Below are 57671 nucleotides of genomic sequence, written 5' to 3' on the forward strand. Positions count from 1 at the left end.
CTGAACCTGACCCTAAAATTGATTTAAGTGGTGTAGATGTAGCTAGAAAAATATTAATTCTTGCACGTGAAAGTGGTTATGAATTAGAACTTTCTGACATCGAAAACAATGCTTTTTTACCTAAAAAGAGTTTAGAAACCACCAGTAATGAAGATTTTTATGCTTCTTTAACCGAATTTGAAAGCCATTTTCAACAAATATATAAAGAAGCTTCCAACAAAAACTGTCGTTTAAAATATGTTGCTGAATTTAATGATGGAAAAGCGAGTGTTGGCTTGCAACACATTCCTTTTGACCATCCTTTTTATAATTTAGAAGGTAGCGATAATATCGTATTATTTTTTACGGATAGATATCCTGTTAATCCACTACAAATAAAAGGAGCCGGTGCAGGTGCTGAAGTAACTGCTTCTGGGATTTTTGCTGATGTGATACGAATTGGAAATCAATAACCTATGGAAAAACGTTATCAAAATATCATACAGATTTACAATACCGTAGCTCAAGAGTATCAAGATAAGTTTGCTAATGATACAGTATATAATCACAGTTATGACTTGCTTCTAAAACATATGAAACCAACTCATAAAAATGTGTTGGATGTAGCTTGTGGCTTTGGAAAGATTACTCACTATCTTTTAAATCAAACCCCTACACTTTCTGTGTTAGGAATTGATGCAACAGAAAATATGGTGAATTTGGCAAAACAAAACAATCCGAAAGCTTCCTTTAAAGTGATGGATTGTAGAGAAATTAACAGTTTACAGCAAGGTTTTGATGTTATTATCTTCGGGTTTTGTTTTCCGTATCTTACCAAAGAGGACGTTTTAAAACTTATTGAAGAAGCTTCAATTTTGTTGAATTCTAATGGACTTTTATACATCAGTACCATGATTGGTGATTACGAAAAAGATTCTCGTATAACTACTAGTTCAGATGGAAAAAACTCCATGTTTATACATTATTATGAACCATCATATTTGATTGAAGCTCTAGAAGAACAAAAACTCAAAATTTTAGAAAATTACACCAAACTATATCAAGAAGGTGGTGATACCGACTTGTTTTTAATCGCAAAAAAATGAATTATATAAAAATATTTTCACCTGCAACTGTCGCTAATGTTTCTTGCGGATTCGACGCTTTAGGTTTAGCTCTCGAAACGGTTGGAGATACTATGACTTTTACAAAAACCGATACAAAAGGTGTCAAAATAATCAAAATAACGGGAGCTGATTTACCTCTTGACGCACAAATAAATGCTGCGGGTGTAGTTGCTTTAGCTATGCTAGAAAAACACCCTGCTGATTTTGGTATCGATATTACCATTCACAAAGGATATACTCCTGGAAGCGGTTTAGGAAGTAGTGCAGCTAGTGCTGCAGGGGCTGCCTTTGGTGTAAATCAGTTACTAGGAAATGTCTTCTCCCCTCTTGAATTGACACAATTTGCTATGCTAGGTGAAGAGGCTACTTGCGGAACCCCTATTGCTGACAATGTTTCTGCTGCTATTTATGGTGGATTCACGTTGGTTCGCAGTTATGAGCCTTTAAGTATTGTAAAAATCCCTGTTCCTGCTGATTTAAGAGTGGTAGCTATTCATCCACAAGTTGAAGTAAAAACAAAAGATGCTCGAGATGTGCTACCAACAGAGATTCCGCTAAAAGATGCGGTTACCCAATGGGCGAATGTAGGCGGATTAATTAGTGGATTACACACCAATGATTATCAATTAATCGCAGATTCCCTAATTGATATTATCGTTGAGCCAGCTAGAAAAACACTAATTCCTCATTTTGATTTAGTGAAAAAAGAGGCTTTAAAAGCAGGTGCTTTAGGAGCAGGAATTTCAGGTTCAGGTCCAACTATTTTTGCTTTATGTAAAGGAGATGCAACTGCTGAGAATGTTTACAAAGCAATTCAAAACACATACCAAGACAAACAAATTGATTTTAACATGATTCTTTCAAAAATTAATACAAAAGGAATCAAAATTTTAGAACAACACTAAATACGAAATTATGAACTATTATAGTCTCAATCATACATCACCTAAAGTTAGCTTTGAAGAAGCTGTAGTAAACGGATTAGCTCCTGATAGAGGACTCTATTTCCCAGAAAACATCACTCCATTACCTAAAGAGTTTATTAATAATATTGATGAATATTCTAATGAAGAAATTGCCTACGAAGCCATTCAGCAATTTGTAGGAAATGAAATTCCAAAGGAAGTCTTACAAGAAATTATCAAAGAAACAATCAATTTTGAGTTTCCTGTAGTACCGATTGAAGAAAACATTGGTACATTAGAACTATTTCATGGCCCTACCATGGCTTTTAAAGATGTAGGCGCTCGTTTTATGGCGCGTTGTTTAGGTTATTTTAATCGTGATAAAGACCAACAAGTTACTGTTTTAGTTGCTACTTCTGGTGATACTGGTGGTGCTGTAGCTAATGGATTTTTAGGAGTTAAAGGTGTAGATGTGGTTATACTCTACCCTAGCGGAAAAGTAAGTGATATTCAAGAAAAGCAACTCACAACTCTAGGACAAAATATTAAAGCTTTAGAAGTAGATGGTGTTTTTGACGATTGTCAAGACATGGTAAAAACTGCTTTTTTAGATGCGGAAATTAATCGTACGTTAACCTCAGCAAATTCCATAAATGTTGCACGTTGGTTACCACAAATGTTTTATTTTTTCTTTGCCTATAAGCAAGTTTATAAACAACATAAAGAAGTTGTCTTTTCGGTGCCTAGTGGAAACTTTGGAAACATTTGTGCAGGTATGATGGCACAAAAATTAGGATTGCCTATTAAACATTTTGTGGCTGCTACCAATGTAAACGATACCGTTCCTAATTACTTACAAAGTGGAGATTATCAACCAAAACCTTCTAAAGCAACTATATCGAATGCCATGGATGTTGGAAATCCTAGTAACTTTATTAGAATCCAAGAATTATTCAACAATAATTTAGAAGCTTTAAAAACCGCTTTTTCGTCTTTTTCTTTTTCTGATGATGAAACTCGTGAAGCTATGAAGAACATCTATGAGAACTCTAATTATATTGCTGATCCACATGGAGCTGTTGGTTATTTAGGGTTGAAAGAATACGGGTTACAAAATGAATTCGGGATTTTCTTAGAAACAGCCCATCCTGTTAAGTTTTTAGATGTTGTTGAAGATATTTTAGAGGTAACCGTTGAAATTCCACCACAAATAGTATCTGTTATAGATAAACAAAAAGAAGCAACTAAAATTAGCTCATATAAAGAGTTAAAAGACTTTTTAAATGCTTAAAAGCATCACTTAATAACAAAAACCGCCTTAATTAAGGCGGTTTTTATTATTAAAAACTAAATATATTGTCTCTTAAATTTTCATCATTTCTTGTTCCGTAAGGATCTATAGCAATATAACTAGGTTTTTTATTTATTATAAACCTAACTTCAGTGAGCTCTTTATTTATTCGACTGGATTTATAATACAGCATAGTATTATCATCTTTTACAAGTGATGGATGGATTGTAAAAGCTCCTATTTTAATTGGTTCATTAATCCCTGTTTCTTTAGTTTCTCCATTTTCTAATGTTTCAATTCGTTTTGCTTTTATAGTTGCAGTAACCTCATAGGTACCATTAGGTAGCTGTTTGTACGTACTTTTTTCTACAGCCAAATCATAGGTTATTACCTTTTTAAACCAATCATCTATCAAATGATGATTTTCTTTAGGGGTTTCCTTATATAATTCATCTAATAATTCAATGGCATGTGCTTTGGGAGAGTTTTCAAATCGGTATCGATCTGTGATAGTTTTTAATACTCTATTTACTTGCTGCTCCCCTATTAAGTCTCTCAATGCCATGAACACTGTGTATGCTTTTCCATATGATATATAGCCTTCATCCTGTACTTTATAAATTGGAGGTTCTTGAGTTCCGCCGAAAGCTCTTCCGAAGAAATAACGTCTTCTTGCTGCTTCTGCCAGTTCATATAGAGCACGTTTTCCATACATTTTTTCCATTACTACAGCTTCAGTATACTTTGCCAAACCTTCTACAAATAAAGAACCTCCTGCAACAGGTTTCGCTGTTAATGTATGTCCCCACCATTGATGTGCTACTTCATGAATTGTTCTTTTTGAAACTAAATTAAATGTATTTTCTTCACGAACATCTGATAAATACAAACGGTCTTCAACCATGCTAATAACTCCTGGATGCGCATACCCTCCGAATGACCAATGTGAAGGTATTTCTGCTATACGAACATGATTAAAGTTATAAGAACCGAAGTTTTCTTGACAATACGCTAAGGTTTCTTTGGTACTCTCTTCTATTTCATCAATATTAAAATTATGATTTGAACGATAATATTGCTCAATAGAAATACCTTCATGCTTTGCTTTTTTAACTTGATATTTCCCCGAAAAATAGGCTACCATGGGCAATATTTTCCCTTGAGATTTATAATGGTAATAATTTCTATTATTTTTTGACCAAGTCTTAATCAAATTTCCAGAGCTTATAGCTATTTGGTCTTTACTTGTGGACACAATAGTTTCAAATTGTACTTTTTCAATTTTAATATCTTCAAGAGCTATATGAGCATCTGAATTATCTTCTACTATTCTCTCAGGTAATCCTCTTTTTTTACGCTCAATTCTGTCTGCTATTTCATATCCAGAAGCATACCCAATAATAGGTTCAAAATTTTTGTATGTTATATACGTTCCGTCATAAACAATACTTTTATCTTCCTCATACCCTTTTAGTTCTTTTTCAATAGCAAAAGTATATGCTACTGAATCATTGGGTTGGAGTTTTTCTTTAAATTCAAATACATACGCTCCGTGTACTGTATCTTTCGTAGTCAAAAGAGCATTTTTTATATGAATATGCTTTACAGGAATTCGTTCTGTTATTAGTAGTTTGGATATTACTTCATTACTCGTGTTTTTTAAAATGTAATTTGCTTTTACAGTATATTTTCTTTCCTTTGGAAAAATAGCTACTTCCGTTTTTTGTGAGGTTGGATAAGGCTTTTCTAATACTTGATATTGCTTATACATACGTTCATAATTTTCACTAAAATTTAAATAATCATTTTCAGTTTGATAATCACCAACAAAGTTTGTATTGTAAAAGACCAAGCTTGCCATACCAATAGCTACGGAAAGGAAAGTTAAAAAAAATACCTTTTCGCCTAAGTTGCATCCTTGTTTCAGTTGCTCTACTTTATACGAAAATCCTTTTACCATTCCCCTATTCCATATCTTAAACGCTAATAAAATTAATAGCGCTCCTATACTTAGCCAATACAAACCTAAATGATTAAATAACTTAGCATCATTGGCATAGGTATTCATACCATTAAAAGTTACTCTAGGCATAAACCCTATACTTGTTAAAGGGTGTTCTAATCCTAAAAGGTTAGCTTTCATACTTACAATAACAAACAAACCAAAAGCTCCCATTCCTATATATTTACTCTTCGTAATACTGTTTATAAATATGGCAAGCATAGCATATATAACCGATTGTAAACCATAATAATAAAACACAGATGTGTACATACTAAAGTTTACATCAGCAAAACCTAAGCTTACTTGAAAAGCTATACACATAAGCACTCCTGATGCTATTAGTAAGATTGGTAGTAATGATAGACTGATAAACTTAGCAGTAAAAAGCACCCAGTTTTTTACAGGAGTAGCGCCCATAATTAGATTAAAATTAACACTGTGCTCTCTCCATACAATCTCTGAACCGTAAAAGATTAGTAGTATCAATCCAAAAAGAGTTAGCGGACTTGTTATGAGTTCGATTAATTGATTTGTAACCGGATAAATACTCACTCCGTATTCACCTCCTTCAACAACAGTTGCATACAATTCTGAAAAAACAATAATTAACCACATACCTAGTATTACTAAAAAAGGTAAGCTCTTAAATATGCTCTTTAGTTCTAACCGTATTAGCGATAACAGTGATTTTACTTGCGTAGCTACTCCATGTGTTCCATTTATAGGCTTGTATGATATAAGCTGTTTTTTTTCTTTCCTAGTTGTCTTTTTTTTCTTAACTTTTTTTGTAGTCATTCTAAAAGAAAAAACTTTATACGTTAGTAACAACACTCCTATAGAAAGCGCTATCCAAAGTATTCTATTCAATAAAAACAATCCCGAAAAAGAAAGCAATTGTGTGTTTTTTTGATATGCAGTCCAGTATTGAGTTTGTTCAAAAAAAGCAGCTATACCAAAAGAATCTGCTATTGCTGCTACCGACATCATTTCTGGCGATGCTGGAACAGATTGTGCTAATAATGGTGAGTTTAAGAAAATAGAACTTACAAAATACAACATGTAAATAAATACTGCACTTGCATAAGTGGCTATACTGTTTTTAGTAAGTGTACTGACTGAAAATATTAAAGAGGTACAGATAAAAATATTAGGTAACACTAAATACAACCAAGGCTGTAAGTAGTTTAATACATTAAAATTCCCTAGTCTTTCAGCGTCTAAATTAGAAAAATGATTCCCGAAAATATAGCCAATAACAAAAGGTGTAAAAGCAACTACACTAAAAATAAAAGTGCCTAAAAAACGGCTCCAAAAATAATTACTCTTTTTTATGGATGAGCTGTAAATTAAACTTTCCATGTTATGCTGCTTGTCTCTTATAATAGCTGTTACCGCAAAAAACATGGTTATAAAAACACTACCTAAAGTAAAAAGACCTGTATGAAAATAAACTTGATAAACAGCGTTAAAATTAACTCCTGTAGGAGCATGCCCTTGGCTTCCTGTAAAATATCCTAAGCCTAGAAACAAGACTGCAAATATGGGAAAAGCTCGTTGTTTTAACTGATAGTATATTTCAAATTGCAATAATTTCTTAAACATAGGTTAGGCTTTTTTATGGTGAAACAATGTAGCAAAGTAGTAGTCTTCTAAATTCGGAGTGATTCTTTCAAACCCGTTAGATAGTGAAGTCTCAGAAAAAACTCTTATTTGTGTTTCTCCTGACACTAGTTTGGTTGAAATAACCTCGTACATTGTTTTATAGTTCTCAAGGTCTTTTTTAGCTATAATTTTTGTCCAAATATTATGTTCAATACTTGCTACTAATTCTTTTGGATTACCTTGAGAAATGATTTGACCTTCCGATAAAATTGCCATTTGTGTACATAAATTTCTAACATCCTCTACTATGTGAGTAGATAAAATAACAATTACGTTCTCTCCTATTTCACTCAGAAGATTTAAAAAGCGATTGCTTTCTTCAGGATCTAACCCAGCTGTTGGTTCATCTACAATAATTAGTTTGGGGTTGGCTAATAAGGCTTGAGCTATCCCAAAACGTTGGCGCATTCCTCCAGAAAACGTATGTACTGCTTTTTTTCTGTGTTGGTAAAGGTTTACTTGTTGTAATAAAGAAGTTACTTGCTCTTTTCGTGTTGAGTTATTAGTAATACCTTTCAGAATAGCTAAATGATCTAACAATTTTTCTGCTGATATTTTAGGGTACACTCCAAACTCCTGAGGCAGATACCCTAGGTGTTTTCTTATCTCCTCTGGTTTATTAATAATATTGTAATCATTAAATACAATTTCTCCAGATGAGGGTTCTTGTAAAGAAGCGATAGTACGCATTAAAGAAGATTTACCAGCTCCGTTAGCGCCTAATAAGCCAAACATTCCGTTCGAAATTTTTAAGTTTATTCCATTTAGTGCTTTAACTCCGTTAGGGTATGTTTTAGTAAGGTTTGTTATAGTTAATGTATTCATATAAGATTCGTTTTGTTTGCAACAAATCTCTAGCATCATACCTTTATTATAAATTAAAAATGATGTACTCTATTCTTTTCAGCACACACCATATTCTTTTAATAGCTAACTTATGTTTGACTAAAAAAACTATTCATTCATCTAAAAAACAACAGTGTTTATCAATATAATTGTGAGAACAGTTTTACATGAGTAATTTTGAGGTATGATAGATTTTTTAAAGAAATACAAAGCTTTTCTTATTGGATTCTTAATTATTGTTCCATTATTCACCTTATTAGATTATCTGAATTTTCTAAATATACCGAATGATCAACCTGTTGAGGTTATTGTAATTACTGTTTTTTGGGCACTTGTTATTGCTTTACCCATACATAATTATCAATACTTAAAAAGGAAAAAGAAAGCTGTATTTGGTATTGCTGTTCTTTTTGTACTACTTTTTATTACTGTGCTTATTGATTCATTTATGAAGCTTCCAGATAATCCTATCACCTTCATTCTATTAATGATATTTTGGTGTGGGCTAGCTTATTTTTTAGTGCCCAACTTCATAAAAAAATACTGGAAATTCATAGCACTACTATACACACCTCTACTCTTATATTTTTTATACCTACGATTATTTTCTGGTGACTTAGAAGCTTATTTAAAAGTAAAGCAAGAAACTCCGTTCTATATTTTCTTCATACCCATTCCTATCTTCTTTTTTCTTTGGGTTTTTGAACAATGGAAATGGATACAAGAGCTAAAAAAAGAAAAGTCTAAAACAGAATTATCACTCTTAAAAACACAAATAAACCCGCATTTTTTCTTCAATACTCTAAATAACCTGTATGCTTTAACAGTTAAAAGCTCACCCCAAGCACCAGAAGTTATATTAAAACTATCTGATATGATGCGCTATACAATTTATGACGGGGAAAAAGAAACTGTAAAAATTTCAGAAGAGATAGCATACTTAAATAATTACATTGAGCTACATAAAATCCGTTACAGAAAGTCTGTTGAAATTACCTTTAACCATAACATAGATATGAATCTAAATATTCCGCCACTACTATACATTATCTTACTTGAAAATGCTTTTAAACACGGTATAGAAACACTAGCAGAAAATGCTTTTATTCATGTCAATTTATATGATAATGATGATTTTATTTACTTTGAAATAGAAAACAATTTTGATCCTAATGAAATAACTAACTCTAAAGGAATTGGACTGCAAAATTTAAAACGAAGATTATCTTTGTTGTACAAGCAACAACATGAACTAACTATTGATGTTACAAACAACATATACAAAACACTTTTAAAAATACCGAAGCATGCTTAAATATATAATTATTGATGATGAACCTTTGGCACATGAAATTATAACGGAGTTTTGCAGCATGCTACCTCATGTTCAATTAGAAAAAAGTTGCTATAATGCTATGGAAGCTATGCAGTTTTTAAATGAACATACCTTTGATTTTATGTTTTTAGATATCAACATGCCTAAATTAAAAGGCTTAGATTTTTTAAAGACGCTATCTAATCCTCCTAAAACCATTATTACTACTGCCTACAAAGAATATGCTCTAGAAGGGTTTGAGCTAAATGTTGTAGACTATCTTTTAAAACCTTTTAGTTTTGATCGTTTGGTAAAAGCTGTAAATAAAGTATCAGATACTGTATCTACAAAAACAGTCCAAAAAGAAAGCATACAACCAAGTCAAGTCAATACACGACTTTTTATCAAAGGAGATAAAAAACACCATCAAATTGATTTAAGTGATTTGTTGTTTATAGAAGCTTATGGAAATTATACTAAACTATTTTTAGTAGATGAAATGATTATAAGTCATGAAAAGATATCTCACTATGAAACAGTTTTAGATCACAATAACTTTCTAAGAGTACATAAATCATTCATTGTTGCTGTAGATAAAATAAAGTTTATAGAAGGTAACCGTATTATAATTCATGAGCATAAGGTTCCTATTGGTCAAACCTATAAAAGCAGTGTTAGCAAACTTTACAACTAACATCAATTTTATTTTTCGTTTATCTCTTTTATTTTCATAGATTTATGCATCAACCAAAACCATTTAAATGCATATATCTTCAAAAGTTACACGTCTTTTTGATTTCCCATATCACCAACTAGAAAACTATCCACAACAACATTGTTTAGTTTCAAAAGAAAATAATGAATGGAAAAATATCTCTACTCAAAAATATATTGAAGACGCCAATACCATAAGTAAAGCTTTACTAAACCTTGGTGTTAGACCTGGAGATAAAATAGCTGTAATTACTTCTGTAAATCAACCAAAGTGGCATATTTTAGATATAGGAGTTATGCAAATAGGAGCTGTAAATGTACCTTTATATCCTACTTTTTCAGAAAAAGATTATGCCTATATCTTAAATCATTCTGATAGTGTTTATTGTTTTGTTTCTGATGATGAACTTTATCAAAAAGTAATAAAAGTTCAAGAACAAACACAACTTAAAAAGGTGTTTACCTTTGAAGATCTAGAGACAGACTATGGATGGAACTCTTTCCTAAACCTTGGCAAAGATGAAACCCATCAAACAACAGTGAATGAATTAAAAAAAGCTGTAGAACCATACGATTTAGCTACTATTATCTATACCTCAGGTACTACTGGAACTCCAAAAGGAGTTATGCTTTCACACAATAACATTGTTAGTAACGTTTTTGCTGTAGGGAAAAGACTCGATTTACAAGGAAATAAAAAAAGAGTTATTAGCTACTTACCTATTTGTCACATTTTTGAGCGTGCAGCATCTTATTATTGTCAATATATGGGCTTTGAAATTCATTTTGCTGAAAGTATTGATAAAGTTGGGGATAATTTACGTGAAATTCAACCTCATTTTATGGCAGTTGTTCCTAGATTATTAGAAAAAGTTTTTGATAAGATAGTTGATAAAGGAAGTAATTTAAAAGGTATAAAAAAACGTCTATTCTTCTGGGCATTGCAACTAGGAGAACAGTATAAACCATACAAAGAAAATGGTTGGTGGTATGAGTTTAAGCTCTCTATAGCCCGTAAACTTATTTTCTCAAAATGGAAAGAAGCTTTAGGAGGACAATTAGAATTTATGTTAGCGGGAAGCGCTCCTACACAAGCTAGACTTGTTAGAGTATTTACAGCTGCAGGAATTCCTGTTTTTGAAGGCTACGGACTTACTGAAACTTCTCCTGCTATCTCTGTAACCGATATGCGAAATAATGGCTTTAAAATAGGAACAGTTGGGAAAGTTATTGAAAACGTAAGTGTAAAAATAGCTGATGATGGAGAGATCTTAGTTAAAGGCCCTAACGTAATGATGGGTTATTATAAAGATTTAGAAAAAACTGACGAATCTATTGAAAACGACTATTTTCATACGGGAGATATCGGAGAACTAGATAATGAAGGTTTTTTAAAGATTACGGATAGAAAAAAAGAAATCTTCAAAACTTCTGGAGGTAAATATATTGCTCCTGCTATACTAGAAGGTGAATTAAAAAAATCACGTTTTATAGAACAAGTAATGGTTATTGGTGAAGGAGAAAAAATGCCTGCAGCATTAATCCAAGTAGCTTCAGAATTTGTTCAAGAATGGGCTAAAAGACATAACCATACTATTACAGATATAACTACAGATAAAAAACTAATCAAACGAATTCAAAAAGAAATTGATTTTTGTAATGAGAAGTTTGGTAAATGGGAGCAAATAAAACGTTTTGAAATTACTCCTGATGAATGGACTACAAATGCAGGTCATTTAACTCCGACATTAAAAATGAGACGAAAAATTATCTTAGAAAAATACAATAATCTATACCAAAAAATATATAATCCTCAATAAATCAACCAGTAAACTACAACTTGTGCAATCGGGGTATTTTTCATACTTTGCAAAGCCCAAAAATTTGAACATATGTCGATTGAAATTACGCGTCTTTTTGACTTTCCTTATTATCAACAAGAAAAATATAATTTAAAAAAAGCATTTATCACTAAATACAATGGTGAATGGCAATCTATATCAACAAATGAGTATATAGAAAAAGCCAACGCTATAAGTAGAGGTTTATTACGATTAGGAATACAACCAAACGATAAAATTGCTGTAATTTCAACCAACAATAGAACTGAATGGAATATTTGTGATATTGGAATATTACAAACAGGAGCTCAAAACGTTCCTATTTATCCAACCATTTCAAAAGAAGACTACGAATATATCTTAAACCACTCTGAAGCTACTTATTGTTTTGTTTCAGATGATACCATCTTAGAAAAGCTAAATCAAATAAAAGGAAATACAAAGCTTAAAGAAGTTTTTACTTTTGATGATATTCAAGGAGAAAAAAGTTGGAAAGAAGTTTTAGCATTAGGCGAAGATAATAGTAATCAAAATGAAGTTGAAGAGCGTAAAGCTGCTGTTAAAACTGACGATTTAGCTACCTTAATTTACACTTCTGGAACAACAGGACGCCCTAAAGGAGTTATGTTAAGTCATAAAAACATAGTTTCAAATGTATTGAGTAGTGAAAAAAGAGTCCCGCTTGAAAATGGACAAGGAAGAGCTTTGAGCTTTTTACCTGTTTGTCATATTTTTGAACGTATGCTATTATACTTATATCAATATTGTGGAATCTCTATTTATTTTGCAGAAGCTATTGATAAATTAAGTGAAAATGCACAAGAGGTAAAGCCTAATGTAATGACCGCTGTTCCTAGATTATATGAAAAAATATATGATAAAATATATGCCAAAGGAGCTGACTTAACAGGAATTAAAAAGAAATTATTCTTTTGGGCTATAGACTTAGGTTTACAATATGAGCCATATGGAGCTAACGGATGGTGGTATGAGAAGAAATTAAGTATTGCTAGAAAACTTATATTCTCTAAATGGCAAGCTGCTTTAGGTGGAGAATTAAAAATAATGGTATCTGGTTCTGCTGCATTACAATCTCGTTTAACAAGAGTATTTACAGCTGCTGGAATGCCTGTAATGGAAGGTTACGGTCTTACTGAAACTTCTCCTGTTATTTCAGTAAATGATATGCGTAATGGTGGTTTTAAAATAGGGACTGTAGGTAAGTTAATCGATGGTGTTGAAGTAAAAATAGCTGATAACGGTGAGATCCTAGTAAAAGGTCCTAACGTAATGCAAGGGTATTACAAAGACCCTGAAAAAACCGCTGAAGCATTACAAAACGGATATTTCCATACAGGTGATAAAGGTGAATTAAGTGAAGATGGTTTCTTAAAAATAACTGGACGTACTAAAGAAATGTTTAAAACCTCAGGTGGTAAGTATATTATTCCACCATTATTAGAAGGTCAGTTAAAACAATCTCGTTTTATAGAACAAGTAATGGTTATTGGTGAAGGTGAAAAAATGGCTGCTGCATTTATTCAACCAAACTTTGAGTTTGTACGTGAATGGGCACAAAGACATAACGTTACCTTAGGAGATAATAAAGACTTGGTAAGTAATCCTAAAGTCATAGAACGTATTCAAGAAGAAGTTGATTATGCCAATACAAAATTTGGTAAATGGGAAACTATTAAAAAGTTTGAATTAACTCCAGAAGAATGGTCTATTGATAGTGGTCACCTTACCCCTACGATGAAAATGAAACGAAACATTATTAGAGAAATGTATAAAGACTTATACGATAAAATTTATAGAGAATAATCGTTTATTTAAAGTGTTGTGAAAGCAACACTTTTTTCTTTTAAGATGACAAAAATAATTTCTTTTTCTTCGGATATATCTAACATTGAATTACCAAAAAAATTCGATTATCCATACAATTATTCACCTCACACCTTAGCTCAAATAGCTACTAAAGAATTACAAGAGTATTTAGTAAACCAAACCGATTTTTATCACAACTTCGGAATCAAAAAACCTGAGGATGTAAAAGCGCTTGGAAAAATGTTTGGAGTATTAGTTATAGAGCAACAAGATGGAAATTTAGGATATTTAGCTGCTTTTTCAGGAAAACTAGCTGAAAGTACACAACATAAATATTTTGTTCCGCCAGTATTTGATGTGTTAGATGCAAATGAATTTTATATTAAAACAGAAGAACAGCTTAATGAATTAACTCATAAAATAGTAAGCTTAGAAAACGCTTCTGATTTTATTGAAATAAAAAAAGTATATCAAGAAACACAACAACTACACGACAACCTTTTAACAAAAGAGCAGTCTAAAATTAAACAACGTAGAAAATTTAGAAAAGAATTAGGAAAGCAAAACAACCAGTTAAATATTAACGAAGAGTTTTACTTACGTGAATATGAAGTGTATTTAAACGATAAAATAGCTCCTTTAAAAAAAGTATACGACACAAAACAGCAGCAAATTGAGGAGTTAAAGCAGAAACGAGCAAATATTTCAGCCTGGGCTCAACAAGAAATATTTAAAAAGTATGCTTTTCTTAATTATCGAGGAGAAACTAAAAACTTATTAGATATTTTTACTGACTCTACACAAAATATTCCTGCTGGTGCTGGTGATTGTTGCGCTCCTAAATTACTTCAATATGCATACAAACATCAACTAAAACCTATTTGTATGGCCGAGTTTTGGTGGGGTAAGCCTTTGCAAACCTCTATAAGAAAACATCAAAACTACTACCCTGCTTGCACTGGTAAATGTAAACCTATTTTAACACACATGTTACAAGGAGTAACTGTAGAAGAAAACCCATTAATGGCACAATTAAAAGAAGAAAAAGAAATTACAATTATTCATGAAGATGCAGATTTATTAATAATCAACAAACCCCATGAATTATTGTCAGTTGCTGGTAAAGAAATTAAAGATTCTGTTTTTAGTCGTATTCAAAAATTATATCCAAAAGCTACAGGTCCGTTAGTTGTACATCGTTTAGATATGTCAACCTCAGGAATACTATTAATAGCAAAAAATGAAGACACTTATAAAGCTTTACAGGCGCAATTCATTAATAAAACTATACAGAAACGCTACGTAGCTTTATTAGAAGGTGTTTTAAAAGATAAAAAAGGGATTATTGAGTTACCACTTAGAGTAGACCTAAATGATCGTCCTAAACAGCTTGTTTGTTATAAACATGGAAAAAAAGCGTTGACTCAATGGGAAACTATAGAAACTCTAGACAATAAAACCAAAGTCTACTTTTATCCTGTAACAGGACGTACACATCAATTACGAGTTCATGCAGCTCATCATTTAGGTTTAAACATAGCTATTGTTGGAGATGATTTATACGGTAAGAAAGCAGATAGGTTGTATTTACATGCTGAAAAAATCACATTTGTACATCCAACTTCAAAAGAACAAGTAAGCTTTACCGCTCCTGCACCTTTTTAATCGCAGGGCGATAGCCAAAAAAAACCTTAAACTTATTTTAAAATAGTTTTAAGTATTATTTGTGTAGCTAATATTACACAATTTTATACTACATATTTTGTCTTTTTAAGTGTGCTTAAAATAATAAACGAAGCTAAAAAGAAAATAGCTAAACACAACACACTCCACTGCATAGAACCTGTAATTGCATTTAATGCTCCATATACAGCTGTTCCTAAAACAATCGCTATTTTTTCGGTAACATCATAAAAACTAAAATACGTAGCATGGTCTTCTGTTTCTGGTAATAACTTTGAATACGTAGAACGTGTTAAGGTTTGAATAGCTCCTTGTACTAACCCTAATAAACCTCCTAACCCATAAAAATAGATATCAACATACTCTTGAGATTTATCTAAAGAAAAAGCACAAAAACAAACTAACATCCACACTGCAATCGTTACTTTTAAAGCAGTTATATTTCCCCATTTTTCTGAAAACCTTGAAAATAAAACAGCTCCTAAAATTGCAACAATTTGTACCAATAAAATGGTAATAATTAAACTCGTAGAAGACAACCCTAATTCTGATGAACCAAAAATAGCGGCCATTAAAATAATAGTTTGTACACTAATACTCAATAAGAAGAAAGAAATTAAAAAGCGTTTTAAGGTTGGATAATTTAATAGCTCTTTAATTACTATTTGTAATTCTCTGTATCCTTTCCATATATAGTCTTTTTCAGGTTTTTTGTTGTATACATTACCTGGTAAACGTTTAAAGGTAACTTGAGCAAATCCTAACCACCATAAACCTACCATAACAAATGAAATTCTAGACGCCATTCCTGCACTAATACCTATAGTTTCAGGAAACATAATCATAGCTAAATTTATTAGTAACAAAATAACAGAACCAATATACCCATATACAAAACCTTTAGCACTGGCTCTATCTTGCTGTTCTGGATGAGCTACCTCTGGTAAATAAGCATTATAAAACACCAAACTTGCCCAAAAACCTATACTTGCTAAAACAGTAAATAAGATTCCAATCCACACAGTGTCTATTCCATCAAAAAAGTACAAGCTCATTACCGATAATGATCCTAGTGTACAGAAAAACTTCATAAACTTTTTCTTACTTCCCGTATAATCTGCAATACCTGATAAAATTGGAGAAATAAAAGCTACTACTAAAAAAGAAAACGATAAAGCATAGCTATATAAACTATCTGGATGCTCCCAATCCATACCCAAAAAGCTTACTATTTTACCTTCCGTTACTCCACTGTAATACAACGGAAAAACAGCTGTACTAATTACTAATGAATATACTGAATTGGCCCAATCGTAAAATGCCCATCCATTAATTAACTTCTTATCGCCTATTTTATACATATTCTTATAATAAAAAACCGCTCATTTTTTAATGAACGGTTCGCAATATACTATAATTTATCAATCTTACTTAGTCGGAGCCACATTGTATTTTACCGCTAACTTTTTAGCTTCTGGTAAAAAGTTTCTTAATGTCTGAATACGCGTTTGGTTAGATGGGTGTGTACTCATAAACTCTGGTGGTGCTCCACCTCCAGACCTTTCACTCATTCGTACCCATACTTCAGCAGCTTCTTCTCCTTTATACCCTGCCATGATCATAAAAACTAAACCTAATTTATCTGCTTCGGTTTCATGTTCTCTACTAAATGGCAACATAACTCCTACTTGCGTTCCTAATCCGTAAGCCATATTCCACATTTCAGCATTTTTACTATTTTGAGTACTTAATGCTAAAGCTACTCCTCCTAATTGTTGTAATTGTCCTGTAGACATACGTTCTTGTCCGTGTTTCGCAAATGCGTGGGCTACTTCATGTCCCATTACTGCAGCTACTCCATCTTCATTAGCACAAATAGGCATAATACCTGTATAAAAAACTACTTTACCTCCAGGTAAACACCAAGCATTAACTGTTTTATCTTCTACTAAATTAAATTCCCATTTATAGGCATCAGCTTCAGCTGACTTACCATTAGCCCTTAAAAAACGATCAACCGCTTCAGAAATATTTTTCCCTACACGTTTTATTTGATTCGTTTGTTTAGTATTAGTCGACAATTTATTTTCTTTTAAAAAAGTTTGATACTGCGCAAAACTCGCTGGTAGTATTTCAGCATCATTTACAAAGTTTAATCTTTTTCTTCCTGTAATTGGTACAGTACTACATTCCGCTAAAAAAATAGCTAATAGTGTTAGACCTATAATTTTTTTCATTGTTTAATAGTTTAAAGTTCTATGTTCTTGGTTGTATATTTTGTGACACGAAATTAATTTATTTGTCACAAAACTGGCAATAAATTATGAGTTTAAAGCTACAAATTCTATCTTTATCTAAAAAACTAATTCATGAATTTTATACATTCAAAAAACGCTTTACCCAGTATTAAAATTCCAAAGCCAATTATTTTATCCGCTAAAGTTTTACAGTCTATTTCTAACAATTTAGCTACAAAATTTGGAGTAAAATTATTTACAACTCCTGTTAGCTTTCCGATACCCAAAAGAGAAAAAGTAATGTTCGAAAGTGCTCAGACTAAAACTATAAATATTCCTGCTATTTCAAGAGACATTCAAATATTATCTTACGGATACTCAGCTAAAAAAGTATTGTGGGTACATGGTTGGGCTGGAAGAAGCACACAATTATATATGATTGCTGATAAGTTACTAGAAAAAGGCTACATGGTTATTTCTTTTGACGGTCCTGCACATGGAAAATCTACAGGGAAAACAACGGAAATGCCAGATTTTCTAGAAACCATTGCTGAAATTGACAAGCAATATGGACCTTTTGAAGCAGCTATTGGTCATTCCTTTGGTGGTGTATGCTTGTATAATGCATTTTCAGAAGGTTTTACTGTAAACAAATTGGTTACCGTGGGAGCAGCAGATAAAATATCAGATGTTATTTTAAACTTTACAAAGAATTTGCAAGTAAAACCAGTTATAGCCCACAAAATGAAACGTTTTTTTGATAAAAAATGGCAACGCAATATCGATTTACACTCATCGAGTGTGAAAGCTAAAAATGTAGATATTCCTACTTTAGTCGTTCATGATTCTTTTGATGGCGATGTGGATGTAAGTTGTGCTATAGAAATTCGTCAAAACTTACAGAACGGAACACTTTTAATTACTGAAGGATTAGGGCACACCAAAATTCTTCGTGATGTAAGAGTAGCTTCTAAAATTGTCGATTTTATTATACAACCATCATGAAAAAAATAATATTTCTATTCGTACTAGCTTTATTCTTATCATATTCTGCAAACGCTCAGAAACATAAAAAATATAAAATCAATAAACCGAATAGTGAATGGAAAAAGTTACTAACACCACAGCAGTATTTTGTGCTAAGAGAATCAGGCACTGAGCGTCCTAATTCTAGCCCTTTAAACTTTAATCATAAAAAAGGAGTGTATGTGTGTGCTGCTTGTAAAACTCCGCTTTATAAATCTGAAAATAAATACGACTCAGGTAGTGGTTGGCCATCTTTTGATAGAGCTATTTTAGGAAATGTAGAGATAGACACCGACTATAAACTTGGATATGCACGAACAGAATTAAAATGTGCTAATTGTGGTGGACATTTAGGTCACTCTTTTGATGATGGACCAAAAGAAACCACCGGTAAACGTCATTGTATTAATGGGGTTGCTTTAGAATTTATTCCAAAGAAATAAGATTTTAGATACAAAACCGCTTTACTTTTACTCTTTAGAATTAAGAAATAGAAACCTGTTCTTAATTCTTGACACCTGAAGAAAAAAACGTAAACATTTTACGGATGATTTATAGTTTAAAAAAACGTTTTCCTCTTTAATTCTCTACTTATAATTAAAATCAATCATAAATAGTAAGGTTTTACCAAAAATTTCTATCAACAAATTGCTAAAAACTAACAACTAATAACTAAATTTGTGCCTCTAAAAAATGAAGCCGATACATGTTTAATAATTTAAGCGAAAAGTTAGATAAGGCGTTACATACGCTAAAAGGACACGGAAAAATTACCGAAGTTAACGTTGCAGAAACGCTAAAAGAAGTTCGTAGAGCTTTATTAGATGCCGATGTTAACTTTAAAATAGCAAAAGAGTTTACCAAAACTGTACAAAAGAAAGCCTTAGGTCAAGATGTATTAACTACATTAAACCCTGGACAATTAATGGTTAAACTTGTTAAAGACGAGTTAACCGAATTAATGGGTGGTGATACAGTAGGTATTAACTTAGGTGGTTCGCCAACAGTTATTTTAATGTCTGGTTTACAAGGTTCAGGTAAAACAACCTTTTCTGGTAAATTAGCTAACTACCTTAAAACTAAAAAATCAAAACAGGTTTTATTAGTTGGGTGTGATGTATATCGTCCTGCGGCAATTAATCAGCTACGTGTAGTTGGTGAACAAATTGGTGTAGAGGTATATGCAGAAGAAGGAAATCAAAATCCTGTTGAAATTTCTTTAAATGCTATTAAGCATGCAAAAGCTAACAGTAAAAATGTGGTGATTATTGATACCGCCGGTCGTTTAGCTGTTGATGAAGAAATGATGACGGAAATTTCTAACATCCACAAAGCGGTAAGCCCACAAGAAACTTTATTCGTGGTTGACTCTATGACAGGGCAAGATGCGGTAAATACAGCCAAAGCTTTTAACGATGTATTGAATTTTGATGGAGTTGTTTTAACCAAATTAGATGGTGATACTCGTGGTGGAGCTGCTTTATCGATTAAGTCGGTAGTAGATAAACCAATCAAATTTATCGGTACGGGTGAAAAAATGGATGCAATTGATGTATTCCACCCAAGTCGTATGGCTGATCGTATTTTAGGTATGGGAGACGTTGTTTCGTTAGTAGAACGTGCCCAAGAACAATACGATGAAGAAGAAGCTAGAAAACTACAAAAGAAGATTGCTAAAAATCAGTTTGGTTTTGATGATTTCTTAAATCAAATCAATCAAATCAAAAAGATGGGTAGCATGAAAGATTTAGTTGGAATGATTCCTGGTGCGGGTAAAGCCTTAAAAGATGTTGATATTGATGATGACGCATTTAAAGGAATTGAGGCTATTATACACTCTATGACTCCTGCTGAAAGAAGTACACCTTCTATGATTAATGCGAGTCGTAAAAAAAGGATTGCGAAAGGATCGGGTACTTCGGTTCAAGAAGTAAATCAGCTGATGAAACAATTCGACCAAATGAGCAAGATGATGAAGATGATGCAAGGTGGTGGCGGAAGAAAAATGATGCAAATGATGAAAGGCATGAGATAATATTTTAGAAGAGAAGTTTTGTCGGCTTCTCTTTTTTCTTTTTTAGACTAAAAACAACACACTAAATAACACACAACACACTAAAAATGATTTTACTAGACGGTAAAAAAACATCAGCAGACATTAAAGAAGAAATTGCTTTAGAAGTAGCAGAATTAAAAGCAAATGACAAGAAAACTCCTCACCTAGCAGCTGTTATTGTTGGTAGCGATGGTGCTAGTTTAACTTATGTAAATGCAAAAGTTAAAGCTTGTGAGCGTGTTGGATTTGAATCTACTTTACTTCGTCTTCCTGAAGAAACTACTGAAGAAGAATTATTAAACGAAATTGCTATTTTAAATATCGATAAAGATATTGATGGTTTTATCGTACAACTTCCTCTACCCGATCATATTGACGAGCAAAAAGTTTTAATGGCAATTGATCCTGATAAAGATGTAGATGGTTTTCACCCAATGAATGTTGGTAAAATGACCTTAAATCTTCCAACCTTTATCTCGGCTACTCCTTTCGGAATTTTAGAATTATTAGATCGTTATAATATTGAAACTTCTGGTAAAGATGTAGTAGTAATTGGACGTAGTCATATTGTAGGAAGTCCGATGAGTATTTTATTATCTCAAAAAAGAAAAGTAGGAAACGCTACCGTTACCTTAACACATAGTAGAACTAAAAACTTAAAAGAAATTACTCAAAAAGCAGATATTATTGTAGCTGCTATTGGTATTCCTGAGTTTTTAAAAGGTGATATGGTTAAAGAAGATGTGGTAATTATTGATGTTGGAATTACACGTGTTGCTGATGCTTCTAAGAAGAATGGATTCAGACTAGTTGGTGACGTAGCTTTTAATGAGGTAAAAGAAAAAGCATCTTACATTACGCCTGTACCAGGCGGAGTAGGACCTATGACAATTGCAATGCTATTAAAAAACACCTTATTAGCTTGTGAACGTAGACAAGAAGAAGATTAAAAACACACATTATATATAATACAAAAGACTGCCCTTTAAAAGCAGTCTTTTTTTGTAGTAATATCAGTTAAAAGCACTTGTTAACCATATTTAACTATCTTTTTGTTATATTGTTTGTTTAGTGTCAAGTTGTAAAAGTCTTGAGAAACAGAATAAAATAGATTTTAATGGCAGATAACAAAAAACTATATAAAATAGCATTTGGACTTGCAATATTTACAATAATCTATAACATTGTAGAAGGAATTATCTCAACATACTTAGGGTTTGAAGATGAAAGTCTTGCTCTTTTTGGTTTTGGATCAGATAGTTTTATAGAGGTTATTTCAGGACTTGGAATTGCCCATATGATAGTAAGAATTCAAAAAAATCCTAATAGTAAACGTGATGATTTTGAGCGAACAGCTTTAAGAATTACTGGAATTGCTTTTTATATATTGGTTTTTGGACTTGTAGCAACTAGTATTTATAATATCTGGACAGGACATAAACCACTTACAACTTTTTGGGGTGTTGTGATTTCTATAATTTCTATCCTAATAATGTGGATATTGGTAATTTGGAAAAGAAAGGTTGGTAATCAACTTAATTCCGTACCAATTTTAGCCGATGCAAATTGTACAATGGTCTGTGTTTATATGTCTATAATTTTACTTGTGAGTAGCGTAGTTTATGAATTGTTTAATATTCCTTACATAGACAGTATTGGAACACTTGGACTTTCTTACTTTGCCTTTAAAGAAGCAAGAGAATGCTTTGAAAAAGCTAAAAGCGACAAAAACTGCTGTTGCGATTAGATAAAAAATCAACGTGCAATAAATATAAAACTACTACTCTCCTCCTTTCTAACCCTCTACTTCTTAAACACCTGTTTAATTACCTTTTTTGTTATATTAGCCACCTTTGGCTACGATTGTACAATAAATATAAATATTGCTTTTTGTAGCGTACAGAGGGATTACTCATAAAAACACAAGGCTATTGGAAAGTAAAATAGAACTTATTGAAAGTATTGGAAAGATTATTGTATTTATGATGATACTTCTTTCTGTTTTTCTTTTTACTGTTAAAACAAAAAATAAAGTGCCAAATACAATTTTTGGTATTTACTTACTGGTTATTACATTTGATTTAATAGGCTTATTTACAAACAAAACTCTACAATATCCTGCTATTCAAAATTTAAAAGTAGCCTCTAGCCTACTGCAATTACCTTTGTTCTATCTCTATGTATTATCCGCTTGTTATTCAAATTTTAAGATTACAAAAAAGCATGCTATTCATTTCTTCTTATTTATCGTTTTTTTAGTCATTTTTTATATTACGGATGCATCTAATCAGAGCTTATTACTTTATGAAATAGTCAGTGAAATACAATTTATTAGTTACATCATTGCCATATTTATAGTTTTGAAAAAATACAAAACAATCTATCTTGAAAACTATTCAAACGCCAATTATGCCGTTTATAAATGGCTTTTTCAAATTACATTATTTTCTTGCATAGCTCACTCATTTGTATTGGTAAGATGGTTTTTATCCAACTCTATCTATCAAGAATACGTTTTAAATATTAATCTATTAATAAGTTTTTCGGTTTTATCTATTACTATCTTTTTTGTGTTAAAAGCGTTGTACTATCCACAACTTTTTACGGGTATAAACATAAACTTAGAGCCACTTAGTGCTACTTCAAAAAAGAAAACTAAGGCATTAAGTGCGAAAGAAAGCGAGGTTGAAAGCCAGTACTTAGAAACACTCATCACGTTTATGAATGATAAAAAACCGTATTTAGATTTTGAATTAACCTTGCAAAAACTGTCTGTTAAAACCAAGATTCCAGAAAAAGAATTATCGCTATTAATTAATCATCATTTAGGAAAACACTTTTTTGATTTTATAAATGAGTACCGTATAAATGATGCAAAAACACTACTACAAGCCCCTTCTAAAAAAGACCTTACAGTATTAGAAATCTTATACGAAGTAGGTTTTAATTCTAAGTCTTCATTTTATAGTGCTTTTAAGAAAGCAACAAACCAAACTCCAACACAATACAGAAAATCAAGAGGTTAAACTTAGTCTTACTTTTAATTGTACTCTTTTTAATCATAAAAATGAGTCCGACTTTCTCTACTCGGACGTTTTTAGACACTTGATAATTCATATTTGCCTCAAATTAAAATTGTACAAGCATGAAGTTTATTAACACGCTGATATTAATAATATCTATTCAATTCTGCTTTAGTCAACAAACACCAAAAGAACTAAAAGGTATTGAAAGTGAGATTAATCTATTAATGAAAAAATACAAGGCAGTCGGGGTATCTGTGGCTGTAGTTAAGAATGATAAAGTGATATACTCAAAAGGATTTGGTTATAGAGATTTAGAAAATAAACTACCGGTTACTACCAATACTATTTTTCCTATTGGGTCTGTTACTAAATCATTTACAGGATCTGTTTTAGGCATATTAGCATCTAAAAATCAGGTATCTCTAAAAAGCAAACCAGCATTTTATCTTCCAAATTTTGAGTTTTATAACGACACCATGAACAATTTAATAACCATTGAAGACCTATTAAGCCATAAAAGCGGAATAGGAAATCAAGGAACTACACAAATTTTCTTTCCAGAGAAAGACAGATTAAAAATGGTACAGCGCCTCAAAAATTTAAAACCTGAAGCTGAAGTAAAAAATAGTTTTGCCTATAGTAATATGGCATACACCCTTGCAGGAACAATTATTGAGCAAGTTACAGGAGATAGTTGGGAAACCAATATTAAAGAAAAGATATTTACTCCACTAGAAATGACTAATTCATATATCATATTAGATAAAATGAAAAAAACGTCTAATTACTCTTTACCTTATGGTATATATAAAGGAAAAATTGAGAGAGTAAGCTTCGAAGAATTTAACACCATTAGTGCTGCAGGTGCTATTAAGAGTACTGTAAATGACATGTCTAATTGGATGTTAACTTGGTTAAACAACGGCGTATATAAAAACTCTCAAATCATTCCTAAAGAGTACATAAAGAAAGCAACAACTCTTCAAAATAGTAACGAAGGAAGTTATGAAAAAGACGCTTTTTTATTCGGAGAAGGCTTTGGATGGCGTCTACGATCTAGCTACGGACATTTTAGAGTTGAACATGGAGGAAATACCTACGGATTTAGTTCAGATCTGGCACTATTTCCTTTTGAAAACATAGGAATTGTGGTTTTAACCAACCAAGATAACTCTCTCTTACCGTATATGATAGTGGACACTATTACAAGAAGATTATTTAATATTACCCCAGAAGCTAACTATCCTGTTAAAGTAAAAGAAATATATAAGCCTATGCCTTATAAGCAATTTAATAAAGATAAAATGCCAACCCATTCTTTAAATTCATTCTGTGGTACTTATGAAGCTAAAGGGTTTGGAAAGATAGAAATTGTAAAAGAAAAGAATAAACTATATGCTATTTTACCTACCTATAAATTTCTGTTGGAGCATTTAAACTATAATTCTTTTTTCTTAAAACCTACTAAAGAGTTTAAAGACGTATTTAACCCTCAATTTGACATTCAATTTATGAATAATATTAAAGGAAAAATTACATTATTAAAAATGTACTCTCAAAAAGAACCTATTGAATTTAATAAGACACATTAAACTTGCGTGAGTTCACCTTTAACTTAAAAACACCCTATTTGACTTATTTACTAAGAAAAGAAAAATAGTAATATACCAACTCTTCTATAATTAAAAAGACTACTTTTAAGTGGTCTTTTTTTTATGATTTGTACTCAAAAACTATTTTAAATTACAAATTTTATTCTATCTTGCTAATGCTATAAAAACAGAAATAAAATTGCTTAAACTTTATATATCCCATACTATTCTCCGGATAAAACAACTAAAGTTTGGCATATAACGAGTTGTGGTTAATTTGAGAAAATGACAATAGAAGAACTAAAATCGAACATTAAATGGTGGGAATCCAAAAGATGGATTTACAATGTTGCTGTTGGACTTTTCGGAATTTTTGGAATTTACGATGGACTTTCAAGAGGAGAATACTCTTGGACAATAGACGACACAATCGGAATTTTGATTTGGGGAATTGGAGCAAATATTTTTTATTCACTAGGAATTTTATTGGAATTATTTGACTGGTATTACCTAAAAAATAAAGTCGGAATTAAAAGGTTCCGAATGATATTCTTCATAATCGGACTTTTTTTCAGTTGCTTATGGACTTTATGGTGTAGTTGGTTATATTTTGCAAAGCCTTATTTATGGTAAAAAACATCATTTTTATTTTTCTAATTTTAACTATAATTAGTTGTAAAAAAGAAAAAATTGACGGAATAATTATTGGCGACACTTTGTTCGTTCATCTATCTGTTTCAGAAAATAGAAAAATGGTAAATCTGATTAACCAAGCTCTGAAAAAAGATAAAAATGCAATCATTGAAATAACAAACTTTCCGAATGGTGGAGCTGCAAGCTCATATGATTTAGGATACGTTTTAACTCAAATTATTTACCGAATTGGAGAAAACGAATTTGCAGATATTTTGAGAAAAACACCAAAATCGGAACGAAATGAAATTGAAGGATTAATCGCTGTTGGACTTGAATACGGAGACAATGACTATGATGGAAAAATGGACGAGAAAAGAATGGAAACAGAATTTCCTAAACTGACTGAAATACTTAATGAATAAAAAACTAACCACAACACCGTGTATAATTAATTGCTTAACCAACGCAACTAACCATACACAATCACGTTGTGGGTAATGTAACTCGAGCAATAAAAATAGATGATTACAAAGTTTAAAACGATAAATAATCTTGCCGTATTTCAAAATTTTGATTGGAATTCAACCATTCGAGATAAAGGAAACAATATTGTTCTCTTTAAACCAATCAATATTATTTATGGTCGAAATTATTCGGGAAAAACTACCCTTTCTCGTATTGTTAGAGCATTAGAAACCGGTAACTTATCCGACAAGTATGAGAATCCTCAATTTGAAGTTAGTATCACAGATGTTGCAGATAGCACACCTAACAATTTAACTGGACACGGGAAAAAAATCAGAGTTTTTAACGAAGACTTTGTAAAAGCTAATCTTCGTTTTATAGTAAATCCAGATGAAAGCATTGCACCATTTGCAATAATTGGCGGTAATGCTGCAATAGAAGCTGAAATTCAGGAACTAAAAAACGAATTAGGAGAAAAAGAAAACATTGATGAAGAAATCGATGCAACAGGATTTTACCTTGAATTAAAAAATGTTTCTGCAACAGCTAAAACTGCGTTGCAAGCATTTCAGACCGCAAATAAATCTTTAAACGACCAATTAAGTTCTAAAGCAACAAACAATCCTAACGGAATAAAGTACAAGTCTGCTAAGTATGGTGACCAAAACTACAATATTAACAAGTTAAAAAACGACATTGGAACTGTTTTAGAAGCTTCTTTTCAGCCGTTAACTGATGATGAAGTAGCTCAAAAACTTAATTTGCTTCAAGAGAGAGCAAATCCAGATATTCCAGAAATTTCTAAACCAAATTTAGAATTAGCCACACTTAATATAAAGGCAAAAGAACTTGTAACAAAGTCAATCAGCAGTTCCAATAAAATAGAGCAGCTCTTAAAAGATGCTATTCTCAATCGTTGGGTAAAAGAAGGACGTCAACTACACAAAGAAAAACTTGAGCAATGTTCATTTTGTGGTAACGATATATCACTGGAGCGTTGGAAAGAACTGGATAGCCATTTTGATGAAGAATCTGAAAAGTTAGAAAAGGAAATTGATTTATTAATTTCTGAAACCGAAAATTCAATTCAGAATATTGACTCAAAGCTTCAAATAAACAAAAATGTGTTTTATTCAAAATTTCATTCCGAATTGGACACTTTGATCACAAATAGGCAACAAACTATTGATAACATAAAAATTGAATTAAATATTGTCAAAGAAAAGCTTCAAGAGCGTAAAGACGATTTGCTGAATCCAAAAAATTATAATGATATCACAGATTACAGTCAACAACTGGAAGATTGTTGGACATCGTTTGAAACTTTCAGAACCCAAGCAAACGAATACAGTAATTCTTTAGGTACAGAACAGACAGAGGCGAAAAGATTATTGCGATTGAGGGAAGTCAATGACTTTACAACAAATATTCAATATGTCAATACAATAGCAAGAATTCAATCTTTGAAGGCAACTTCTGATATTGAAACACAAAATAAGCAAGTTGTAGAAGAGAAAATCAAACAGCAGATTGATCAAATTGAGGATAAAGAACGTTTAATGAAGGACGAAGAAAAAGGGGCACTAAAAGTAAATGAGTATCTCAATAATTTTTTCGGACACGACTTTCTATCTTTAAAAGCTTTAGAAGAAACCGATAGTTTTGGTGGTAAAAAAATAAAATTTGAAATTGTACGTAATGGAATCAAAGCGCATCATTTGAGTGAGGGTGAAAGCAGTCTTATTGCGTTTTGTTATTTTATGGCAAAGCTTGAAGATGTCGAAACGAAAGGTAGTAAACCAATTATTTGGATAGATGACCCAATTTCAAGTTTGGATAGTAATCATATATTTTTTGTTTACAGCCTAATTAACGCTGAGATCTTTTCAAAACAAGAATTTGAGCAAATATTCATTTCTACGCACAATCTTGATTTCCTAAAATACTTGAAACGACTACCAAGTGCTTTGAATAAAAATCAGTGTAACTATTTTTTAATTTCTAGGGAAAATGAAATCAGCAAGATTATTATAATGCCTAGATATTTGAAAGATTATGTAACAGAGTTTAATTTTCTTTTCCACCAAATTTACAAGTGTTCAGTTGTAGATCCTGAAGATGAAAATCAACACAATTTGTATTATAACTTCGGAAATAACACTCGAAAATTCTTAGAAGCTTTTTTATATTACAAATACCCAAATGCTAATAGCGATATTGAAAAGCTGACAAAGTTTTTTGGGAACAATAGACAGGCTTCGGCAATGACTGATAGAATCAATAATGAATTCTCGCATTTGGAAGGGTTGTTTGAAAGAAGTATGACCCCTATAGATATTCCTGAAATGAAAAAAACAGCAAAATTCATTTTAGATAAAATCAAAGAAAAAGATAATGAGCAATATGATGCTTTATTACTTAGTATTGGAATAGAAACGGAAAACGAAGTATAAACACTACCCACCACAAAGTGTATAGTGCATACCCTTCGGGATACGCACCATACACAAAACGTTAGCTGTAATTAAAATAAAAACCGTGAAAAATAGAATATTCCTGATAATTATAATGGTTTTGACTTTCAATTCTTGCGGAATTTTTAAGACTCATCATAAGGATAAACTAATTGATTTTGAGAATAATAAAATTCCTCAAAAAACTTTAAAACTGAATGGTTATTACTTTGCGGAATTAGAACGTGAAGCTCAAAGTTTTGACAAAATTCAAGGAGATAAAATTAAATGTCTTTCTGCATTTTTTATTTATGAAGATGGCTTTGTTGTGAATATTCGTGGAATTGACGGAATAACAAATTACACTTGTGCGCAAGGTAAAACTTTTGAAAACTCTTACGAAAGTGCACACAAGGCAATTGAATTAATGCTTGAATCTCAAAATTCAGAAGAAAAACGAACTAAACGAATCTGTGAATTTAAACCAAACGACATTGGGAATAAAGGTTTGGCTAAAATCAATAGTGATAGAATTAAAATTCAGTTTTACAGTATTGAAATGCAAAAACCAGGAAAAGATTCTTTCAATTCAGCATATTTATACGAAATGAATGGAGTTATTAAATCTGACTTAAGTTTTGTAATAGAAAATGAAACCGAATATAGAACCAACAAAACAACAACTGAAAATACTATTTTCCGATTTAGACAAACTGAACAGAAACCGAATATTGAGAATTATTTCAAAAAGAATATAAACCGATTTAAATAACTGCTTACAATAATGTATAACCGCAATTACGGCGGATTCGACTACGTCCGAATCCACTCGGTAATTGCTAACATCCGTCCTTAACCGAATATTTTCAGTACTTTTACCCGTAACTGACGATTATACGAGTACGTTGTTGGCAACATTTGATAAATGAGAAACGCAATCAAATTCGGAATACTAAATTCAATTATCGGACTTTTACTCGGAATCTATATTGCGTATTCTGCAATCGGAAACGATTATTGGGTTTTAGCAATTGGAGCGCCAATTTCAGCTTTTGTCTGTGGATTTTATTTTTGGAAACTGATTTTTAAAAAATCAACTGAAAATAGAAATGGAAAACTAATTTTAATCGGACTTTTAACTGGAACGGTTTCACATTATCTATGTTGGATTTTGCTGAGTATAGGAATGAATATTTGTTATTGGACTACTGGGAATTGTATAGGTTCTTTAGGAGACCCACCTACTCAAATTTGGGAAATGCTAATTTACGGAATTGTAATGACAGGAGTAAGTTTATTATTTTATGGCTGGATAACAATTCCAAGTTCAATCGGAATTGGATTTTTAGTTGACCGAATAAATAAAAAGACGTTGTAGTAATGTAAAAGCACTTCATTAAAATTCACCAGATGAATAATAATCTAAAAATATTTTGTAACATTAAATAAAAATTACACACTAATTATTTAATGATTAAAGACATAATATTTCAAATTAAATACACTTTTTCTCAAGTAAAATTCAACCGAAAAAAAGAGTTAAATAAAAGATTAAAAGAATCATTTGGAAATCTAAAAAATGACTCTTTTGACTTTGATTCCATTGAAAAATACTTCAGAAAGAAAGATAATTCAAAAGCATATCAAGTATTATCAGACAAAACTTGTAACGACTTGGATTTTGATGATTTGTTTATGTTTCTTGATCGAACTCATTCTAAAGTTGGTCAACAATACTTTTACAATAATCTTCGAACAATACAAGCAAATGAAAAGCAAACCAAGCTAAACGAAGAAATAATAAAGGAATTATCCGAAAACCCTGAATTAAGAATTTCAGTTCAAAACAAACTTGAAAAGTTAAAACATAAAGATGCGTATTATATATCTACTTTATTTCAAGAAGAGCATCTTAATCCACCAAAATGGTTTTTTGCAATAAAATTTTTGTCGTTTGCTAGTTTAGTGTCACTAATTTTAGGCTTTTTCAATCCTATCTTTTTCATAGTTTTATTAGGTGTCTTTTGCATAAATTTTGTGCTTCATTATTGGAATAAGAATAATTTAGTTCAATATGTAGGCTCAATTCCACAGCTTTTAAAACTTAATAATGTTGCATCACATTTATTTACCAACTCATTATTTAAAAAATTGAATCCTGATTTACCAAAGTCAATTAAACTAATAAATGAAGTTAAAAATAGAATGTCTTTTTTCTCACTCGAAGCCAAACTTCAAGGAGAATTTGAAATCATAGCTTGGTTTATATTTGAGATTTTTAAAACAATGTTTTTGCTTGAGCCTTTATTGTTATTTGGTGTTTTAAAAAGGCTTAATACGAAAAGAAGCGATATAGAAAGCGTTTTTAAATTTGTTGGGCATATTGATACACTAATTTCCATAACATCTTTAAGAAATGGGCTTGCAACATTTTGTTTGCCAATTATTAATGATGGAGATAAAATTATTACCAAAGACATTAGTCATCCTTTAATTTTTAATTGTACAACTAACAGTATTGAAATAGCTGAAAAATCGATACTTCTTACAGGCTCAAATATGTCTGGAAAAACTTCTTTTATTCGTGCTATTGGACTGAATGTAATAACTGGACTTACAATTAATACTTGTTTTGCAAAATCAATGACTCTTCCTTTATTAAAAGTGTTTTCGGCTATTCGAATAAGTGATGATTTGATGAACGATAAAAGTTATTATTTTGAAGAAGTTTTAACCATCAAGGAAATGCTTGAAGAGCGTGAAAACGGAAATAAAAATCTCTTTCTTTTAGATGAAATATTTAAGGGTACAAATACCGTAGAGCGCATTTCTGCTGGAAAATCTGTATTATCTGCTTTATCAAAGAATAATAATAAAGTATTGGTTTCAACTCACGACATAGAATTGACAGATATGCTTTCAGACGAATATGAATTATACCATTTTAGCGAAACAGTCAATGCTAATAGTATTGGTTTTGATTACAAACTGAAAGAAGGAAAACTAAAAAATAGAAACGCCATTAGAATACTTGAAATTAATGATTACCCTAAAGAGGTTGTGAAAGAAGCAATCGGAATAGCTAAAGAATTAGACAAAACATATTTAGTAAAAAGCACTACTAACAACAACATGTATAATTAATAGCTAGCTCTCTCCAACTTACTAAACCCCTCACCCTCACGGATTTTCCTTTCGGTTATTTTTGCTAAATTAGTTACTTAAAATACTTTATAACAAATTAAACGAAGACTTAATATTAGAAAATAATAAATGAAAACACGTTTCATATTTTTTTTACTACTGATTATTAACTACTATGCAAAGGCTCAAGAATTCACTTCTTACGAAAAACCTTTGAATATAAATTTGCATTCAGAAGTATTAAACGATTCTGTAAATCTGGAGATAACCTTACCTAAAGAGTTCAAGAATCAAATAAATACAAAATATCCTATTATATATCTTCTAGACAAGCAGCTACATAATAACTATACATACAATCTACAAACTATTGACTATTTAAGCTCGTTACAATGGATGCCCAAAGCAATTATTGTTGGCATTACTTTTTCTCGTAAAAATAGAATTTCATGGACCGTTCCCAATGAAAATGGTGGAAAAGCGGATGATTTGATATTGTTTATTAGTAAAGAGTTAAATGATAAATTGAAAAGAGAATACCCTGTTTCTAATTTTAATTTATTGATAGGGCATTCGCGTACGGCTATTTTTTCCTCTTATGCTCTTTCAAAGAAACCTGATTTTTTTAATGGCACAATAGCAAATAGTGTTTCTAATTTCGACTTTGGAGATAAAGTGCAGCAAAAACAGTTTGACTCTTTTTTGAACAAAATTTCTTCAAGCCCCAATAAATACTTTTACTTTTTTTCTGTTGGAGAAAAAGTATACGGAGACTTACATGAATCAGCTGTAGATAGTTTAAACCACTATTTAAATTCTAAAGAACTACCTAAAAACCTGGAATGGAAATACTTCAAACATAAAGTTGCTCATGATCTTACGCCAGGAGTTACCGTAAGTAATTCGTTAAGTCAAATTTTCAAAGATTATGGCAGAAGAATAGATCTTTGCTTTAAACTTGCTAAGTCATCGAAAAATAAAGTGCCATGGAATGATTTTCAAGATTTATATACATCAATATCAACTGAATTAGATTTAAAAATAGAACCGTCTGAGTTATTCTTCAACAGTATTGCCTCAGAATATTATAATGATTATGATAGTATATACGGTGATAAAAAACTAAATTTTACGCTGGAAATTCTATTAAAAGCAATAGAAAAATACCCTAAAGATTTTAGCTATTTCAGTTGGATAGGAGAAATCTATATGACTCGAAAAGATTATGAAAAAGGACTTCAGTTTCTTAATAGGTCGATTGAGATCATTAATAATGATAAATCTATCTCGAAATCTGACAGAATAAGTTACATTGAAGAAATAGAAGCGTTAAAAAAAACAAAATAACTACCTACACATCATACAAAAGTCCGTTACTCAAAAAACATTTCGATTTCTTTATTAAAAATACTGGCTAATTTCTTTATCACTTTCTAACTCTACAGCTTCTTTGTTTTGTTGAAATAAACGCGCTGTATAGTTTCCTCGTAATACAATTGAATTTCCATTAACTTCTAACCAACTACCTTCACGTAATCCTAATACAGACGTTTCGTTAAAAATATGATACTCTTTAATACGAGTTTCTCTAGTTTCTCCCATATGCGTAGAATCTGGGTTCGGATCTAAATAATGTGCATTGATGTTAAACGGAATAAACCCTAAGGTTTTAAAACTTGGCGGATACATAATAGGCATATCGTTAGTATTCATCATAGTTACCCCACAAATATTACTACCTGCACTGGTACCTAAATACGGAGTTCCATTTTCAACTGCCGTTGTTAAATCTGGAAGTATATCATTTTTATATAATTGGTTTACCAGTTCAAACGTATTACCTCCTCCTGTAAAAATTGCTTCAGCTTGTAAAACAGCTTCCTTCGGATTGTCAAACTCATGTATCCCTACTACTTCTTTATCAATAGTAGCAAAAGCATTTCGAGCTATTTCAGTATACTCATCATACGTTTTACCACTTGCGCGTGCATACGGAATAAATAAAATTGTAGATACTTCTTTAAAAAAGTCTGTCAACGTTGGTAATATATATGCTAAATATCCACTTCCGTGTACTGTAGATGTACTTGCTACGATAAGTTTTTTCATTTGTTATAAATGCTATTATTCTTAGTATCAGCACTAAATTTTGAAAGAACAATTAGTGCTTTTGTTTTTCAAATTAACAAAAATTTACCATGTCATTAAAACATTTTTAAGACAAGTAGGTGGTTTATTTGTGATATGAGAAACTTTTTACTTATTTTTTTTACTATATTTTCTTGTGTAGTTTATGCACAAAATCCTACTAAAATTATCAAAGGAACTGTTTTTATTGATAGTATTCCTACGCAAGATGTTCACATCATCAACAAAAAATTAGCTCTCGGAGCTATTTCTAACGAAAACGGACAGTTTGAAATTTTGGCAGAAGAAAATAACATCCTATTAATTTCTCATCTAAACTTAGAGTACAAGGAAATTACAGTTAGTAAAGAAAATATAAAAGCTAAAAACATAGTTATTTATGTTGATAGTAAAACACATATGCTTGATGAAGTTGTATTGGAAAAACAAAAAAATATTTTAGAAATTGATCAAGATATTCTTGCTAATGCTCCGGTTGTTAATGCAAAGACCTTAAAACTCCCCTATGCCAATGTAAAACCCAAAGATGATAAAACAGTAAAAATTGAATCGGGAATAACTATAGGGCTCTCTGGACTTGTAAATGCCCTTAATGGAAATAATAAAAAGAAAAAATTACTTAAAAAACTAAAAGTAGAAGATCAAAACATAGCTAACATCCGAAAACATTATACAGATGGCTTTTTTATAAGACAACTAAAAATTAAAGAAGAACATATTAATTCATTTTTAGAAAGTTGTATTTCAAAAGGTATTATCAATCTGTATAGAAAAGACAAAGTTCTTGAATTAACTTCCGTTTTAATTGAAAACAGTAAACACTCTCCTTACCTATTAGAAAATGAACATATAAGACTCACTCAAAAATAATTGCATGATCAAACAACTACCCATCACTTTACTTTTATTACTTACCTTACAAATAACTGCACAAGAAAAACGAAAATTCTTATATGCATCTGTCCACGATGAAATAGCATCTGTACCCAATGCGCATATCATCAATTTAAATACGAAACAAGGTACTTTTACTAATGATAATGGAGGATTTAGGATTTTAGCAAAACCAAATGATTCTTTACAAATCTCATTCGTAGGCTACGAAACGAAAATCATTAAAGTTGAAACGACCCATTTTGGAATTGAAGAACATAAAATAAAACTTAAAAAAATAGCTATTGAACTAGATGAAATAGAAGTGAAAAAACATAACTTAATAGGTTCTATTGCTATAGATGCTAAACAAACTCCTAAAGATATTGGGATGGATAAAGCTAAAAAGGCTATCGATTTTTCTATGATTAATTTTCAAGCCCCTGTTATTATGCCTATTGATGAAATTGATAGAATGAAAGCACCCAATGCTAGAAAAACGACTGATCCGACAGCTAAATTTGCAGGCATTGGTGGTGGAGTTAGCTTGGGAAAAGATAAATATTCTGAAAACAAAAGAAAAGTAAGAAAAGAAATCAGCTATAAAGAAAAACTTCCTAAAATACTACTCTCTGAATTTGGAAGTTACTTCTTTTTTCAAGAATTAAAAATTCCTAAAGACAAATACTTACATTTTTTAGAATACTGTAATTCTAAAGGCATCGAAAAGTTATACAGAGATGGGAACATTTTTAAAGTAATTGATGTTTTACGAAAAGAAAGTATCAGTTATTTAAACATTATTCATGAAAAAGAATGAAGAAATTATTAATCATACTATGTTTTACTTCATCTATTAAAGTTCTATCCCAAGAACGAAGAACTTTTTTATATGCCTCAATTTATGATGAAATTGGTACTGTATCAAATACTCATATAATCAATTTAAATACCAAACAAGGTACTTTTACGAATGATAATGGTGAATTTAGGATTTTAGCTAAAGCAAACGACTCTTTACAAATCTCTTTCATTGGTTATGAATCTAAAATTTTCAAGGTAGAATCAAAACATTTTAGCATACAAGAAAACAAAATTGAACTTAAAAAAGTAACAATAGAGCTAGATGAAGTAACTATAAAAGAACACAACTTACTTGGATATATTTCTTCTGACACTAAACATATTAAAACTGAAAAAGAAATTAATGCTGAAACCCTAAAACTCCCTAATGCTGGATCAAGGATTCTAACTCCCGCTGAAAGACGTTTATACACAGGAATGGGTGGACGCCCCTTAAAACTTGAAGGTTTCGGTTTTATTTTTTCAACAGATTATATTATTAACTCCATATCAGGTAGGCTCAAAAAGCTAAAAAAAGAAAAAGCCATTGAGGATACAGAAAAGAGAATACAACATATACGCAACAATTATCGAGTTTATATACTGCATGAATTAAAAATTATACATGAAGACCTTACAAGATTCATCTACTTTATTGAAAACTCTAATAATTTTTATCCTTCACTATTAGCTGATGAAATAACTATGATTTCATTCTTAAAATTAAAATCTGAAGAATTTAAAAAGTTAAACCCACAAAATTACAAACCAAATTAACAATAGTAGATAAGAATTTAAATTATTGATTTTAAAATATTTTGTATCTTTATAAGTAAGCACTAACCTACAATACTTACCATTATGAAGCGATTTTTTATAGCCTTACTTCTTTTATCACAAGTAGCGTTCTCACAAGAAGAACGAAAAACACTTTTCGGAATTGTTTATGATGAAAATGGTGTTTTAGAAAACGCTCATATTGTTAATTTTTCTACAAATCAAGCTACATTTTCTAACGAAAATGGAGAGTATCGAATTTTTGCAAAACCAAATGATTCAATCAGATATACCTCTATCGGATATAAAACTATTTTTGAAACACTAACCAAAGAAGACTTTAACACCTATCGAAAAAGAACTACTTTAGAAAAACAAGATTACGAGTTAGACGAAATTTTATTGAGAAACAATGAGCTATCAGGAGAACTCACTAAAGATTTACGAAAAGTAAAACGTGATAAAAATTCAGAAATTGCTAGTAATGCTACTGACTTCTCTAAAGTAAATTACGATAATTACACTTCTGATGATCATATAAGTTTGCATGTAAAACCAAATATAGTTAGAGTTGACCCTACTAAAGATTTTGAAGGATTTGGTACCACCAATACATTTCCTGTAAAAGACTCAAAAAAAATACAAATGCTCCGCAAAGAATTGGCTTTTAAAGAAAATTTACCAGCTAAACTATTAAGTGAATTAGGAGAAGATTTCTTTTTTGTCGAACTAAAAATCCCTGTGAATAATTATTATCATTTTCTTGAATACTGTAACCCATTAGGTATCGAAAAACTATATCAAAATAGTGAAGTGTTAGAGGTTATTAAAATTTTAAGAAAAGAACACACTAGTTATTTAGAAATTATCAAAAAACAGTAATTTGGCGCAATAATTGTTTTAAACTACCTCATGAAAAAAGTTATTATCATTCTTTTAGTACTTCCGTTGCTATCATTTACTCTGCATAAATACTATGTTGCCTTAACTGAAATAGAATACAAAGAAGACTCTAAAAGTATTCAAATGATTATGAATGTTTTTATGGATGATATAGAATTAGCTATTAATAAAGACTACAATACCAATTTACAAATAGCTTCAAAAAATCAACTTGCTAATATTGATGACTACTTTTATAAATACTTACAACAACACTTTAAAGTAATTATCAACAACAAAGAAACCTCATACAAATTTATTGGTAAAGAATATGATGGAGATATTGTTTACTTTTATTTAGAGATTGAAAATGTTTCGCTACCAAAATCAATAAAAATAGAAAACAATATTTTAGTAGACCACTTTCCTGATCAACAAAATTTGATAAAAGCCACTGTCAATAAAAAACGAAAAAGTTTATTTTTATCTAGCACTAATGATAAAGGTTTGTTAAAATTTTAACATTCACGCTTTCTTAATAATAAGTTTTCATTAACTTTCCGCTTATTTATTCAAAAAAACTAATAAGCATATAATGAGAAGATATTCTACGCTACTATTTTCAGCACTATTTGTATCGGCTTCTTTATTCGCCCAAGAGGCACCTAAAAAAGAGCATCAACAAGGTCATACAGACCAAAACAAATTCCGACAGTTAAAAGATGTACTAGCAACTCCAAACGATCAACGCACTGCTTCTGGTGCTCCTGGCCATGCATATACGCAACAAAAAGTTGATTATATAATGGATTTACGTTTAGATGAAGCTGCTAACAAACTTTATGGTGAAGAAGATATTACATACCATAATAATTCTAAGGACCATTTAGAATATTTATGGTTACAGCTAGATCAAAATATGCGAGCTCCAGATTCTAAATCTCCATTAGCTCAATCTAAAAGTGCTAGTAATTTTCAAACTCCAGATAAATTTGTAGCTGAAAACATGGATAAACCAAAAGATTTTGGTTTTAAAATAGAAGCTGTAAAATATGCTGATGGTAGAGATTTATCTCACACTATTAATCGTACAATGATGCGTATTAATTTACCTAAACCATTGGCTCCAGGTGAAGTTTTTAAATTCAAAATAAAATGGAATTACTTAATCAACAATTCTGTTGAAGATGGTGGGCGTTCTGGTTTTGAGTCTTTCCCTGACGGAAATAAAAACTACACCATTGCTCAATTTTTCCCAAGATTATGTGTGTACAACAATGTTGAAGGATGGCAAAACATGCAATTCTGGGGTCGTAGTGAATGGGCTTTAGAATTTGGTGATTACGATGTAAAAATTACAGTTCCTGCTGATCATATTTTAGAGGCTACTGGTGAATTACAAAACGAAAAAGAAGTCTTAACAAAAGAACAACGCAAGCGTTTTGAAAAAGCTAGAAAATCGTATAAAAACCCTGTATTTATTGTAACACAGGCTGAAGCTGAAGCAAACGAGAAAGAAGGAACTACAAAAACTAAAACTTGGCATTTTAGAGCAAACAAAGTTCGTGACTTTGCTTTTGCTTCGTCAAGAAAATATATTTGGGATGCAATGGCAGTAAACATCAACGGAAAAGATGTAATGGCTATTTCATTATATCCAAAAGAAGGAAATCCTTTATGGGAAGAGCATTCAACTCGTGTTGTTGCTAATACTTTAGAAGAGTACTCTAAAATGACTTTTGATTATCCATATTCTAAAGCTATTTCTGTACACGCAAAACGTCAAGGAATGGAATATCCTATGATTTGCTTTAACTACGGACGTCCAAATCCTGATGGAACGTATTCTGATAGAGTTAAAAATGGAATGATTGGAGTAATTACTCATGAGGTTGGTCATAACTTCTTCCCTATGATTGTGAACTCTGATGAGCGTCAGTGGACTTGGATGGATGAAGGATTAAACTCTTTTGTAGAAATTTTAGCTGAATTAGATTACGATCCAAACTTTAATACAGGTAACTTACCAAAAGACATTGTTCGTTATATGAGCTTAGATCAAAGTAAATTAAGTCCTATAATGTCTCAAGGTGATTATGTACATAATTTCGGCCCTAATGCATACACAAAGCCAGCTGCTGGTTTATACATGTTGCGCCAAACCATTATGGGACCTGATTTATTTGATTATGCTTTTAGAACTTATTCAAAAAGATGGATGTTCAAGCACCCAACTCCAGCTGATTTCTTTAGAACTATGGAAGACGCTTCAGGTATGGATTTAGATTGGTTCTGGAGAGGTTGGTTCTACACAACTGATTATACTGATATAGGTATTAAAGAAGTGAAGCCTTTATACCTAACTAACAAGCCTAATGAAGAAACAAAGAAATTACAAGCACAATACCCTTCTTACTTTGCACAATTAGGAAAATTAGTATACTTAACTACTGATAAAAATGATGCTGATAAGTCTGAAGTAGAAGCATATATCAATAGTTTACCAAAAGATAAAAAAGCTAGCTTAAAAGAATTACCTCAATATATCTATCAAGTAGAGTTCGAAAAACCTGGTGGATTAGTAATGCCTATTATTGTTGAAATGACTTATGCTGACGGAACAAAAGAGCGTCAAACTTTTCCTGCTCAAATATGGAATAAAAATGAGCATCAAGTGTTTAGAGTATTTACATCTTCAAAAGAAATTAAAAGCTTTGTTGTAGATCCTGATCTAGAAACAGCTGATATTGATACTTCTAACAATAGCTGGCCAAAGCAAACAACAAATAAATTTGATGCTTTTAAAAATAAAGCTAAGAATTAATAAAATAGTATTAAAATAAAAAAGCAGCTTTAAAAGCTGCTTTTTTTTATGTTTTATAAGAAGTATACTACTTATTAAATAATCTATTTACATCATTAAATGTAAGTAATTTTGAAACTGTCATAATATCTGGATCTCTACTTACATACTGCTGAATTTGTAATCTTACAACTCCATCTTCCTTAGTATATTTTAACCAAATAACATCTCCATTAGCTTTTATTTTATATGGATCTCTTGGATTTTCTTCAAAACCTTTTACAATTATTTGATATAGCTTTTCTACATCATTATCAAGGTTTTTAAAAGAAAAATGAACATATTCATGTATAGGATCGTTAATATTCTTATAATATAAATTATAAGCTTCGTTACCTATTTTTTCTAAATACACATATTCAATTTTACCAACAATTTCTGTTTTAGTAGTCTCTATAAATTCAATCTGTGAATACGATACAACAGAACATAAAAACGCGGTTAAAAAAAGAAGTCTTTTCATAAATTTAAGGGTTTAAAGTTTGATTAAATTTTAATTTTTTAAATATAACTAAAACAACAACGACTTATACTTATAAAAAGTATTAATTACTCATTATTTCTTTTATAAAACTCAGTACTATAATTTCTCTTCAAAATATTTTTCCTTCTATACTGCATAGTTAGCTAACTTTTAAACAATTAACATTTATATTTTTTTTATTTTGCGTAAACATTAATTTTTTATCCCTCGAAAAAATCATGTTAAAAAAAGCTTTGTCTATTGTACTCATAATTACTTTCTCAAAAGTATTTTCTCAAACAAATCAGTACAGCGAAAATGATCTTAAAAAATTTAAACAAAAATTTTATCTAAATAAAGAAACAGGAATAGACAGCACTCTGTTTTTTATGGATAAACTACAAAAAAGCACAAGCATTCCTTATAAAACATTTGGGTATGCTGCTTCTGAATATTTAAAAATTAGAGAAAAAGAATCTTTAAACGTTTCTTTCTACCTTGATAGCATTAATAAGTACCTTCCAAGTATTTTAAAAACAACCAATAACTACCCTATTCTGTTTGATATTTATATCTTACTAGGAAACTCTAACAAAAGAAAAGGCTTAATTAAACCTGCATTACAAGATTATATTACTGCTGAAAATTATGCTTTACTGGCAAATGATATTGAACGAACTATTAAAATTAAAGGTAACATAGCTCTTATTTATCAAGATATGGGAGAGCTTGATAAAGCTCTTAATAAAGCTAAAGAAGCTCTTGAACTTATAGAAATAAATAAAGAAGCTCTTTCTAATAAATATTATGAAAATAAGTATAAAAGAATGTTTAACATTGCTGCTATTTACGCTACTTTATATAAAAGTGACAAAAAAAAGCATCAATTCGCAGACTCTTCTTTACATTACTATAATTCCATATTAAAAACAAAAGAATTCAATCTTAATAACTATTACACTGGTAAAGTTTATTATGGTAAGGGGACAATTTATACCTTAAAAGAAGAATACTTTAAAGCCAGTTCTTTGCTTGAAAAAAGTTTAGAATTCTTTGAAAAAAGTAAATCACAATCATACTTATATAAAGGTTATTATAATAATGCCTATAATTATTACATGTCTGATAACCTAAACAAAGCAAAAAAGAACTTTCTAAAGGTTTTAAAAATTAAAAAAGATACTATTCTAGATTACAATTATTTACACACACATTATTACCTTTCTAAAATTCATTCTAAACAAAATAAAATAGACTCTGCTAAATATCATTTAAACACTTTTATTATTGATTATAGTAAACTTACTTCAAGAAAAAAACAGCAAATTAATGGAGCTTACAAGATTGATCTTGATAAAAAAATAAAAGAATTAAAGGAGTTAAAAGAATACATTGCTAACAAAAGTTTTTATTACAAAACAATTTTTATAATACTAGTCCTCATTCTTTTAATTATTAGTTTCCTAGTTGTTAAAAACTCTAAAGAAAAAAGAAAAGCTAATGAAAAATTAGATGAATTATTAGCAAAAATTTCAAAAAAAGAAGAACTAACCCAAAAACCTTTTTCGACTTCTAATGATATAAAAATAAAAGGCGAACAGCACGAACAAATTATTAAAGGCCTATTAAAGATTGAAGAAAAAGAATACTTTTTAAAAGAAGAATTTAATTTATATAATGCTGCTAAAAAAATTGGAACAAACACCACCTACCTTTCAAAAATTATTAAAGATTATAAAAAAATGAGCTTTAATGATTATACAAACGAATTACGTATTAATTATATTATTGAAGCATTAAGTAATAATAAAAAAGTTAGGTCATATACTACTCAAGCTATTGGAGAATTAGCAGGATATAAAAACGCAAAATCATTTACTAGAATATTTAAAAAACATGTGGGAATAACGCCTTATCAATTTATAGAAAAAATTGATAAGGCGTTATGATACTATTTATTCTTTAACTTTAAACTTTAAAGTACTCATATTGATAACATTTATCTTTACTAGTATCCCCTGGAATTGGAGGTAAACAATCTTCTTCTCCATCTGTATCAGGTCCACCAAATACTTCTGTGTTTGGTTTTGCAATTGGGTCTCCTGCAAATATTTTAAACTTTTCTTCTTGTGTTAATTTATACTCTCTTAACAACTCAATAGATAAACGTTTCATAAGTTTTTAATTTTAGTTTAAGTAAAGTTATTTTTTTTATCCATCAATTTGTCTTTTAACATATTCACGCACCAAAAACAAAACTAAAACACTAACAGCTAGTAAAATAACATAAAAACAAGAGTGCTATTTTTTAAAAATAGTACCCGTTTTTTTCTTAAATAGTAACTGTATAAACTTCTTATAAGGCCTAAAACCTGCAATATTTGTATGAGAAATTTCTTAAATGCGGAACCTGAAAAGCATACAATAGAGTAAGGAAAATTAAAATTAATTAACCATGTTAAAATCTATTTCAAACCTAGGAAACGTTTTAAACAAAACAGAACAAAGAGAAGTTAATGGAGGACAAATTGTTTGCCCTAGAGGAACTTATTTAAAATGTAACTGGATAAGATGTTGGTGTGAACCAGAATATGTTGTTGAGTTACCTGAAGACTTTGATCATTAAAAACTAATAACTAAAACTGATTAATTATGTTAAAATCTATTTCAAAATTAGGAAATGTTTTAAATAAATTAGAACAAAGAGAAATTAATGGAGGTTTAATACAATGCCCTCCGCATACGAGATATGTATGTATAGGAACACCTCCTATGGTATCTTGCTGGTGTCAACCATTTGTTCAACCAGGTGATGATTTTGTGAGATAAAATCAGAAGCCGCTTATATAAGAAATAAGCGGCTTTTTTTTAATAGATTATACTAACTTTTTAGCATTCTTAACTTTTTGCTTGGTAAGTGCAATATCAATTACCTCACTCATATCTGTTACATAATGGAAGGTTAATCCTTTTAAGTAACTTTCCTTTATTTCATCAATATCTCTTTTATTATCGGCACAAAGAATTATTTCTTTAATGTTAGCTCTCTTAGCAGCTAATATTTTCTCTTTAATTCCTCCTACTGGCAATACTTTTCCTCTAAGTGTAATTTCACCAGTCATTGCTAATTTATTTTTAACCCTTCGTTGTGTAAATACCGATACCAACGATGTTAACATGGTTATACCAGCGCTTGGTCCATCTTTTGGCGTTGCACCTTCTGGCACGTGAATATGTACATCGTATTTATCTAATACTTCAGGGTTAATTCCAAACTCTTCAGCATTTGATTTAATATACTTCATTGCAATTGTTGAAGACTCCTTCATTACCGTACCCAAATTACCTGTAATAGAAAGGTTTCCTTTTCCTTTAGAAAGAATAGATTCTATAAACAAAATGTCTCCTCCAACACTTGTCCAGGCTAAACCAGTAACTACACCTGCAACATCGTTATTTTCATACTTATCGCGTTCTAAACGAGCGGGTCCTAAAATAGCTTCAATATCCTCGCTAGTAAGCGTAACATTGTACTCTTCTTCCATAGCTATAGATTTTGCTACAAAACGAACCACTTTTGCTACTTGTTTTTCTAAACCACGAACTCCAGATTCGCGAGTATATCCTTCAACAATCTTCTCTATCTGTTTTTTACCAACTATCAAATGTTCTTTTGATAATCCGTGTTCTGTTAATTGTTTCGGAAACAAGTATTTCTTGGCTATTTCTACTTTTTCTTCAATCGTATATCCTGTAACATTGATTATTTCCATACGATCACGTAATGCCCAAGGAATTTGATTGATATTATTAGCAGTAGCAATAAACAATACCTTAGAAAGATCGTACCCTACTTCTAAATAATTATCATAGAAATGAGTATTTTGCTCAGGATCTAATACTTCTAACATCGCTGATGAAGGATCTCCTTGATGACTTTGCCCTAATTTATCAATTTCATCTAATACAAAAACTGGATTGGAAGTTCCTGCCTTTTTAATATTCTGAATTAAACGCCCTGGCATTGCACCAATGTAGGTTTTACGGTGACCACGTATCTCAGCCTCATCGCGTAAACCACCTAACGACATACGAACATACTTACGTCCTAAAGCCTCTGCTACCGATTTTCCTAATGATGTTTTACCAACACCTGGAGGACCGTATAAACATATAATAGGTGATTTCATGTCTCCACGAAGCTTTAAAACTGCTAAATGCTCAATAATACGTTCTTTTACCTCTTCTAACCCAAAATGATCTCTGTCTAAGATTTTTTGAGCTCTTTTTAAATCAAATTTATCTTTAGAAAACTCATTCCAAGGTAACTCTAACATCAACTCTAAATAATTACGTTGAATGCCAAACTCAGCCATTTGAGGGTTCATACGTTTTAAACGACTTAACTCTTTTTCAAAAGTTTCAGCAACTTCTTTACTCCATTTTTTAGACTTCGCTTTTAAACGCATTTCATCAAGCTCTTGCTCATGAGAAACTCCTCCTAGCTCATCTTGTATCGTTTTTAATTGCTGATGCAAATAATATTCTCTTTGCTGCTTATCTAAATCTGAACGTGTTTTAGATTGAATATCGTTACGTAATTGTAGCTTTTGAAGCTCTTTATCTAAATTTTTTAAAGTTAATAACGCACGCTCTTTTAAGTTGTCTTTCTCTAACAATACCTGTTTTTGCGATACACTTAGTTCCATATTTGATGAAATAAAATTCACCAAAAATGAACTTGATTGAATATTTTTAATTGCAAATGACGCTTCTGATGGCAACATCGGATTTTCTTTGATTACCTCTAAAGCTAAGTCTTTGATAGAATCGATAATTGCATCAAACTCTTTTTGATCATCAATTTCTCTTTCGTCTACCGCTTCTTTTACTTTTGCTTTTAAATAAGGCTCTTCTTGAATAACTTCCTCAATTTCAAAACGCTTTTTTCCTTGAATAATAACCGTTGTATTACCATCAGGCATTTTTAACACACGTAATATTTGTGCAACCACACCTGTTTGATAAATATCATCTATTCCTGGATCTTCTACTTCACTATCCTTTTGTGCAACTACTCCAACAACCTTATCTCCTTTGTTAGCATCTTTAATAAGTTGAATAGACTTATCTCTACCCGCCGTAATAGGAATTACTACACCAGGAAACAGCACCGTATTTCGTAAAGGAAGAATTGGTAACTCTTCAGGAATGCTTTCTTGATTTATTAATTCTTCGTCCTCTGGCGTTAATAAAGGGATTAATTCTGAATCTTCATTAAAAACATCTTGAAGCGACAAATTGTCTAAATGTAATATTTTTGATTTGCTCATATCTTATATATTCTGTCATAGTGGCACTCTTAAATATTTTTAAAAAGGAATACCACTTTTTTAAAACCGTAAAACACTGATAAACAAAAAGATAAAAACAACTAAATGTTTATCGTCTTAACTATAAGTCAATTCTTATGCCAATAAAAACTATGTTTGATTTAATTTGTAACTATTTTTGATATCATTCGTCATATACATATCTTATCAACTAAAACTAATCAAGAAATGAAAACTAAATTTTTGTTCCTCCCTTTATTACTTTTAATTATTAGCTGTACTTCTAAGACAAATACAACTGAGTTTATAGAAAAAGCCGCTGGACGTTATTATTTTAATGCTGATGAAATTATAGAAGTTACTTTTGATGAAGACAAAAAACTACTCTTAAAATGGCGTAATCAAGATTTAGAACCCTTAAAGGTTGATGATACTTCCTTTTATGTTCGAGAACTAAACGAAAAACTAATTTTTAACATTGCTGAGAATAAAATAGAATTAGCTGAAAAGAGAGAACATGAGGGAGAAAAATATGTTTTCAATAAATTAAGAAAAGGAGAAAAAACACCTAGTGAGTACTTAGCTGAAGGCAATTTTAAAGCTGCTTTAGAAGGGTATAAAGCTATTAAAGAAAAAGATAGCTTAACTCCTGTAATTAGAGAAAGAAACTTAAATAGATTAGGTTATCAGTACCTTAGAAATAATGAATACGAAGATGCTATTAATGTTTTTAAAATAAACATTGAGTTATATCCTAATAGCTCCAATACTTATGATAGCACTGGTGACGCTTATGCTAAAATGAAAGATACTGTAAAAGCTATTGAATACTACAGAAAAGCATTAGCTATTAACCCTGAAAACAGAACCTCAAAACGCTCTTTAGAAAAACTTACTTCTAAAAAAGAAGAATAATGGAAAAGTTAAAATATCCTATTGGCAAACCTGAGATACCAAACAATATTTCTTCTGAAAATATTGCTAAATGGATTGAAACCATAGAAGACTTCCCAAAAAGACTAAACAAGTTAGTTTCTGATTTATCCGAAGAACAATTAGATACTCCGTACAGAGAAGAAGGTTGGACAATTAGGCAAGTGATACATCACTGTGCTGATAGTCATCATAATTCTTATACTCGCTTTAAATGGGCTTTGACAGAAGATAAACCAGTTATAAAGGCTTATTTTGAAGATCGTTGGGCTGAATTATTTGATTCTAAAACTGCTCCTATTCAACTTTCGTTAGATACTCTAAAAGCATTACATGCCAAATGGGTTTACTTCATGAAAGGGTTAACTCAGGATGACTTAAACAAATCGTTTATCCATCCAGATGGTAATGAAGAAGTAGGCTTAAAGGAAAATATTGGTGTTTATGCTTGGCATTGTAACCATCATTATGCACATATTGAACAATTATTAATTAGAAAAGGCTGGTGTTAAACCAAAATTAACAGAGCAATACCTACAAAAATGACAATCTGAGCCCATTTCAGGTACACTCCTACTTTATTGTGCTGTTTGATGTAATCAGAAATTTTTCCTGCTAAAATAGCTATTGAAGAAAATATAAAAAATGACGTTAGTATAAACAGACCTCCTAATACATAAAACTGAACAACGTTTGACAAGGTGTCAGAAAACAAAAACTGTGGGAAAAACGCCAAAAAGAAAATTGTAACCTTGGGGTTTAGCACATTCATCCAAAAACCTGTTTTGAATAATTGTAGTGTTGATTTTTTCTGTACATTTTCTGTTGAAAAAGCAATATTAGCATCACTTTTATACACTTGAAAAGCTAAGTACAGTAAATATCCTGCTCCAAATAACTTAATAATAAAAAATAAATTGGGATTTTGTTTTATGATTTCTGAAACTCCAAAAGCTACCAAAGTTGTATGAATAATACATCCTGTCATTAAACCTGCAACCGTAGCCAATCCGTATTTTTTTCCATTTACAATACTCTGGGTTAATACAAAAATATTATCTGGCCCAGGAGAAATAGCTAAGGTAGCGGTAGCAAAGACAAAAGAAATAAGGGTTTCTAGCATTTATATAAGTTATTTGATTTTTAATTTATTAAATGTTGGATATGTAATTAATTTACCAAAATCAACTTTAAAAAAATCTAATTCATACAAATCCCCTCTTTCATTTACAGTCAACTCAATATCTACTAATATTTTGTCACTATCAATATACTCTGCTTTAAAAATACTTTCAAATCTTTCAAACTCATTTTTCAAATCAAAAGAAATGCTTCTCATTTCTCCATCATTTAAATCTTTTACTAAATTTGGTATTTCTTTTTTATCGCTAACTATTGATTTAATTAACTTCCTTTCCTTGTCTTTAATTTTTCTCATAATCAATTTTTAGCTAAAATAGCCTTATTGATTCTCTTTACCAAACTTGGTCCTTCGTAGATAAAACCTGTGTAAATTTGTACTAAGTCTGCACCTGCTTTAAGCTTTTCTAAAGCATCTTTTTCAGAATGGATACCTCCTACTCCAATTATAGGAAATGCTTTATTAGAATTATCTGCTAAATACTTAATCACCCTCGTACTTCTATCTTTAACTGGTTGTCCGCTTACTCCTCCATTACCTATTTCTTGTAAACGCTCTTTAGAAGCTTTTAAATTATCTCTATTTACTGAAGTATTCGACGCTATCACTCCATCGATCTTTGTTTCAGCAACTAATTCAATAATTTCATCTAACTGTTGATTATTTAAGTCTGGCGCAATCTTTAATAAAATGGGTTTTTGTTGTGCTTCAGCGTTGTTTAACTTTTGAACTTCAGTAATTAGTTCCTTTAAATAATCAGCATCTTCAAGTTTTGCATGACTAGATACATTTGGACAACTTACATTCAATACAAAATAATCTACATATGGATGTAATCCTTTAAAACAAGCTACATAGTCTTCAGTATAATTTTCAGGAGCTGTATTCGTATTCTTACCAATATTTCCACCAATAATTATTTTTCCTTTATTCTTTTTTAATTGTTCAATTGCTTCTTCTAAACCTTCATTATTAAAACCCATTCGGTTGATAATTCCTTTATCATCTTTTAAACGGAATAAGCGTTTTTTAGGGTTTCCTACTTGACCTTTTGGTGTTACGGTACCTATTTCAACAAAACCAAATCCAAAATTAGCCAGTTCATTGTACAACACTGCATTTTTGTCAAACCCTGCTGCTAATCCTACAGGATTTTTAAAAGTTAAACCAAATAAATTTCGTTCTAATTTTTTATCGTTTACTTGATACATTCCTCTAAAAATAGATGGAACACCTGGTATTTTTGATAAAAATTTAACTAGCGAAAAAGTAAAATGGTGAATCTTTTCTGGATCAAAAAGGAAGAATATTGGGCGAATAAGTAATTTGTACATCGGTTTTAATTATAATCTTTCGTTTATTAAATATAAAAAAAGCTCCAAAAATGGAGCTTCTGAATTATCGTAATACAGCGTCTAAATTCTTTTCGAATGTTTGCTGTAGTTTCTGCATTATTTTATCTATTTGTTTGTCTTCTAACGTTTTGTTTTCATCTTGTAATACAAAACTAACCGCATACGACTTTTTACCTTCAGGTAATTTATCTCCTTCATATACATCAAACAAATCTACTTCTTTCAGCAATTTTCTTTCTGATTGAAATGCCAAGTTGTAAATATCTTTAAACTCTACTTTATTGTCTAATAACAATGCTAAATCACGTTTTACCGCTGGGAATTTAGGCAATTCTGTTACTTTTATTTTCTTATTACCTACTAGACCTAAAATAGTTTGCCAGTTAAAATCAGCAAATAATACTTCTTGCTTAATAGAAAATTCTTTTAAAATCGCTCTTTTCACAACTCCTAACTCCACCAACTTCATTTTTCCTAAACTTAAGGTAATTCCTTCAGAAAACACATCTGATTTTGTTGGTGTAGTTTTTAAGTTATCTATTCCTAAACGACTTAACAAAGCTGTAACAATACCTTTTACATAAAAGAAATCTGACGCTTGCGAAGCTACTTTCCAGCTATCTTGCGTTCTGTTTCCTGTAACAAATAAGGTTAAGTGTTTATCTTCTTGATATCCACTTTCGTATTTATGATAGGTTTTACCAAACTCATAAAACTTTAGTGAATTTTGTTTTCTATTGATGTTGTAAGCAACAGACTCTAACCCGCTAAATAATAATGACTGACGCATTACCTTTAAATCGTTACTTAACGGATTAAGCATTTCAACATTAAAGTCAGCGTTTAAGCTATCAGATAACTCAATATAATCAGCTTTCGTTAACGAATTTGCCATAGTTTCGTTGAACCCTAGTGATGATAGTTGATCTGCTACAATGTTTTCTACTTTTACATTGATATCACTATCAAAAGAAATAGAGGTGTTTAACTTATGAGAAAACTCAACATTATTATACCCGTAAACACGTAAAATTTCTTCAATAATATCTGCCTCACGTTGCACATCGGTTCTATAAGATGGTACTACCAATCCTAAACCTGCTTCTGTAACACTATTGATTTTAATATCTAAAGAAGCTAAAATCTTTTTAATAGTTTCTTTAGGAATTTCTTGACCTATTAATTTATACGCATTTTCAAATGATAAGAACACTTCAAAATCTTCAAGCTTTACAGGATAAAAATCTAAAATATCTGACGACATTTTTCCTCCAGCATACTCTTCAATTAATAAAGCTGCACGCTTTAAAGCATATTTTGTTGTATTAATATCGATTCCTCTTTCAAAACGGAAAGAAGCATCTGTATTTAATCCATGACGCTTTGCTGTTTTACGAACAGATACAGGATTAAAATAGGCACTTTCTAAGAAAATAGTATGCGTGCTTTCAGTAACTCCAGAATTTGCTCCTCCAAAAACACCACCTATACATAATGGTTTGTTATCAGCGTCACAAATCATTATATCTTCAGAAGATAGTTCTCTTTCTACATCATCTAAGGTAGTAAACTTAGTTCCTTCTTCTAAGGTTTTCACTACTACTTTTCCTCCTCTAATTTTAGAAGCATCAAAAGCATGTAATGGTTGTCCTAATTCATGTAACACATAGTTAGTAATGTCTACAATGTTATTTTTAGGAGCTAAACCTATTGCTTTTAATCGATTTTGAATCCACTCTGGTGAATCTTTAACTTCAACATCGGTAATCGTAATTCCACAATAACGTGGTACTAATTCTTTATCTTCTACTTCAATATCTATTTTAAGAATACGCTCGTCAACATGAAAATCAGAAACAGAAGGAGATATTAATTCTATATTTGTTCCTTGTTGAATTAATCCTGCGCGTAAATCACGTGCAACACCATAATGGCTCATTGCATCAGAACGGTTTGGTGTTAACCCTATTTCAAAAACATAGTCTATTTCAATATTAAACACATCAGAACAAGGTGTACCAGGAGCTAAACTTTCGTCTAAAATCATAATACCGTCATGACTTTTCCCTAGACCTAATTCGTCTTCGGCACAAATCATTCCGTGACTTTCTTCTCCTCTAATCTTTCCTTTCTTTATCTTAAAGCCTTCACCTTTATCATCATACAACATGGTACCGACAGTTGCAACAGGTACTTTTTGACCAGCATCTACATTCGGCGCTCCACAAACAATTTGTACAGGACTACCATTTCCTAAATCTACCGTAGTAATTTTTAGTTTATCTGCGTTAGGGTGTTTAATACATGTTTTTACTTCACCAACAACTACACCTTGTAAACTACCTTTTATACTTTCAACCTTCTCTATACCTTCAACTTCAAGACCTAAATCAGTAAGTAATTCACCTGTCTTTTCAGCCTCCCAGTCTGTTTGTAAAAATTGTTTTAACCAATTGTATGATATCTTCATAATCAATCTCTGAATTTAGCCTGCAAATTTACGTAAAATAAAGGAAAAAAAATCATCTTGTTTCTTATAGCTGCTACGTTATTGATTGTTAACATTTTGGTAACATTGGATATTCTCTTTTTTTATTGATTTGTAATGAATTAACAAAGTTTTAACATAAATTCATTTACATGAAAAAACTATTACCCTTCTTTCTACTGATAACTTCGTTATCGGTATTTGCTCAAATTCCATCATACTATGATGATGTAAATTTAAACTTATCTGGAACTGCTTTAAAAAATGAGCTAGCAACTAAAATCATTAATACACATACAACTAACTTATCTTATACACCTGGTGTTTGGGATGCTTTAAAGCAAACAGATTTAGATCCTAACAATCCTAGTAAAGTATTATTAATTTATGGTTATAGTGATACAGATGGTAACTATGTAACCGACAGAACACGAGATAAAAATGCTAATGGTGGTACTGCTGGTACACAATGGAACAGAGAACACGTATACGCGAAATCATTAGGTAACCCTAATTTAGGAACTTCAGGTCCTGGAGCAGATGCTCATCACTTAAGGGCTGCTGATATCTCATTCAACTCACAAAGAAGTAGTAAAAAATTTGCTAACGGTTCTGGAAATGCTGGTGATGTTTCTGGTGGATGGTATCCTGGAGATGAATGGAAAGGTGATGTTGCCCGTATGATGATGTATATGTATTTACGCTATGGTAGCCAATGTTTACCTACTGGTGTAGGTACTGGTTCTACAATGGCATCTGATGCTAATATGCTTACGTTATTTATTCAATGGAACGTAGACGATCCTGTTTCTGATTTTGAAAAACAACGTAATCCTATTCTTGAAAATCTTCAAGGAAACAGAAACCCTTTTATTGATAACCCTGCATTTGCAACAGAAATTTGGGGAGGTCCTCAAGCTGAAGATTTATTTGGAGGAGGTAGTAGTTCTGATACCCAGGCTCCTACCGCACCATCTAATTTAGCTGCTTCTAACATTACACAAACTTCCGTTAATTTAACTTGGACTGCTTCAACAGATAATATTGGGATTGCTGGTTATGATGTATACAATGGATCAACTAAAGTCACTACCATAACAACAACTTCGTATAACGTTACAGGATTAACTGCTGCTACAAATTATACTTTTTCTATTAAAGCAAAAGATGCGGCTGGTAACGAATCTGCTGCTAGTAATACAGTTTCTGTAACAACTAACACTAGTTCAGGTGGAGGAAACGGAACTGCAACTGACTTATTAATATCTGAATATGTAGAAGGTTCATCTAACAATAAAGCTATAGAAATTGCCAATTTCACTGGCGCTACTATAAGTTTATCAGGGTACTCACTAAAAAAAGCTGCAAACGGTGGTGGATGGACTAATACATTAAACTTAAGTGGTCAATTAACCAACGGTAATGTATATGTAATTGCCAATAGTAGTGCTACTAGCACCATTTTAAATAAAGCTGACAGAACTGACACTAGTGTACTTTCTTTTAATGGAAACGATGCTATAGGTTTATTTAAAGGTACTACTCTTATCGATTTAATTGGAGATCCTAATAGCTCTTCAACTTTTGCTCAAGATAAAACTTTACAAAGAAAATCTTCTGTTACTTCACCTAATAGTAGCTATACTTCTTCTGAATGGGATACTCTAGCTAAAGATACGTTTGATGGATTAGGAAATCATAACATTGACGGAGGAACTTCAACTCCTGATACTACCGCTCCAACTGCTCCTACTAATGTTGCTGCCTCTAATATTACACAAACTTCAGTTAATTTAACTTGGACGGCTGCTAGCGACAATATTGGAGTTACAGGATATGATGTATTTCAAGGAAGTACTAAAATTGCTACTGTTACAACAACAAACTATTTAGTTAGTGGATTAACTGCTACTACCAATTATAGTTTTTCTGTTAAAGCTAAAGATGCTGCCAATAATATTTCTTCTTCAAGTAACACAGTTAATGTAACTACTTTAGCTAACACAATTTCTTATTGTAGTACTAAAGGTAATAATGTTAATTATGAATGGATAGACAATATTGTTATTGGTGGAGTTTCGAATGCTACTGGTGCTAATGGTGGATATGGTGACTTTACTTCTCTTATAGCGAATCTTCCTTACGGAAATAATACTATTATTGTGAGTGCTGGATTTTCTAGCTCTTCTTACACAGAATATTGGAAAGTCTGGATTGACTTTAATAAAAATGGAACTTTCGAATCTTCGGAAGAAGTAGTTAGTGGTTCTTCTTCTAGTTCAGGAAACTTATCATATACCTTTTCTATACCAACATCTGCCTTAGCAGGAACTACAAGGATGCGTGTTTCAATGAAATGGGATGCAGCTCCTTCAGCTTGTGAGACATTCTCTTATGGTGAAGTTGAAGATTATACGGTAAACATAGGTGCTAGTGCAAAAGGATTAGGAAACAGTAATATTACTATTGATGGTAAACTAGAAAATGAAACTCCTGTATTTGATGCTACTGTATCTCCAAATCCAACAGCTAAAACAATAAAAATTCAGTTAGGAGATAACAGAAATGCTACTTTTAAAATTTCAACTTTAACAGGACAAACTGTCTTAAACGGAAAAGTAACACACCATACTATTGATCTTTCAAACTTAAAAAATGGGTTTTATATTCTTGAAGTAAACGACGATCAAAAATCGTTTACTAAAAAGATTATCAAAAAATAACACAAAACAAAAGGCTACCAAATTGGTAGCCTTTTTATTTTTTAAAATTATACTTCAATTGTTTTTTTTGACTCTTTTGACGAAAACACATAGGTAAACAACCACATTAATGTAAAGGTTGGTACTACATCTAACCCTGGCATAGCTTCTTCAACAAAAGCTATAGCTCCCGCTATTTTACCTTTGTTTCCTTTATACATTTTTGTCATTAAGTATGCTGATGCTGGAGCCCAAACAATATCAGACAACTCTCCCACTCCAGGAATTAAATACGATACATATCCTATCGCGTCAAACAACAAACTCAATGCTAATTTTTGGTATTTTTTTTCTTTGTTCATTTATCTTAAGTTAATTCAATGCTCACAAATCAAAATTCACGCCAAAACATCTTATTTTTATCTGGCAAATTGATAAGTTTGTTCTAAAATACTAAAAAACAAATGATTTTTTCTGATTTCATCAATCAAATAGAAAAATTACAACAAAAACAATTAGGCGGTTTAACCTCACAGTTTAAACTAGCTCCTAAACTTAGAATGCGTTATTCAGAAGAGTTAATACTTAGCAAAAACCCCAAAAAAGCAGCTGTATTGGCCTTGTTTTATCCTGATAACGATAATCAAGCGCGTTTTTTATTAACCGAAAGAGCTAGTTATAATGGTGCGCACTCTGCACAAATTAGTTTCCCTGGTGGTAAGTTTGACAAAACAGATAATAACCTAAAAACTACAGCTCTACGCGAAACTTACGAAGAAGTTGGCGTGCCTTTTGAGGCTATACAAATTATCAGGCAAACATCAAATGCTTACATTCCTCCTAGTAATTTTTTAGTCGCTCCTTTTATTGGAGTTTCTGAAAAAACACCTCTTTTTATTCCTAATGAAGAAGTAGCGGAAGTAATAGAGGTTTTAGTAAGCGATTTATTAGACGATAAAAATTTAACATTTGTAGAAATGGAAACTTCTTACATGAAAAACATCGAGGTACCTTGCTTTAAATTAAACGATTACATTGTTTGGGGAGCAACAGCAATGATGCTATCAGAAATTAAAGATTTATTAAAATAAAGGCTATTCTATAATTCTTTTGTAATTTAGCTTATTCGACTAATAAAAACCAATAATAATGCCTTTATTTAAAAGGAACCCTTTCGGACATATACTATTCATTAAACGCTTTTTAATACAAACTTTAGGATTAATTTCCCACGGTCGTTATCGTAAATTTAATGACTTACAAATTGAAGGTATGGATGTTTTAAGAAATCTTCCAGATCAAAAAGTACTTTTTATTTCTAATCACCAAACCTACTTTGCTGATGTTGCTGCTATGTTTCATGTTTTCAACGCTGCCTTAAAAGGACGTGATGATAATATTAGAAATATTGGTTACTTATGGAAACCTAAGTTAAACATGTACTATATAGCCGCTGGTGAAACAATGCGTTCAGGTTTACTTCCTAAAATATTTGCCTATGTGGGTTCTATTTCAGTTGAAAGAACTTGGAGAAGCGCTGGTAAAGATATTAATAGACAAGTAAAAATGTCTGACATTTCTAATATCGGAAAAGCATTAGATGATGGTTGGGTAATTACCTTTCCACAAGGTACTACTACTCCTTTTAAACCTATTCGTCGTGGTACCGCTCACATCATTAAAACCTATAAACCTATTGTAGTTCCTATTGTTATTGATGGATTTAGACGTTCTTTTGATAAAAAAGGACTTTTAATTAAAAAGCGTAACGTACTACAATCAATGGTTATAAAAGAACCATTAGATATTGATTATGACAATGAAAATGTGGCTAGCATCATTGAAAAAATTGAATATGCTATCGAGCAACATCCTTCATTTTTAAAGGTATTAACACCTGAGCAAATTAAAGAACAAGAAGAATTAAATGAAAAACGAAAGTTTTGGAGTTAATTCAGATATAAAACTTTTAATCATATAAGTTATGGCTAAAAAATCAATTTTAAACAAAAAGTCTATCGACTTTTTAGAAAAATATTTAAATAATGCGGCACCTACTGGGTATGAATGGGAAGGTCAAAAAATATGGATGGACTACCTAAAACCGTATGTTGATGAATTTATTACAGATACCTATGGAAGTGCTGTAGGTGTAATCAACCCTGAAGCAAAATATAAAGTAGTTATCGAAGGACATGCTGATGAAATTTCTTGGTATGTGAATTATATTTCTGACAACGGATTAATTTACGTAATTCGCAACGGAGGAAGCGACCATCAAATTGCACCAAGTAAAATAGTTAACATCCATACTAAAAATGGAATTGTAAAAGGTGTTTTTGGTTGGCCAGCGATTCATACACGTAATAAAGCTTCTGAAGAAGCTCCTAAACCTGAAAACATCTTTATCGATTGTGGATGCGCAACTAAAGAAGAAGTTGAAAAATTAGGAGTGCATGTTGGTTGTGTAATTACCTATCCTGATGAGTTTCATATTTTGAATGGAGATAAATTTGTGTGTCGTGCATTAGATAACCGAATGGGTGGATTTATGATTGCTGAAGTAGCTCGTTTACTACACGAAAACAAGAAAAAATTACCTTTCGGATTATACATCACCAATTCTGTTCAAGAAGAAATAGGTTTACGTGGTGCAGAAATGATTACCCAAACCATTAAACCTAATGTAGCCATTGTTACCGATGTAACACACGATACCACTACTCCTATGATTGACAAGAAAAAAGAAGGTCATTTAGAATTAGGAAAAGGGCCAGTAGTAGCTTATGCTCCTGCTGTACAACAAAAATTACGTGATTTAATTATCGAAGCTGCTGAAGCTAACAAGATTCCTTTCCAACGTTCAGCATTATCCAGAGCTACAGGTACAGATACTGATGCTTTTGCTTACAGTAACGGTGGTGTTGCCTCAGCTTTAATTTCATTACCTTTGCGCTATATGCATACTACAGTTGAAATGGTGCACCGTGAGGATGTTGAAAACGTAATTAAAATGATTTACGAAAGTTTATTAAAAATT

The 57671-nt window shown here is 31.1% G+C and carries 50 protein-coding genes (2 of these 50 cut by a window edge); 37 read left to right on the forward strand and 13 right to left on the reverse strand.

Annotated features, from left to right (window positions below; translation table 11 throughout):
- The 4 genes in view from thrA to thrC are tightly spaced (at most 10 nt apart) and all read left to right on the forward strand, a layout consistent with a single transcriptional unit that may run on beyond the window.
- Window positions 1-452, forward strand: partial view of a bifunctional aspartate kinase/homoserine dehydrogenase I gene (gene thrA / locus N534_RS0108385; RefSeq protein WP_028892062.1) — the final stretch only. The gene continues 1990 nt to the left of window position 1, outside the view; 452 of the gene's 2442 nt are visible here — the last part of the coding sequence; its start codon lies off the left edge, out of view; its stop codon occupies window positions 450-452.
- A gap of 3 nt (window positions 453-455) precedes the next feature.
- Entirely contained in the window at window positions 456-1085 is a 630-nt protein-coding gene (locus N534_RS14610; protein ID WP_051435878.1) for a class I SAM-dependent methyltransferase, read from the forward strand.
- A complete protein-coding gene (locus N534_RS0108395; protein ID WP_028892063.1) occupies window positions 1082-2011 on the forward strand; it encodes a homoserine kinase in 930 nt (309 codons plus the stop codon). The genes N534_RS14610 and N534_RS0108395 overlap by 4 nt, the downstream gene beginning before the upstream one ends.
- 10 nt (window positions 2012-2021) lie before the next feature.
- Window positions 2022-3302, forward strand: a complete 1281-nt coding sequence (thrC, locus tag N534_RS0108400; RefSeq protein ID WP_028892064.1) for a threonine synthase — start codon at window positions 2022-2024, stop codon at window positions 3300-3302.
- 49 nt (window positions 3303-3351) lie between these two features.
- On the opposite strand, the gene N534_RS0108405 is transcribed toward thrC, so the two are convergent.
- Entirely contained in the window at window positions 3352-6909 is a 3558-nt protein-coding gene (locus N534_RS0108405; RefSeq protein ID WP_028892065.1) for a M1 family aminopeptidase, read from the reverse strand.
- 3 nt (window positions 6910-6912) lie between these two features.
- Complete coding sequence (locus tag N534_RS0108410) at window positions 6913-7794, reverse strand: ABC transporter ATP-binding protein (protein ID WP_028892066.1); 882 nt, start codon at window positions 7792-7794, stop codon at window positions 6913-6915.
- Between the two features lie 205 nt (window positions 7795-7999).
- On the opposite strand from N534_RS0108410, the gene N534_RS0108415 reads away from it, so the two are divergent.
- From N534_RS0108415 to N534_RS0108435, 5 genes are all read left to right on the forward strand, one after another.
- Window positions 8000-9130 carry a sensor histidine kinase gene (locus N534_RS0108415; RefSeq protein ID WP_028892067.1) on the forward strand — a complete coding sequence of 377 codons (1131 nt, stop codon included), beginning with the start codon at window positions 8000-8002 and terminating at the stop codon, window positions 9128-9130.
- Window positions 9123-9824, forward strand: coding sequence for a LytTR family DNA-binding domain-containing protein (locus N534_RS0108420; protein WP_028892068.1), 702 nt, complete (start codon window positions 9123-9125; stop codon window positions 9822-9824). The genes N534_RS0108415 and N534_RS0108420 overlap by 8 nt, the downstream gene beginning before the upstream one ends.
- Before the next feature lie 67 nt (window positions 9825-9891).
- On the forward strand, window positions 9892-11664 hold the full coding sequence (locus tag N534_RS0108425; protein WP_028892069.1) for a long-chain fatty acid--CoA ligase: 1773 nt from the start codon (window positions 9892-9894) through the stop codon (window positions 11662-11664).
- Between the two features lie 72 nt (window positions 11665-11736).
- On the forward strand, window positions 11737-13509 hold the full coding sequence (locus tag N534_RS0108430; protein ID WP_028892070.1) for a long-chain fatty acid--CoA ligase: 1773 nt from the start codon (window positions 11737-11739) through the stop codon (window positions 13507-13509).
- Window positions 13510-13554: 45 nt separating this feature from the next.
- Window positions 13555-15177, forward strand: coding sequence for a pseudouridine synthase (locus tag N534_RS0108435; protein WP_028892071.1), 1623 nt, complete (start codon window positions 13555-13557; stop codon window positions 15175-15177).
- 83 nt (window positions 15178-15260) lie between these two features.
- Here the strand turns inward: N534_RS0108435 and N534_RS0108440 are convergent, their stop codons facing one another.
- Together N534_RS0108440 and N534_RS0108445 are read right to left on the reverse strand one after the other, a co-directional pair.
- Window positions 15261-16556, reverse strand: a complete 1296-nt coding sequence (locus N534_RS0108440) for an MFS transporter (protein WP_028892072.1) — start codon at window positions 16554-16556, stop codon at window positions 15261-15263.
- Window positions 16557-16622: 66 nt separating this feature from the next.
- Window positions 16623-17432, reverse strand: coding sequence for a M48 family metallopeptidase (locus tag N534_RS0108445; RefSeq protein WP_028892073.1), 810 nt, complete (start codon window positions 17430-17432; stop codon window positions 16623-16625).
- 132 nt (window positions 17433-17564) lie between these two features.
- Here N534_RS0108445 and N534_RS0108450 point away from each other — a divergent pair, with 132 nt between their 5' ends.
- The 14 genes from N534_RS0108450 to N534_RS0108515 all read left to right on the forward strand — a co-directional run bounded on the left by N534_RS0108450 (window position 17565) and on the right by N534_RS0108515 (window position 33177).
- Window positions 17565-18437, forward strand: coding sequence for an alpha/beta hydrolase (locus tag N534_RS0108450; RefSeq protein ID WP_028892074.1), 873 nt, complete (start codon window positions 17565-17567; stop codon window positions 18435-18437).
- A complete protein-coding gene (gene msrB, locus N534_RS0108455) occupies window positions 18434-18901 on the forward strand; it encodes a peptide-methionine (R)-S-oxide reductase MsrB (protein WP_028892075.1) in 468 nt (155 codons plus the stop codon). The genes N534_RS0108450 and msrB overlap by 4 nt, the downstream gene beginning before the upstream one ends.
- Window positions 18902-19164: 263 nt before the next feature.
- Window positions 19165-20493 carry a signal recognition particle protein gene (gene ffh / locus N534_RS0108460; protein WP_028892076.1) on the forward strand — a complete coding sequence of 443 codons (1329 nt, stop codon included), beginning with the start codon at window positions 19165-19167 and terminating at the stop codon, window positions 20491-20493.
- A gap of 86 nt (window positions 20494-20579) precedes the next feature.
- Window positions 20580-21464, forward strand: a complete 885-nt coding sequence (folD, locus tag N534_RS0108465; RefSeq protein ID WP_028892077.1) for a bifunctional methylenetetrahydrofolate dehydrogenase/methenyltetrahydrofolate cyclohydrolase FolD — start codon at window positions 20580-20582, stop codon at window positions 21462-21464.
- Window positions 21465-21631: 167 nt separating this feature from the next.
- On the forward strand, window positions 21632-22261 hold the full coding sequence (locus N534_RS0108470; protein ID WP_028892078.1) for a cation transporter: 630 nt from the start codon (window positions 21632-21634) through the stop codon (window positions 22259-22261).
- A 184-nt stretch (window positions 22262-22445) separates the two neighbouring features.
- Entirely contained in the window at window positions 22446-23540 is a 1095-nt protein-coding gene (locus tag N534_RS0108475) for an AraC family transcriptional regulator (RefSeq protein ID WP_156025580.1), read from the forward strand.
- A 119-nt stretch (window positions 23541-23659) separates the two neighbouring features.
- Window positions 23660-25132: a serine hydrolase gene (locus N534_RS0108480; protein ID WP_028892080.1), complete on the forward strand. Its 1473-nt coding sequence runs from the start codon at window positions 23660-23662 to the stop codon at window positions 25130-25132.
- A 285-nt stretch (window positions 25133-25417) separates the two neighbouring features.
- The gene (locus N534_RS0108485; protein ID WP_028892081.1) at window positions 25418-25765 is read left to right on the forward strand and encodes a hypothetical protein; all 348 of its coding nucleotides are present in this window, start codon (window positions 25418-25420) and stop codon (window positions 25763-25765) included.
- Window positions 25759-26190 (forward strand): hypothetical protein, encoded by a 432-nt coding sequence (locus N534_RS0108490; RefSeq protein WP_028892082.1) that lies wholly within the window; start codon window positions 25759-25761, stop codon window positions 26188-26190. The genes N534_RS0108485 and N534_RS0108490 overlap by 7 nt, the downstream gene beginning before the upstream one ends.
- A 99-nt stretch (window positions 26191-26289) precedes the next feature.
- Window positions 26290-28686, forward strand: a complete 2397-nt coding sequence (locus N534_RS0108495) for an AAA family ATPase (RefSeq protein ID WP_028892083.1) — start codon at window positions 26290-26292, stop codon at window positions 28684-28686.
- A gap of 85 nt (window positions 28687-28771) precedes the next feature.
- Complete coding sequence (locus N534_RS0108500) at window positions 28772-29458, forward strand: hypothetical protein (protein WP_156025581.1); 687 nt, start codon at window positions 28772-28774, stop codon at window positions 29456-29458.
- A gap of 153 nt (window positions 29459-29611) precedes the next feature.
- A complete protein-coding gene (locus N534_RS0108505; protein ID WP_028892085.1) occupies window positions 29612-30064 on the forward strand; it encodes a hypothetical protein in 453 nt (150 codons plus the stop codon).
- Between the two features lie 92 nt (window positions 30065-30156).
- Window positions 30157-31830, forward strand: a complete 1674-nt coding sequence (locus N534_RS14615) for a DNA mismatch repair protein MutS (protein WP_038005789.1) — start codon at window positions 30157-30159, stop codon at window positions 31828-31830.
- Between the two features lie 129 nt (window positions 31831-31959).
- The gene (locus N534_RS0108515) at window positions 31960-33177 is read left to right on the forward strand and encodes an alpha/beta hydrolase-fold protein (RefSeq protein ID WP_028892086.1); all 1218 of its coding nucleotides are present in this window, start codon (window positions 31960-31962) and stop codon (window positions 33175-33177) included.
- A 54-nt stretch (window positions 33178-33231) separates the two neighbouring features.
- Here the strand turns inward: N534_RS0108515 and pepE are convergent, their stop codons facing one another.
- Window positions 33232-33939, reverse strand: coding sequence for a dipeptidase PepE (gene pepE / locus N534_RS0108520; RefSeq protein ID WP_028892087.1), 708 nt, complete (start codon window positions 33937-33939; stop codon window positions 33232-33234).
- A 135-nt stretch (window positions 33940-34074) separates the two neighbouring features.
- Between pepE and N534_RS0108525 the strand changes: the two genes are divergently transcribed.
- The 6 genes from N534_RS0108525 (at window position 34075) to N534_RS0108550 (ending at window position 40177) form a co-directional block, all read left to right on the forward strand.
- On the forward strand, window positions 34075-34848 hold the full coding sequence (locus tag N534_RS0108525) for a carboxypeptidase-like regulatory domain-containing protein (RefSeq protein WP_028892088.1): 774 nt from the start codon (window positions 34075-34077) through the stop codon (window positions 34846-34848).
- Between the two features lie 4 nt (window positions 34849-34852).
- Window positions 34853-35671 carry a carboxypeptidase-like regulatory domain-containing protein gene (locus N534_RS0108530; RefSeq protein ID WP_028892089.1) on the forward strand — a complete coding sequence of 273 codons (819 nt, stop codon included), beginning with the start codon at window positions 34853-34855 and terminating at the stop codon, window positions 35669-35671.
- Window positions 35668-36471, forward strand: a complete 804-nt coding sequence (locus N534_RS0108535; RefSeq protein WP_028892090.1) for a carboxypeptidase-like regulatory domain-containing protein — start codon at window positions 35668-35670, stop codon at window positions 36469-36471. Before N534_RS0108530 ends, N534_RS0108535 begins: the two co-directional genes overlap by 4 nt.
- Window positions 36472-36555: 84 nt before the next feature.
- On the forward strand, window positions 36556-37353 hold the full coding sequence (locus N534_RS0108540; protein WP_028892091.1) for a carboxypeptidase-like regulatory domain-containing protein: 798 nt from the start codon (window positions 36556-36558) through the stop codon (window positions 37351-37353).
- Window positions 37354-37383: 30 nt separating this feature from the next.
- Window positions 37384-37875 (forward strand): DUF6702 family protein, encoded by a 492-nt coding sequence (locus N534_RS0108545; protein WP_028892092.1) that lies wholly within the window; start codon window positions 37384-37386, stop codon window positions 37873-37875.
- Window positions 37876-37948: 73 nt separating this feature from the next.
- Complete coding sequence (locus N534_RS0108550) at window positions 37949-40177, forward strand: M1 family metallopeptidase (RefSeq protein ID WP_028892093.1); 2229 nt, start codon at window positions 37949-37951, stop codon at window positions 40175-40177.
- A gap of 67 nt (window positions 40178-40244) precedes the next feature.
- Here N534_RS0108550 and N534_RS14620 read toward each other — a convergent pair whose 3' ends face one another.
- The gene (locus tag N534_RS14620) at window positions 40245-40679 is read right to left on the reverse strand and encodes a hypothetical protein (protein ID WP_051435880.1); all 435 of its coding nucleotides are present in this window, start codon (window positions 40677-40679) and stop codon (window positions 40245-40247) included.
- A gap of 389 nt (window positions 40680-41068) precedes the next feature.
- Here N534_RS14620 and N534_RS0108560 point away from each other — a divergent pair, with 389 nt between their 5' ends.
- Window positions 41069-42628, forward strand: coding sequence for a helix-turn-helix domain-containing protein (locus N534_RS0108560; protein WP_197017706.1), 1560 nt, complete (start codon window positions 41069-41071; stop codon window positions 42626-42628).
- 19 nt (window positions 42629-42647) lie between these two features.
- On the opposite strand, the gene N534_RS0108565 is transcribed toward N534_RS0108560, so the two are convergent.
- Window positions 42648-42854, reverse strand: coding sequence for a hypothetical protein (locus N534_RS0108565; protein ID WP_028892095.1), 207 nt, complete (start codon window positions 42852-42854; stop codon window positions 42648-42650).
- A gap of 280 nt (window positions 42855-43134) precedes the next feature.
- Here N534_RS0108565 and N534_RS15325 point away from each other — a divergent pair, with 280 nt between their 5' ends.
- Window positions 43135-43305, forward strand: a complete 171-nt coding sequence (locus N534_RS15325) for a hypothetical protein (RefSeq protein WP_156025583.1) — start codon at window positions 43135-43137, stop codon at window positions 43303-43305.
- Between the two features lie 250 nt (window positions 43306-43555).
- Here the strand turns inward: N534_RS15325 and lon are convergent, their stop codons facing one another.
- On the reverse strand, window positions 43556-46012 hold the full coding sequence (gene lon / locus N534_RS0108580; RefSeq protein WP_028892096.1) for an endopeptidase La: 2457 nt from the start codon (window positions 46010-46012) through the stop codon (window positions 43556-43558).
- Window positions 46013-46240: 228 nt separating this feature from the next.
- Here lon and N534_RS0108585 point away from each other — a divergent pair, with 228 nt between their 5' ends.
- Window positions 46241-46927 (forward strand): M48 family metallopeptidase, encoded by a 687-nt coding sequence (locus N534_RS0108585; protein WP_028892097.1) that lies wholly within the window; start codon window positions 46241-46243, stop codon window positions 46925-46927.
- A complete protein-coding gene (locus N534_RS0108590; protein WP_038005792.1) occupies window positions 46927-47457 on the forward strand; it encodes a YfiT family bacillithiol transferase in 531 nt (176 codons plus the stop codon). Before N534_RS0108585 ends, N534_RS0108590 begins: the two co-directional genes overlap by 1 nt.
- On the opposite strand, the gene N534_RS0108595 is transcribed toward N534_RS0108590, so the two are convergent.
- The 4 genes from N534_RS0108595 to pheT form a co-directional block, all read right to left on the reverse strand.
- Window positions 47454-48068, reverse strand: a complete 615-nt coding sequence (locus N534_RS0108595) for a LysE family translocator (protein WP_028892099.1) — start codon at window positions 48066-48068, stop codon at window positions 47454-47456. The two genes, N534_RS0108590 and N534_RS0108595, sit on opposite strands and share 4 nt — an antisense overlap.
- A 9-nt stretch (window positions 48069-48077) precedes the next feature.
- Window positions 48078-48383, reverse strand: coding sequence for a hypothetical protein (locus N534_RS14625; protein ID WP_038005794.1), 306 nt, complete (start codon window positions 48381-48383; stop codon window positions 48078-48080).
- A gap of 2 nt (window positions 48384-48385) precedes the next feature.
- Window positions 48386-49420 carry a quinone-dependent dihydroorotate dehydrogenase gene (locus N534_RS0108605; protein WP_028892100.1) on the reverse strand — a complete coding sequence of 345 codons (1035 nt, stop codon included), beginning with the start codon at window positions 49418-49420 and terminating at the stop codon, window positions 48386-48388.
- Between the two features lie 64 nt (window positions 49421-49484).
- Window positions 49485-51911, reverse strand: a complete 2427-nt coding sequence (gene pheT, locus N534_RS0108610; protein WP_028892101.1) for a phenylalanine--tRNA ligase subunit beta — start codon at window positions 51909-51911, stop codon at window positions 49485-49487.
- A 170-nt stretch (window positions 51912-52081) separates the two neighbouring features.
- Here pheT and N534_RS15080 point away from each other — a divergent pair, with 170 nt between their 5' ends.
- On the forward strand, window positions 52082-54652 hold the full coding sequence (locus tag N534_RS15080) for an endonuclease (RefSeq protein ID WP_051435881.1): 2571 nt from the start codon (window positions 52082-52084) through the stop codon (window positions 54650-54652).
- Between the two features lie 47 nt (window positions 54653-54699).
- Here the strand turns inward: N534_RS15080 and N534_RS0108620 are convergent, their stop codons facing one another.
- The gene (locus N534_RS0108620; RefSeq protein ID WP_028892102.1) at window positions 54700-54993 is read right to left on the reverse strand and encodes a hypothetical protein; all 294 of its coding nucleotides are present in this window, start codon (window positions 54991-54993) and stop codon (window positions 54700-54702) included.
- A 102-nt stretch (window positions 54994-55095) separates the two neighbouring features.
- Between N534_RS0108620 and N534_RS0108625 the strand changes: the two genes are divergently transcribed.
- The 3 genes in view from N534_RS0108625 to N534_RS0108635 are tightly spaced (at most 58 nt apart) and all read left to right on the forward strand, a layout consistent with a single transcriptional unit that may run on beyond the window.
- Window positions 55096-55722, forward strand: coding sequence for a CoA pyrophosphatase (locus tag N534_RS0108625; RefSeq protein ID WP_028892103.1), 627 nt, complete (start codon window positions 55096-55098; stop codon window positions 55720-55722).
- Window positions 55723-55780: 58 nt separating this feature from the next.
- Window positions 55781-56584 carry a 1-acyl-sn-glycerol-3-phosphate acyltransferase gene (locus tag N534_RS0108630; protein ID WP_028892104.1) on the forward strand — a complete coding sequence of 268 codons (804 nt, stop codon included), beginning with the start codon at window positions 55781-55783 and terminating at the stop codon, window positions 56582-56584.
- A gap of 31 nt (window positions 56585-56615) precedes the next feature.
- Window positions 56616-57671, forward strand: partial view of a M42 family metallopeptidase gene (locus N534_RS0108635; RefSeq protein WP_028892105.1) — the 5' portion only. 33 nt of this gene lie beyond the right edge of the window; the window shows 1056 of its 1089 coding nt (coding positions 1-1056); the start codon lies at window positions 56616-56618; the stop codon falls past the right edge of the window.

Origin of the sequence: Tenacibaculum sp. 47A_GOM-205m (genome assembly GCF_000518405.1) — a bacterium.
In the GTDB taxonomy this organism is placed as follows: Bacteria; Bacteroidota; Bacteroidia; order Flavobacteriales; family Flavobacteriaceae; genus Polaribacter; species Polaribacter lutimaris.

Bases quoted from the DNA above. Each gene is read 5' to 3' on its own strand.
- N534_RS0108625 (WP_028892103.1), top strand. From the start codon at position 55,096: ATGATTTTTTCTGATTTCATCAATCAAATAGAAAAATTACAACAAAAA.
- N534_RS0108445 (WP_028892073.1), bottom strand. From the start codon at position 17,432: ATGAAAAAAATTATAGGTCTAACACTATTAGCTATTTTTTTAGCGGAA.
- msrB (WP_028892075.1), top strand. From the start codon at position 18,434: ATGAAAAAAATAATATTTCTATTCGTACTAGCTTTATTCTTATCATAT.
- N534_RS0108560 (WP_197017706.1), top strand. From the start codon at position 41,069: ATGGATAAACTACAAAAAAGCACAAGCATTCCTTATAAAACATTTGGG.
- N534_RS0108525 (WP_028892088.1), top strand. From the start codon at position 34,075: ATGAGAAACTTTTTACTTATTTTTTTTACTATATTTTCTTGTGTAGTT.
- N534_RS15325 (WP_156025583.1), top strand. From the start codon at position 43,135: ATGTTAAAATCTATTTCAAACCTAGGAAACGTTTTAAACAAAACAGAA.
- N534_RS0108495 (WP_028892083.1), top strand. From the start codon at position 26,290: ATGATTACAAAGTTTAAAACGATAAATAATCTTGCCGTATTTCAAAAT.
- N534_RS14610 (WP_051435878.1), top strand. From the start codon at position 456: ATGGAAAAACGTTATCAAAATATCATACAGATTTACAATACCGTAGCT.
- N534_RS0108485 (WP_028892081.1), top strand. From the start codon at position 25,418: ATGACAATAGAAGAACTAAAATCGAACATTAAATGGTGGGAATCCAAA.
- ffh (WP_028892076.1), top strand. From the start codon at position 19,165: ATGTTTAATAATTTAAGCGAAAAGTTAGATAAGGCGTTACATACGCTA.
- N534_RS0108530 (WP_028892089.1), top strand. From the start codon at position 34,853: ATGATCAAACAACTACCCATCACTTTACTTTTATTACTTACCTTACAA.
- N534_RS0108605 (WP_028892100.1), bottom strand. From the start codon at position 49,420: ATGTACAAATTACTTATTCGCCCAATATTCTTCCTTTTTGATCCAGAA.
- N534_RS0108440 (WP_028892072.1), bottom strand. From the start codon at position 16,556: ATGTATAAAATAGGCGATAAGAAGTTAATTAATGGATGGGCATTTTAC.
- N534_RS0108535 (WP_028892090.1), top strand. From the start codon at position 35,668: ATGAAGAAATTATTAATCATACTATGTTTTACTTCATCTATTAAAGTT.
- N534_RS0108620 (WP_028892102.1), bottom strand. From the start codon at position 54,993: ATGAACAAAGAAAAAAAATACCAAAAATTAGCATTGAGTTTGTTGTTT.
- N534_RS0108515 (WP_028892086.1), top strand. From the start codon at position 31,960: ATGAAAACACGTTTCATATTTTTTTTACTACTGATTATTAACTACTAT.
- folD (WP_028892077.1), top strand. From the start codon at position 20,580: ATGATTTTACTAGACGGTAAAAAAACATCAGCAGACATTAAAGAAGAA.
- N534_RS14625 (WP_038005794.1), bottom strand. From the start codon at position 48,383: ATGAGAAAAATTAAAGACAAGGAAAGGAAGTTAATTAAATCAATAGTT.
- thrC (WP_028892064.1), top strand. From the start codon at position 2,022: ATGAACTATTATAGTCTCAATCATACATCACCTAAAGTTAGCTTTGAA.
- N534_RS0108540 (WP_028892091.1), top strand. From the start codon at position 36,556: ATGAAGCGATTTTTTATAGCCTTACTTCTTTTATCACAAGTAGCGTTC.
- pheT (WP_028892101.1), bottom strand. From the start codon at position 51,911: ATGAAGATATCATACAATTGGTTAAAACAATTTTTACAAACAGACTGG.
- N534_RS0108450 (WP_028892074.1), top strand. From the start codon at position 17,565: ATGAATTTTATACATTCAAAAAACGCTTTACCCAGTATTAAAATTCCA.
- N534_RS0108410 (WP_028892066.1), bottom strand. From the start codon at position 7,794: ATGAATACATTAACTATAACAAACCTTACTAAAACATACCCTAACGGA.
- N534_RS0108545 (WP_028892092.1), top strand. From the start codon at position 37,384: ATGAAAAAAGTTATTATCATTCTTTTAGTACTTCCGTTGCTATCATTT.
- N534_RS0108405 (WP_028892065.1), bottom strand. From the start codon at position 6,909: ATGTTTAAGAAATTATTGCAATTTGAAATATACTATCAGTTAAAACAA.
- N534_RS0108470 (WP_028892078.1), top strand. From the start codon at position 21,632: ATGGCAGATAACAAAAAACTATATAAAATAGCATTTGGACTTGCAATA.
- N534_RS14615 (WP_038005789.1), top strand. From the start codon at position 30,157: ATGATTAAAGACATAATATTTCAAATTAAATACACTTTTTCTCAAGTA.
- N534_RS0108490 (WP_028892082.1), top strand. From the start codon at position 25,759: ATGGTAAAAAACATCATTTTTATTTTTCTAATTTTAACTATAATTAGT.
- pepE (WP_028892087.1), bottom strand. From the start codon at position 33,939: ATGAAAAAACTTATCGTAGCAAGTACATCTACAGTACACGGAAGTGGA.
- N534_RS0108415 (WP_028892067.1), top strand. From the start codon at position 8,000: ATGATAGATTTTTTAAAGAAATACAAAGCTTTTCTTATTGGATTCTTA.
- N534_RS15080 (WP_051435881.1), top strand. From the start codon at position 52,082: ATGAAAAAACTATTACCCTTCTTTCTACTGATAACTTCGTTATCGGTA.
- N534_RS0108425 (WP_028892069.1), top strand. From the start codon at position 9,892: ATGCATATATCTTCAAAAGTTACACGTCTTTTTGATTTCCCATATCAC.
- N534_RS0108420 (WP_028892068.1), top strand. From the start codon at position 9,123: ATGCTTAAATATATAATTATTGATGATGAACCTTTGGCACATGAAATT.
- N534_RS0108630 (WP_028892104.1), top strand. From the start codon at position 55,781: ATGCCTTTATTTAAAAGGAACCCTTTCGGACATATACTATTCATTAAA.
- N534_RS0108505 (WP_028892085.1), top strand. From the start codon at position 29,612: ATGAGAAACGCAATCAAATTCGGAATACTAAATTCAATTATCGGACTT.
- N534_RS0108435 (WP_028892071.1), top strand. From the start codon at position 13,555: ATGACAAAAATAATTTCTTTTTCTTCGGATATATCTAACATTGAATTA.
- N534_RS0108550 (WP_028892093.1), top strand. From the start codon at position 37,949: ATGAGAAGATATTCTACGCTACTATTTTCAGCACTATTTGTATCGGCT.
- N534_RS0108585 (WP_028892097.1), top strand. From the start codon at position 46,241: ATGAAAACTAAATTTTTGTTCCTCCCTTTATTACTTTTAATTATTAGC.
- N534_RS14620 (WP_051435880.1), bottom strand. From the start codon at position 40,679: ATGAAAAGACTTCTTTTTTTAACCGCGTTTTTATGTTCTGTTGTATCG.
- N534_RS0108565 (WP_028892095.1), bottom strand. From the start codon at position 42,854: ATGAAACGTTTATCTATTGAGTTGTTAAGAGAGTATAAATTAACACAA.
- N534_RS0108480 (WP_028892080.1), top strand. From the start codon at position 23,660: ATGAAGTTTATTAACACGCTGATATTAATAATATCTATTCAATTCTGC.
- N534_RS0108395 (WP_028892063.1), top strand. From the start codon at position 1,082: ATGAATTATATAAAAATATTTTCACCTGCAACTGTCGCTAATGTTTCT.
- N534_RS0108595 (WP_028892099.1), bottom strand. From the start codon at position 48,068: ATGCTAGAAACCCTTATTTCTTTTGTCTTTGCTACCGCTACCTTAGCT.
- N534_RS0108590 (WP_038005792.1), top strand. From the start codon at position 46,927: ATGGAAAAGTTAAAATATCCTATTGGCAAACCTGAGATACCAAACAAT.
- lon (WP_028892096.1), bottom strand. From the start codon at position 46,012: ATGAGCAAATCAAAAATATTACATTTAGACAATTTGTCGCTTCAAGAT.
- N534_RS0108430 (WP_028892070.1), top strand. From the start codon at position 11,737: ATGTCGATTGAAATTACGCGTCTTTTTGACTTTCCTTATTATCAACAA.